Here is a 57,117-nt window from a genome sequence, read left to right on the forward strand (position 1 = left end):
GCCAGTCCGAACTCGTCCGCGAGGTCGACGATCGCGCTGACACGCTCCGCCACGAGCGCGGCGATCGTCGACTGCCCGACCGCGGCGACCTCCTCCAGCGCCGACGCGAGCCGGGCCTGGGCGATCGGGTCCGGGTTGCTGATGCTGAAGGCGCGGGCGTCGCCGCGCGGCGGAGCCACCTCGTCCCACGGCTCCGCCTGCTCCGATCCCGTCCAGCCGGAGAGCACCGGGGTCAGCCGCGACAGCGCCCGCTCGCTGAGCGCGAGGAAGCCCGTCCCCCAGCCGGCGCGGAGCCACTTCTGGCCGCCGGTGACGACCACGTCCGCCAGCTCGTAGGGCGCGTCGACGACGCCGAAGCCCTGGATCGCGTCGAGGACGAGCATCCGGTCGCCGATCACGTCCCGGATCGCCGCGACGTCCGCGAGGTAGCCCGTCCGGGAGTCGACCAGGCTCACCGCGACGGTCGTCACGTCGTCCGTGAGCTGCTCGCGGACCGCCTCCGGCGTCACCCGTCCCTGCTCGGTCCGCAGCCAGCGGGGCTCCACCGAGCCGAGAGCCTGCGCCGAGCGCACCGCCGCGAACGGCAGGCTCGGGAACTCCGCGGCCGACAGCAGCACCGCGCCCGAGGCGCCGAACAGCGCGTGCAGGAGGCCGGTCGAGGTGTTGGGCTGGAAGACGACGCTGTCGGCGGGGACGCGCACGAGCGCCGCCGCCGCCTCCCGGACGCGCTCGTCCTGCCGGAACAGCTCGTCGAGGGTGCCGCTGCGCGCGCGCACCAGCAGCTCGACGGCCGCCTCCTGCTCGGCGGCGACGGTCGCCGAGAGCGGGCCCACCCGGCCGAAGTCGAGGTACCCGGTCTCCTCGCCGAAACCGGCGAGGTAGTCCTCGGTCGCGGTGGAGGTGGCCTCGTTCGTGCTCATGCCGGCCCTTCCGGTCGGTGGTGCGGCAGGAGCCGCGAGGTCAGCTGCCGAAGCGGCGGTGCCGTCCGGCGTAGTCGCGGAGCGCGCGGAGGAAGTCGACCTCGCGGATGTCGGGGCCGAGCGCCTCCATGAAGTAGAACTCGCTGTGCGCGCTCTGCCAGAGCATGAAGTCGGAGAGGCGCTGCTCCCCCGAGGTGCGGATGACCAGATCGGGGTCGGGCTGCCCGCTGGTGTACAGGTGCTCGCCGATGAGCTCCGGGGTCAGCAGGCCCGCGACGTCCTCGATGGAGGAGCCGCGCTTGCCGTGCTCCTCCAGGATGCTCCGCACGGCCTGGGCGATCTCGTGCCGCCCGCCGTAGCCGACCGCGAGATTGACGTGCAGGCCCGTGTGGGAGGCGGTGCGCGCCTCCGCCGTGTCGAGCGCGGCCACGAGCGAGGGCGGGAGGCCCTCGTCGGAGCCGACGTGCTGCACGCGCCAGTCGGGCTGCTGGGAGACCTCCTCGGCGAGGTCGGCGATGATCGCGATCAGCTCGGTCAGCTCGCTGCTGTCGCGGCCGACGAGGTTGTCCTGCGAGAGCAGGTAGAGGGTGACGTGGCGCACACCGAGCTCGTCGCACCACTGCAGGAACTCGTGCACCTTGGCGGCTCCGGCCCGGTGGCCGTGCGCGGCGGTCTCGAGGGCCCGCTGCCGCGCCCAGCGCCGGTTGCCGTCGATGATCATCGCGACGTGGTTCGGCAGGGAGTCGGGGGGAAGGCTCGAGCGGAGGCGCTTCTTGTAGACGCCGTAGAGGAGGTCCCTTCCCACAGGCAATCTCGGCTTCGGCACAGTGACACGGTAGTCGACCCGGGGCGCTCCTCGAAGCCCGGCGGCGCTCGGCGTCGGCCCGGGACGGCGTCGTAGTCTGTCCGGCATGAGCCAGCGGCCGACGCCTCCCCCGTCCGATCCCCGCGCCCGCACTGTCCGCGGCAGAGACGCCGTCGGAGCGGACGGCCCGGACCTGCCCGCCCTCCCCCTCGTCGAGGACGCGATCGAGCACGACTCCTCGGCGGAGGTCCGGCCCACCTGGCGCGGCTGGATCCACGCCGGCCTCTTCCCGCTCGCGATCGTCGCCGGAGTGGTGCTGATCGTGGTCGCGGAGGGGACCGCGGCGAAGTGGGCGGCCGCGGTGTTCGCGACCACGTCGCTCCTGCTCTTCGGCAACTCCGCTCTGTACCACCGCTTCGACTGGAAGCCGCGGACGAAGATGATCCTCAAGCGGATCGACCACGCCAACATCTTCCTGCTGATCGCCGGCACCTACACGCCGCTGGCCGTGCTCGCCCTGCCGCCCGCGCAGGGCACGCTCCTGCTGGTCCTGGTCTGGGCGGGGGCGCTGCTCGGGATCGGCTTCCGCGTCTTCTGGATCGGCGCGCCGCGCTGGCTCTACGTGCCGCTCTACCTGCTGCTGGGCTGGGCGGCCGTGATGTACCTCGGTCCGCTCTTCGAGGCCAGCGCGACGATGATGGTGCTCGTCCTCGCCGGCGGGCTCTGCTACTCCGCCGGAGCCGTGATCTACGGGATCAAGAAGCCCAACCCGGTCCCGGGCGTCTTCGGCTTCCACGAGATCTTCCACGCGCTCACGGCCGTGGCGTTCCTCTGCCACTGGACGGCGGCGCTGATCGTCTCGCTCAACCCCGCGTACAACGCCTAGCGGGGCCGGGGCCCACCGCTGCGGGCCGGGCTCAGCCCTCGCTGCGCTCCGCCTCCTCGGCGTCGAGCCGCTCCTTCACCTGGGCTGTGTAGGTGGTCCGCCGCACGCGCCGGACCATGTCGAGCGCGAGGAGGACGGCGGCCAGAGCGATCACGAGCATCGTGATGAAGCCGAAGAGGCCCGGCGTGACCGTGTCCTCGTTGAACTCGGGGCCGGGGGTCGGCACCGTCGTGGAGGCGAGGACGACGGCGCGCTGGGCGCCCTCGAGCAGCGCGGCGATCACGCGCGCACCTCGTCGGCGACGACGACGCCGGAGCCGTCGGGCTCCGGGGACACCGGGGCGTCCCCCGAGGGCTCGGGGTCGGGAGCGATCGGCGGGACGACCGCGGTCGGGCCCGGGGCGAGCTCGGCCAGGTCGAGACCGGCGAAGAGATCCGTCTCGGGCGTCGGCGCGTCGACCCGGCTCTCGACGAGCTGGAAGTCGTCGGTCGGCCAGGCGGCGTCGATCGCCTCGTGCGGGAGGAAGAAGAAGGCGTTGTCCGGAGCGACCTGGCTGGCGTGGGCGAGCAGGGCCGCATCGCGCCGATCGTGGAAGCCGGAGATCACGACCCGCGTGGTCGCGAGGTACGGGGTGTCCTCGTTCCAGCGCTTCATCTCCTCGAAGACCGACAGGCGCGGGTCCTCCGGGTCGATCGAGCGCAGGTGCTCGGCGATCGCCCGCAGCTTCTGGCCGCTGAAGACGCGGTCGTAGTACAGCTTCGAGATCGACCACGGAGCGCCCGTGCCCCGGTACTCCTCGGCGAGGCCCGCCGCGCGGTACGCCTCGACGGCGACCTGGTGGGCGCGGATGTGGTCGGGGTGCGGGTAGCCGCCGTTCTCGTCGTAGCTGATGATCACGTGCGGCCGGAACCGGCGGACCAGGCGCACGAGCGGAGCGGCGGCCGTGGCGAGCGGCAGACCCGCGAACGAGGCGGCGTCGACCTTCCCGTCCTCGGGCATGCCGGAGTCGACGAAGCCGAGCCAGGCGTGCTCGACGCCGAGCGCCTCGCGAGCGGCCGCCATCTCGTACCGGCGGAGGCCGCCGATGTCGCGCTCGGCGTGCGCGCGGGCCTCGAGGCCCTCGTTCAGCACGGAGCCGGCCTCGCCTCCGGTGCAGGAGACCACCATGACCTCGGCGCCCCGCGAGGCGTAGGCGGCCAGCGTCGCCGCGCCCTTGCTCGACTCGTCGTCAGGATGGGCGTGCACGGCGAGGAGGCGCGGAGTGTCCCGCACCTCCGAATCGACGGAGACCTCGACGGCCTGGGACACGATCGCTCGATTCCTCGGGGTTTAATGGGATCGGCGCTCCCGTCCGCGAAGGACGCGCGCCACCCGTCCAGAGTAGACGCATCACCCAGGGAGTTCCGTGGCCGCCCGCACGTCCGAGAGCGTCGAGGGAGCCGCCGCGCCCGCGCACGATCCGGACGCGGTCCGCGCCGCCGGACCCCTCGCCACCCGCTACGGCCGCACGACGCGCACCCGCCGCGGGAACCGCTGGCTCTTCGGCGGTGTCGCGCTCGCCTTCGTCGCCGTCTTCGCCGCCTGGGTCGTCTGGGCCGGACTCGACGGAGCACGCGGAGGAGTGGACGTCCAGGACACCGCGCACCAGGTCGTCGACGACCGCACCGTCACCGTCTCCTTCGACCTCACCGCGCCCGTCGGCCGCGAGGTCGCCTGCGCGGTCCAGGCCCTCAACGAGCAGTCCGCCGTGGTCGGCTGGCTGGTCGTGGAGTACCCCGCCACGACGGAGCGCTTCCGCTCCTACACGGAGACCGTCCGCACCACCGAGCTCGCGAACACAGGTTTGATCTCCTCCTGCTGGCTCCCGTAGGCTTGCCCGAAGCCCTGACGGACTCGTCGGGGCCTCGCCATTCCCACCGCCGCCTGACGCCGGCCGTCCCCACCGCCGGACGCGGACACCTCCGCACGGTGCTGTCGGGCGCCGCGAGCGCGGCCCGCAGAGCAGGAGCCCACCATGGCCGACCAGTCACAGGTGACCTGGATGACCCAGGAGTCGTACGACCGCCTCGAGGCGGAGCTCACCGAGCTGTCCACCAACGGACGCGAGGAGATCGCCAAGCGCATCGAGGTCGCCCGCGAGGAGGGCGACCTGAAGGAGAACGGCGGCTACCACGCCGCGAAGGACGAGCAGGGCAAGATCGAGGCCCGCATCCGCCAGCTGACCTCCCTCCTCCGCGAAGCCGAGATCGGCACGCCCCCCGAGAGCCACGGAGTCGTCGAGGCCGGCACCATCATCACCGCCGAGATCGCCGGCGACGAGTCCCGCTTCCTCCTCGGCAACCGCGAGATGGCGGGCGAGAGCGACCTCGACGTCTACAGCCCCCAGAGCCCCCTCGGATCGGCGATCATGGGCCTGAACGTCGGCGACACCGCCCGCTTCACGGCACCCAACGGGCGGGAGATCGAGGTCCGCGTCGCCAACGTCGAGACCTGGTCCGGCCACTGATCGCACGTCGCGGCGCTCTCCGCGGCGTTGTCGTCGGGCGCGATACCGCCGGTATCGCTTCCTCCTCCGCCTTGCGGAGAACGCCGCGACGCACGATCAGCCCTTTCCAGACGGGGGGCGCCGGCTTCGCGGCGACAGCGTCGGGCGCGATACCGCCGGTACCGGCTTCGTCCGCGCTGTGTCGAGATCACTGCGACGCACGGGCGGCGGTCTCCGAAGGGGGCGCCGGAATCGCGACGGGATCGCGGACGCGGCGCCCTCGAGCGGTCAGTTGCGGGAGATGCGGGGGGCGTAGCCGGCGTCGGTGAGGACCTGGATGACGCGGTCGGCGTGCTCGGGGCCGCGGGTCTCGACGCTGATCTCGATCTCGACCTCGCTGATCTGCAGGCCCCGGCCGTGCCGGGTGTGCAGCACCTCGACCACGTTCGCGTTCGCCTCCGAGATGAGCTCCGCGATGCGCGACAGCTGCCCCGGACGATCCGGCAGCCCGATGCTCATCTTGAGGTAGCGCTCCGACGCGGCCAGGCCCCGGCTGATCACCCGCTCCATCATCAGCGGATCGATGTTGCCGCCCGACAGGATGACCGCGGTCGCTCCGGCGTCGCGGATCTTCCCCGTCAGGATCGCCGCGATGCCCACCGCGCCCGCGGGCTCCACCACGAGCTTCGCCCGCTCCAGCAGCACCAGCAGAGCCCGGGCGATGTCGTCGTCCTCGACGGTGACGACCTCGTCCACCATCTCGCGGACGATCGCGAAGTTCAGCTGCCCCGGCTTCGCCACGGCGATGCCGTCGGCGATCGTCGGAGAGATCGTGATCGCGGTCGGCTCGCCGCTCGCGAGCGAGAGCGGGTACGGCGCCGCGTTGGCCGCCTGCACGCCGATGACGCGGAGCGTGCGCCCCTCCTCGGCCGCCTTCTGCTTGGCCGCCGATGCGACCCCGGCGATGAGGCCGCCGCCGCCGATGGGCACCACGATGGTCTCGACGGCGGGGGCCTGCTCGAGGATCTCGAGGCCGACCGTGCCCTGGCCGGTGATCACGTCGGGGTGGTCGTAGGGAGGAACGAAGACCGCGCCCGTGCGCTCGGCGAACTCCGCCGCCGCCGCGAGCGCCTCGTTGAAGATGTGGCCGCTCAGCACCACGTCCGCGCCGTAGTCGCGGGTGGCCGCGAGCTTGGGCAGCGCGACGCCGATCGGCATGAAGATCGTGGCCTTGATCCCCAGCTCCCGCGCCGCATAGGCGACGCCCTGCGCATGGTTGCCGGCCGAGGCCGCCACGACTCCGCGGGCCCGCTCCTCCGGGGTGAGCCGCGACATCCGGAACACCGCTCCGCGGATCTTGTAGGAGCCGGTGCGCTGGAGGTTCTCGCACTTGAGGAACACGGGCGAGCCGAGGACCTGCGCGAGGAAGGTGCTCGTCTCCATGGGGGTGGCGGCGATGACGGGGGCGAGGACGGCGCGGGCCGCCTCGAACTCGTGGAGGGCGGGTCCGACGACGCGGCTAGTCTGCATGCTCTGCGGCAACTCTCTCGGGGGTTCGGGTCGGCGAGCGCCAGGCTCCGCTCGCGACGTACTTGACCATGACGTTGAGCGTGGCCACGACGGGCACCGCGAAGAAGGCGCCGGCGATGCCGCCGATGATCGAGCCTCCGGCCACCGCGAGCACGACGGCCAGCGGGTGGACCTTGACCGCCGACCCCATGATCAGCGGCTGGAGGATGTGGCCCTCGAGCTGCTGCACCGCGAGGACGACGATCAGCAGGAAGAGCGCGATCAGCGGTCCGTTGTAGACCAGCGCGATGAAGACGGCCAGCGCCCCCGTCACCACGGCGCCGATGACCGGCACGAAGGAGCCGAGGAAGACGAGCACGCCGATCGGGATGGCCAGCGGGACGCCGAGGAGGAAGGAGCCGAGGCCGATGCCGACCGCGTCGACGAAGGCGACCAGGATCTGCACCTTCACGAAGTTGGTCAGCGTCACCCACCCCGCGCGACCGGCGCCGTCGACGGCTCCGCGGGCGCGGCGCGGGAAGAGGCGGACGACCCAGCTCCAGATGTTCGGCCCGTCGATCAGGATGAACAGCGTCGAGAAGAGGGTGAGCAGCACGCCCGTCAGCAGGTGGCCGACGGTCGAGCCGACGCTGAGCGCGCCGCTGACCAGCATCCCCGAGTCCTGCTGCAGGGCCGTGAGGGCCTGCTGCGCGTACTGGTTGATGTCGGTCTCGGTGAGGTGGAGCGGCGACTCGAGGAGGAAGGCCTTGAAGTCGTCGTAGGATTGCACCGTCTGCCGGCTGAGGTCGTCGAAGCCGGAGTAGACCTGGGTGACGACGAGGAAGAGGAGCCCGCCGATCACCACGACGATCCCCAGCTCCGCCAGGACGACGGCGGCCCACTTGGGCCAGCGGTGGCGCTGGAGGAAGCTCGAGAACGGCACCAGGAGGGCGGCGATCACGATCGCGAGCAGGAGCGGGATGACGATCAGCCGCAGCTCGATGACGAGCAGCACCAGCACCGCGAGCGCCGCGACCACGACGAGGACGCGCCAGGCCCAGGCGCCGGCGATGCGCATCCCGTCGCTCACGAAGGCCGAATCGGCGACGGGAGCGGGCCGGGAGGGGGCGGCCGGGGCGGCGGGCGCGGCGGGCTGGACGGCGCGCGGGCCGGAGGTGCGGCGGGACCTGCCGAGTCTCATCTGCCCAGACTAGGCCCCGGCGCATACCCCGCGCGGTATCCCCGGGGAGTGCTCATGCGGCGGCGCCGACCGCCGCCTGCTCCGGTGCCGGACCGACCGCGACCGGGCGCCGCGCGGGCAGCACGCCGACCCGCTCCCCCGGCTCGAGGCGATGCCCCGACGCGTGCTGGACGGTGACCTCCTCGCCCGTCGACAGCCGGACTGTCGAGCGCCGCACCGGCCCCAGGAAGCTCGAGGCGAGGACGACTCCGGGCAGGGAGTCGGGAGCGCCGTCGGCCACGACGGCGAGGTCCTCGGGGCGGAGGAACACCGACACGGGACCGTCGGCCGCCGCCGCGTCGACGAGCGGCAGGCGCACGCCGAGCGCGAGGACCGATCCCGACGAGACCGTCCCCGCGACCACCGTCGAGAGGCCGACGAAGCGGGCCGTGAAGGCGGTCGCCGGGCGCGCGTAGAGGTCCTCCGGTGCACCCAGCTGCTCGATCCGCCCGGCGTTCATCACCGCGACGCGGTCGGCGACGGCGAGCGCCTCCTCCTGGTCGTGCGTGACGAAGAACGTGGTGATGCCGATCTCGGACTGCAGGCGCTTGATCTCGTCGCGCAGCTGGACGCGGACCTTCGCGTCCAGGGCCGACAGGGGCTCGTCCAGCAGCAGCACCCGCGGCCGCGTGACGAGGGCGCGCGCGAGCGCCACCCGCTGCTGCTGGCCGCCGGAGAGCTCGTGCGCATAGCGGTCGCCGAGGGCGCCGAGGCCCACGACCTCCAGCGCCTCCCCCGCGGCCGCCCGGCGCTCGCGCGCCCCGACCCCCCGGGTGCGCAGCCCGAACTCGACGTTCTCGCGCGCCCGCAGGTGCGGGAAGAGCGAGTACGACTGGAAGACCATGCCCATGTCGCGCTTCGCGACGGGGACGTGGGCGACGTCCTCCTCGTCGACGAGGATCCGCCCCGCGTCGATCCGCTCGAGACCGCTGAGGGCGCGCAGGGCTGTGGTCTTGCCGCAGCCGGAGGGGCCGAGCAGCGCGATGAACTCGCCCGGGGCCACGTCGAACGAGACGCCGTCGAGCGCTCGCGCGGAGCCGTAGTGCCGCTCCACGTCGACGAAGCGCACGCGGGCGCCGGGGAGGGTAAGAGCGGTCACGAGGAGCCTTTCGAGGAGCGCGCCCGGCCCGTCGGCAGGCCGATCCGCGCGAGGCGGCCGATCCCGATCAGGAGGGCGAAGGCGAAGAGGAGCGAGAGCAGCGAGAAGATCACGGCGACGTAGGCGTCGGACTTCGACACCTGCACCAGGCCGGTCTGGAGGGTGGTGCGGCTGAGGAGCGAGGCGATCGTGTACTCGCCGAGAACGACTGCGACGGTGATCAGCGCGGCCGCGACCAGGCCCCGGCGCAGGTTCGGCAGGAGGACCCTCCCGAGCACCGCGAGCGGGCCCGCGCCGAGCGAGCGGGCCGCTTCCGAGAGCGTCACGGCGTCGAGACCGGCGAGGTCCGCCGCCACGGCGCGGTAGGCGTAGGGCAGGACCAGCACCCCGTAGGCGAGAGCGAGCGTCCACGGCGCGGAGCCGGCGAGCCGGGTGACCACGGAGTAGACCGGCGCGAGGCCGACGACGAGGACGATGGCGGGCACGGTCAGCGGGAGCAGGCAGACCAGCTCCAGAGCCCGGCGCAGGCGCGGGAGCCGGACCTCGACGAGCAGCATCGTCGGCACCAGCAGGACCAGGACGATGAGGGCGGTGACGACGGCGAGGACCAGCGAGTTGCCGATCCCCTGGAACAGTGAGCGGTAGGCGCGCTCGTTCTCCGGGTCGAGGATCGCCGTCCAGTGCGCGAGGTCGTGGCCGCCGGCACCGCGGAGCGTGAACTCCGCCATCGCGACGATCGGGACGGCGAACACCAGTCCGGTGATCGCGAGCACCGCCCCGGACAGGAGCCGCGCGGGCCTCATCGCTGCCACCGCCGGGCCCGGCGCTGCAGCAGCGCGTACCCGGACATCAGGACCACCATCACCGCGAGCATCCCGAGCGCGAGGGCGCCCGCGAGGTTCTCGCGGCCCAGCACCGTCTCGCTGACCAGCGCGGCGCGGATCTGCAGGGGGACGATCTGCGCGCCCTGGCTGATCAGCGCCGCCGCGGTGGCGAAGGAGGAGAACGCGTTCGCGAACAGGAGCAGCACGCAGCCGAGGAACGACGGCGCCAGCACCGGGAGGGCCACGTGCAGCCAGTAGCCGAGCCGGCCCCCGCCGAGCACCGCGTTCGCCTCGGCCCACTCCGGACGCAGGCCCTCGAGCGCGGGCAGGAACGTGAGCACCATCAGGGGCACCTGGAAGTAGAGGTAGGGCAGGACGAGCCCGGGCAGCTGGTAGAGCCACACGCCGTCGGCGTAGAGGTCGACGCTCGCTCCCGCGAGGAGGGTGGTCACCAGCCCCTGCACGCCGATCGTCGCGATGAACGCGAACGCGAGCATCACCCCGCCGAACTGCGCGAGGACGCTCGCCGCTGCATCGACGACGGTCCGGAGCGCCCCGCGCGGATCGGAGCCGAGCAGGGCCAGGCACACGACCGCGCCCAGCACCGCGCCGACGACGGCGGTGACGGCCGAGAGCCCGAGCGACGCGCCGAAGGCGGACAGCACGACGGGATCCCCGAGCGCGAGCACGTTCGCCGTGGTGAAGCGGCCGTCTCCGTCCGTGAATCCGGTCGCCACCGCGAGGACCGTGGGGACGGCCAGGAACAGCAGGACGTAGAGCGCGAAGGGGGCGACACCCAGCACGGCCGGGGTGCCGCGCCGTCCCCGGGGCGCGGATGCCCCGGAGACGGCCTCGGCGGGAGCGGTGGTCACTGGATCGCCGCGGCCCACTTCTCGGCGAGGAGCGACGAGGCCGCCTCGGTCTGCTCCTCCGTGAACTGGACGAGGTCGGAGGGAGCGGCGCCGACGGCTTCGAGCGCGTCCTGGTCGACCGTGCCGGCCTCGGTCATCGCGGCCAGGCGCACCGGGTAGGCGCCGGCGGCGAGGTAGAGGTTCTGCGCGGCGTCGGAGTAGAGGTACTCCTGCCAGAGCCGCGCGGCCGCGGGGTGCGGAGCGTCGGCGTTGACCGCCTGGTTGTAGTAGCTGCCGACGGCGGAGCCCGGGAGGACGGTCGTCGTCCACTCGCGGGTGCCCTCGTTCGCCTTCCCGGCGGCGAGGTTGTTGTAGCTCCAGTCGAAGACGACCGGGGTCTCGCCCGAGGCGATGGTGGCGTCGGTCGGGTCCAGCGGCAGGAAGTTGCCGGCGTCGTTCAGCTTCTCGAAGAAGTCGATCCCCGCCTGGACGTCGTCGGCGGAGCCGCCGGACTGGAGAGCCGCGAGCTGCACCGCGGCCGCGGCGGCTCCCGCCTGGGTCGGGTCGCCGTTGATCGCGACCGAGCCGCGGTAGTCGGCGCCGAGGAGGTCCTCGAGCGACGTGGGCGCAGGCACCGCGTCCGCGTCGAACCCGATCGACATCAGGCCGGTGTAGTCGTTGACCCAGAGGCCCGACTCCTCCTTGTTCCCCTCGGGGATGTCGTCCCACGACTCGACCTTGTACGGCGCGAACATGTCCGTGTTCGCCAGCGCGACGGCCGGCCCCAGGTCGAACACGTCGGGAGCGGTGTCCTGCCCGGCGAGGTTCTTCGCGGTGCTGATCTCCTCCGCGGAGGAGACGTCGGGGTCGGCGGAGTTCACGGTGATGCCGTACTCGTCCTCGAAGCCGCTGATCAGCTCGCCGTAGTTCGCCCAGGTGTCGGGCAGGGCGATGACGTTGAGCTCGCCCTCGGCCTTCGCGGCCTCGACCAGGGCGTCGAGCCCGCCGAGGTCCGCGGCGGAGGTGGCGGACGCGGCGTCCGCGCCGGCGCCGTCGGACGAGGCGGTGGCGCCGCCGGAGCAGGCCGAGAGCGTGAAGACGAGTGCGGTGCCGGCGGCGGCGACCGCGGCGGTGCGCGACAGGCGCTGAATGGTCAAGGGTCCTCCAGGAGTCGGGTGGGCCGCCCCGGTGGGACGGCCTCGGGCACGGTAGGAGCGGCGCGAGTCGGCGAGGGAGCGCGGCGGTGAATGCCGGGCGAACGCCGGGGGCCGAATCGGGGACGGCGATGTCGGAGGCGTTCGCTAGCGTGGGCGGACCATGACCGAGCAGCTCTCCCCCGCGCTGGCGCGCCGCATCGCCCTGGCGGCGCAGGGATTCGGCGTCCCCCGGCCCTCCCGGGTCGACGCGCGCCGGGTGCGCGCCGCTGTGGACCGGATCCGCCCGCTCCAGCTCGACTCGGTGAACGTCTTCGAGCGGAGCCACTACCTGCCGCTGCTCGCGCGGCTCGGCCCGTACGATCGCTCCCTCCTCGACGCAGCGGCCTTCTCCCCCGACGGCCCCTACGTCGAGTACTGGGCCCACGAGGCCGCCCTCGTCCGCCGCGAGGACCTCCCGCTCTACCGCTGGCGGATGGAGCACTACCGCCGGGTCCGCCTGCCCGAGCACGAGGGCTGGGCCCACGAGAACCGCGCCACCCTCGACTGGCTCCGCGCCGCGCTCGCCGACGGTCCCCTCCGCGCCTCCGAGATCGAGCACGAGGCCAACGTCCGCACGGGCCCCTGGTGGGGCTGGTCCGACATCAAGCGCGGCCTCGAGGTCCTGTTCCGCTGGGGCGAGGTGGTGACGGCGGGGCGCACGCGCTTCGAGCGCTCCTACGGTCTCGCCGAGCGGCTCCTCCCGAGCGCGGTGCTCGATGCCGACGTGCCCCTCCCCGACGCCGTCCGCGAGCTCGTGCGCCGGGCGGCCCGGGCCCATGGGATCGGCACCCTCGGCGACCTGGCCGATTACCACCGGCTGCTCCAGTCCCCCACGCGCGTCGCGATCGACGAGCTGGTCGAGGCGGGCGAGCTCGAGCGCGTCGAGGTGCGCGGCTGGGAGCGGGGCGGGCGACCCGTGCCGCTCTGGCGGCACGTCGATGCCCGACGCCCCCGCACGCTCCGGGCGGACGCGCTCCTCTCGCCGTTCGACCCCGTGGTCTGGCACCGGCCGAGAGCCGAGCTGTTCTTCGGCTTCCACTACCGGATCGAGATCTACACCCCGGCCGAGCAGCGGGTCCACGGCTACTACGTCCTCCCCGTGCTCCTCGACGACGTGATCGCTGCCCGGGTCGACCTCAAGAGCGAGCGCAAGCGCCGGGTCCTCCTCGTGCAGGCCGCCTGGCTCGAGCCGGGGGCCCCGGCCGACACGCCGGAGCGGCTCGCCGCACTGCTGGTCGAGGCGGCGGCCTGGCAGGGCCTCGACGCCGTCGAGGTCGTCGGTCGCGGCGACCTCGCGGCCGCCCTCGCCGCAGCACTGAGGCGGATCGCGTGAGCGCGCCCGGCGGCGTCCTGGCGCTGGCGCTCTCGGAGCGCTGCGTCGCCCGTCTGCTCGAGCGCGGGAGCGTCGTCGGGGTCGGCACGGGCGAGCTCGCCCACGCAGCCGGCGTCTCCCTCCGGACCTTCCACCGGTACCTCGGCGGGAAGGAGGACTGCGTGCGCCCGGTGCTCGCCGCCGCGATCGCCGCGATGGGACGCGCCCTCCTCGAGCGACCGGCCGCCGAGCCGCTGAACGCGGCGCTCGGCCACGCCTTCGCCGCGGCGGCCTCCGGTCCCCAGCTCGACCGCACCCTCCGGCTGATCCCCCTGCTCACCGAGACCTCGGCGATGCGCGCCGTCTGGGCGCAGTCGCTGCACGACGGCGAGGAGGCGCTGACGCCGTTCCTCGCGGAGCGGATGGGGCTCGGCCGCACGTCCCCGCACCGGGCGGCCGTCCTGGCCACCGTCGTCCTCGCCCTGGTCCGGCGGGCGCTGGTCGACGCGGCCGCGAGCGGCATCGACCCGGCGCCGGTCTTCGCCGAGTACCTGACGACCGTCGACGGCGGTCCGCTCGCGGCTCCGACCGGATGACGTCCCGTCCGGCGAGGTGACGAGTGCACCGCTGCCCGGGGCGGGGAATCGGGGCGGGGCCGCGATCGACGACGGGGCGTCGGCCGGATCGGCCTGCTAGAAGCGCGAGCCCGTCTCGGAGAGGCGGGCGACGCGGTCCGCGATCGGCGGGTGGGTCGCGAAGAGGCGCGCGACCACTCCCGGCTTCGACGGGTCGGCGATCCAGAGGTGCGCCATCGAGCTGTTCTGCCGCTGCATCGGCCGGCCCGCGGACTCGAGCTTGAGCAGGGCGCGGGCGAGGGCGTCGGGGTGGCGGGTCGTCAGCGCACCGGTGGCGTCGGCGAGGTACTCGCGCTGGCGGGAGATCGAGAGCTGCACGACCGAGGCGACGATCGGCGCGAGGACCATCGACACCAGCCCGACGATCAGGAGCGCCGGGTTGCCCCCGCCGTTGCCGTTGCCGCCCCGCCCGAAGAAGGCCAGGCGGAGGAAGGCGTCCGAGAGGAAGCCCACCGCGACGACGAGACCGAAGACGATCATCGAGACGCGGATGTCGTAGTTGCGGACGTGGCCCAGCTCGTGGGCCATCACGCCCTCCAGCTCGGCGTCGTCCATGATCGCGAGCAGGCCCGTCGTCGCGGCGACGACGGCGTGCTCGGGATCACGGCCGGTCGCGAACGCGTTCGGCGCCGGGTCGTCGATCAGGTACACCTTCGGCATCGGCGTGCCCGTCGCGATCGAGAGGTTCTCGACGATGCGGTAGAGCCTCGGCTCGTCCGCCTTCTCCACCGCCACGCCGCCGCTGAGCGCGACCGCCTGGCGAGCGGCGAAGAAGTACTGGACGAACGCGTACGCGGCGGCGATCACGAGCACCACCACGACGATCGCCGTGCTGCGGTAGACCGCTGCAGCCAAAGCGCCCAGGCCGCCGATGATCGCCAGGAACAGGACGAGGATCAGGACCGTGTTGCGCTTGTTGCGGGCGATCGCGCTGTACACGGCGGCTGCCTAGAACTGGACGCGCGGGGGCTCCGAGATCGCGGCGAGATCGCCGACCTCGAAGAACTCGCGCTCCGAGAAGCCGAGCCGACGCGAGAAGAGCGTGTTCGGGAAGACCTTCACCTTGGTGTTCATCTCGCGCACGCCGCCGTTGTAGAAGCGCCGGGCCGACTGGATCTTGTCCTCGGTGTCGACCAGCTCGCCCTGCAGCTGGAGGAAGTTCTGGCTCGCCTGCAGCTGGGGGTACGCCTCCGCGACCGCGAAGATCGACTTCAGAGCGCTCTGCATGTGGTCCTCGGCGACCGACGCCTCCGCCGGGCCCTGGGCCTGCAGCGTCTCGGCGCGAGCCTGCGTCACCGACTCGAAGACCTGGCGCTCGTGCGAGGCGTAGCCCTTCACGGAGTCGATCACGTTGGGGATCAGATCCGCGCGGCGCTTCAGCTGGACGGTGATGTCGCTCCACGCCTCGTCCACGCGGACGTTGAGGGTGACCAGCGAGTTGTACGTCGCCCAGAGGTAGACCCCGAGGATGACGACGAGCGCGACGACGACGATGAGCGGGACGAGCCATTCCATGCCGTCCAGTGTAGGGACGGCGCGCTCCCCGGCACCTGTCGATGAGGCGCATTCGCAGGGGCGGGTCGGCCCTACTTGAGGGTCTTCTGCAGCAGGACGGTGCTGAGCCAGCGCTCGAACTTGAAGCCGACGCGGCCCATCCGGCCGACCTCGACGAATCCGAACTGCGCGTGCATCGCCAGCGACGCCTCCGCGCCCTTGTCGGCGATGACGGCCATGATCTGACGGATCCCCACGGCCTTCGCGCGCTCGAGGAGCTCGGCCATCAGCGCCCGGCCGAGGCCCTTGCCCGTGGAGGCCGCCCGCAGGTAGATCGAGTTCTCCACGGTGAAGCGGTACGCCCGCTTGGAGGACCACGGCGACACCATCGCGTAGCCGAGGATCTGGCCCGACGGCGAGACGGCCACGATGAAGGGCAGCCCGAGCTTCTGGTTGCGGGAGAACTTCGTCCGCCACTCCTTCAGCGTCGAGTCGTCCTCGTCGAAGGTCACCACCGTGTTGCGCACGTAGTGGTTGTAGATCTCGCGGATGTCCGGGAGGTCGGCGTCGCGGGCGTCGCGGATCTCGAACGAGAAGCCGGGCTCGGGAGGCGGCGCCTTCCGCAGGTGCGGCGGCAGGACGCGCCGGCTCTCGTACTCTTCCTCAAGCATCCGGCTCCCCTTCGGCTCCGCCCATCGATCCGGGCCAGCGTAGCCGCCCCGCGGGCGAGCACCCGGTCACGCGAGAGCGCTCCAGTCGACCGGCTCCGCGCCGCGCTCCTCCAGGAGGGCGTTGGCGCGGCTGAACGGCCGGGAGCCGAAGAAGCCGCGCGAGGCCGACAGCGGGCTGGGGTGCGCGCTCTCGATCACTCCGGCCTCCCCCAGCATCGGGCGGAGCGACGCGGCGTCGCGGCCCCAGAGGATCGCGACGAGAGGCGCGTCCCGGGCGGCCAGCGTGCGGATCGCGTGCTCGGTGACCGCCTCCCAGCCCTTCCCGCGGTGCGAGGCGGGAGAGCCGGGGGCGACGGTGAGGACCCGGTTGAGCAGCATCACGCCGCTCGAGGTCCAGCCGCTGAGGTCGCCGTGCTCGGGCGGCTCGACGCCGAGGTCGTCCCGGAGCTCGCGGTGGATGTTCTGCAGGCTCCTCGGCAGCGGGCGCACGTGGCGCTCGACCGCGAAGGACAGCCCGATCGGGTGCCCGGGCGTCGGGTACGGGTCCTGTCCGACGATGAGGACGCGCACGTCCGCGAGCGGTGCGGCGAAGGCGCGGAGCACGTCGCGGCCCGCGGGGAGGTAGGGCCGGCCGGCCGCGACCTCGCCGCGGAGGAAGTCGCCCATCGCGGCGATGTCCCCGGCGACGGGGGCGAGCGCCTCCGCCCAGCCCCTGTCGATCAGTCCCGAGGCCGCGAGCTCCGCGAGGTCCACCGGGTCAGCCCGCCGCGAGCGTCGCGACGACGACTCCGGCGTCGCTGCCGCTCACGCGCCACACCGAGCCGGCGCCGCCGACGCGGAGCGCGCCGGTGCCGACGATCAGCACGGTGGACTCGTCGAGCGCGACGCCGCCGTCGACCAGGCCCGCCTCGACGGCCGCGACCAGGCGGCCGAGGGTCCCCCACTGCGCCGCGTGCACGTCGACCGTCACGTCGATGAGACCGATGCCCTCGAGCACCGTGACCTCGTCGAGCTCCTCCGCCGCGCCCTCCGGGACGACGGCGACGCCGCCGATGCGGTGGCCGCCGACGAGGGCGCGGTCGGCCGCGACGGCGGCTCCCGCCGAGTAGCCGGCGTACGGCACTCCGGAGGAGACGAGGTCGCGCAGGCGCGGGAAGCAGGCCTCGAGCGCGTCGCGGTAGGCCGGCGTCAGCCCTCCGCCGACGAAGATCCCGTCGACGTCGTCGAAGACCGCGGGATCGATCCGGCCGCCCTCCGGCTTCATCACGGCGAACGCGTCGAGCGGGCCGACCGTCGCGAGCAGTGCCGCGTAGCCGGAGTAGGCCTCGGGGCCGAGCCCGTCGTGGACGACGACGATCGCGATGCGCGGGCCCTCGATCCGGCCGGCGTCGACGGCGTGGGCGCGCGCCTCCGCGAGGAACGCTCCGTACAGCTGCTGGTCGTGGTCGACGCCGCCTCCGCCGCCGATCAGGTGGACGCTCACTCGTCGTCCTCGGCGAGGGCTCCGTCCACCGGGGGCAGAGCCGACCAGGGGAAGACGATCCAGCGCGGGGTGCGGCGCCAGAAGAAATCGGGCTCGAGGACCGTGCGCGGCTTCGTGTAGAGGGTCACGGTGCGCACCTCGGCGCCCATCGCGCGGATGAGCTTCACCGAGAGGGCGAGGGTGTGGCCGGAGTCGGAGACGTCGTCGACCAGGAGGATGCGCTTGCCGTGGACCGACGCCTCGTCCAGCAGCGGCGGCAGCACCACGGGCTCCGCCAGGCGCGCCTCGACGCCGGTGTAGAACTCGACGTTCAGCGCCCCGCAGCTCTTGATGCCGAGCGCGTAGGCCACGGCGCCCGCGAGCAGGAGACCGCCGCGCGCGATGGCGACGACCAGCTCCGGCCGGTAGCCCGACGCGACCACGTCGTCGGCCAGGTGCCGAGCGGCGTCGCCGAACTCGAGCCAGCCGAGAACCTCCTTCTCCGTGGCGGCGAGGAGGGCGGCGGAGTCGTCGGCGTCGGAAACCATGAGGGACAGGCTAGGCCGTCGCGGGCCTCTGCGTCACATCGGTCAGCCGCGCGGGGTGAGGGGCCCCTTCGCGACCTTGTGCGGGGCCGCCTGCGCGACCGGCTTGATGGTCACCAGATCGAGGTTGACGTGGGCGGGGAGCTCCACCGAGGAGACGATCGCGGCGGCGACGTCCTCCGCGACCAGCGGGTCCGGGACCTCGGCGTAGACCGCGTCGGCGCGCTCCCGGTCGCCGCCGAAGCGGACCAGCGAGAACTCGTCCGTGTGCACCATCCCCGGCGCGATCTCGATCACGCGGATCGGCTCGCCGGCCAGCTCGAGCCGCAGCACGGCGACGAGCGCGTGCGCGGCGTGCTTGGCGGCGTTGTACCCGCCTCCGCCCTCGTAGGCGACGTGGCCGGCGATCGAGGTGACCGTCACGATGTCCGCGGAGGTCCCGCTCCCCCGGATCCCGGCGCGCAGCAGCGGGAGCAGCGCGCTGGTCACGAGCTTCACCGAGAGCACGTTGATCTCGAACATGCGGCGCCAGTCCTCGGGGTCGGACTTCTCGACCGAGTCGAGTCCGAGCGCGCCGCCCGCGTTGTTCACGAGCGCGTGCACGGGCCCGGAGGAGGCGAGGTGGTCGCGCAGCGCGTCGACCTGGGCGGAGTCGGTGAGGTCGGCGGCGAAGTACCCGGCGCCGGTCTCGGCGGCGAGCGCCTCCAGCCGGTCGCGTCGGCGCGCGACGGCGACGACCTCCCAGCCGTGCTCGCGGAACAGCCGGACCGTGGCCGCCCCGATCCCTGAACTCGCTCCTGTCACGACAACGCGTCGATCCACGCCCGTCCCCTTCCGTCAAGCCTCGGACACCCTCGACGCCGTCGTCGCAGCCCAACGCTAGTCTGGCCGCGTGCCGCCCGCCGACCCGGTTCCCGCGACCGCCGGGACAGCCGTTGCCCCGAAGCGACGCGTGCCCCTCTGGGACAACGCGCGCTTCGTCTGCGTGACGCTCGTCGTGATCGGGCACGGCGTGCAGCGGCTGACGGCCAACTCCGACACCTCGCTCATCGTCTACCTGACGATCTACGCCTTCCACATGCCGGCGTTCGCGATCATCTCGGGCTACTTCTCCAAGAGCGGCGCACCGAGCGGGCGCGCGATGCGGCGGGTGCTGACGGACATCCTCCTGCCCTACCTGATCATGGAGACGATCTGGACCCTGGTGCAGTTCCTGGTCGAGGGCAAGCAGGAGTTCAACCCGACCAAGCCGAGCTGGACGCTGTGGTTCCTGCTCGCGCTGGGCATCTTCCGCCTCGTGCTCCCCTACCTGGCGCTGCTGCGCTGGCCGCTGCTGATCAGCGTGGTGCTCGCGGTCGGGGTCAGCTACTACGACAACATCGACTCGACCTTCTCGCTCGCGCGCGCGATCGGGATCCTGCCCTTCTTCGTGTTCGGCTGGCGGCTGCGCGGCTTCGCCCCCGGCGGCCGCTCCGCCGTCGACAGCTGGCTCGCCCAGCCGCCGTCGCGGGTGCTCCTCGCCCGGGTCCTCGCCGTCGTCCTCTTCGCGGTCACGGCGGTCGTCATGACCGTCAACATCGAGGCGTTCCGCGCGGCGGACCTGCGCTACTGGTTCTTCTACGACCGCCCCTACGACGCCCTCGGCGAGACCCAGTGGTGGGCCGGCCTGGTGCGGCTGGCCCTGATGGCCGGGGCGGTCGTGCTCTCGCTCGCGCTCTTCGCGCTGGTGCCGCGCCGCCGTACTCCGCTCACCGCCTGGGGACAGTCGACGATGTACGTCTACCTCCTCCACAGCTTCGTCCTCTATCCGCTGCGGGAGTCCGGGATCCTCTCGCAGACGGAGAGCACGCTCGCCCTCGTGCTGATGATCGCGTTCTGCGTCGCGGTCTCGGTCGTGCTCTCGCTGGGCTGGACCCGCACCGTCTTCCACCGGCTGGTCGAGCCCCGCGCGGCCTGGCTCTTCGCCCCGGTGGCCGACGAGAAGCCCCGGCGCCCCGACCGCGCCGACCCCACGGGCGCCAAGCGCGACCGGCAGCCCGAGCGGCGCTGACGGCCGTTACCCCGTGTGTCGGCGGTCCTGGCCGCCCGGCGGACCCCCGCGTACGCTCGTCGCGACGGAGAACGGCCCCGTCCGAAGACCCCGACGATCCGATGGGAAGCACCATGACCGACTCCGAGAAGTGGCAGTTCGAGACCAAGCAGATCCACTCGGGCGCCGCGCCGGACCCGGTGACCAAGGCCCGCGCGACGCCGATCTACCAGACCACCTCCTACGTCTTCGACAACGCGGAGCACGCCCAGAACCTGTTCGCGCTGGCGGAGTTCGGCAACATCTACACCCGCATCCAGAACCCGACCCAGGCGGTCGTCGAGGAGCGGCTCACCGCCCTCGAGGGCGGCTCCGGCGCCCTGCTGCTCGCCTCGGGCCAGGCCGCCGAGACCGCGGCCGTGCTGAACATCGCCCAGGCCGGCGACCACATCGTCTCGTCGTCCTCGATCTACGGCGGCACTTACAACCTCTTCAAGTACACCCTCGCCAAGCTCGGCATCGAGACGACCTTCGTCGAGAACCAGGACGACCGCGAGGAGTGGCGCCGCGCCGTCCGCCCGAACACGAAGCTGTTCTTCGCCGAGACCGTCGGCAACCCCAAGATCAACATCCTCGACATCCGCACCGTGGCCGATGTCGCGCACGACGCCGGCGTGCCCCTGATCGTCGACAACACCATCGCGACGCCCTACCTGATCCGCCCCTTCGAGCACGGCGCGGACATCATCGTGCACTCGGCGACGAAGTTCCTCGGCGGCCACGGCACGGTCATCGGCGGAGCGATCGTCGACGGCGGCCGCTTCTCGTGGACCGCGAACGCCGAGCGCTTCCCCGGCCTCACCACGCCGGACGAGTCGTACCACGGCGCCGTCTACACGGACGCGGTCGGCGACTCCCTCGCCTACATCATCAAGGCCCGCGTGCAGCTGCTGCGCGACCTCGGCGCCTCGATCGCCCCGGCGAGCGCCTGGCAGCTCATCCAGGGCATCGAGACCCTCTCGCTCCGGATCGAGCGCCACGTGCAGAACGCGCAGGAGATCGCGGAGTACCTCGAGAACCACTCCGACATCGCCTCGGTGAACTACTCGGGCCTGCCCACCTCGCCCTGGTACGCCGCGGCCAACCGCTACGCGCCGAAGGGCGTGGGCGCGGTGCTCTCGTTCGAGCTGAAGGGCGGAGTGGACGCCGGCCGCGCCTTCGTCGACTCGCTGGAGCTGTTCTCGCACCTGGCGAACATCGGCGACGTCCGCTCGCTCGTCATCCACCCCGCGTCGACCACGCACTCGCAGCTCTCGCCCGAGCAGCAGCTGACCGCCGGGGTCACTCCCGGCCTGGTGCGCCTGTCGGTGGGACTCGAGAACGTCGACGACCTCCGCGCAGACCTCGACCAGGCCCTCCGCGCCGCGCGCGCCGTCGTCGAGGCCTCCCGCGCGAACGCCTGAGGCCCCTCGGCGCCCTGACGGGGTCCCCGTCCAAAGGGATCGCGTCAGGGCGCTCCGCGCGCGGGCGGAGGAGCGCGGGAGCAGGGCGTAACAAACAGCTCCGCCCCGCGGCGCTCTGACACGATGGACAGCGCTATGGACTGGCAGCAGACACTCGAGGACACGGTCCCGTCGGCGTTCGTCACCGAGCGCCAGCTCCTCTCGGTCATCGGCAAGCCGCCCGCCACCGGAGCCTGGCGCGACGGCGATCACCCGGGCGGACGCCGCTTCGTCGACCTCGGCCCGTTCGACTTCGAGGCGGGCGGCCGCCTCCCCCACGCCCGCATCGCCTACGAGAGCTGGGGCGCGCTGAACGAGCGCCGCGACAACGCCGTCCTCGTCCTGCACGCGCTGACCGGCGACTCCCACCTGCTCGGCCGCGGCGATCCCGGCCACGCGACGGACGGCTGGTGGTCGGGACTCGTCGGCCCCGGCCTCGTGATCGACACCGACCGCTTCTTCGTGGTCGCCCCGAACATGCTCGGCGGCTGCCAGGGCTCCAGCGGTCCCGCGTCCCTCGCCCCCGACGGCCACGAGTGGGGCGCACGGTTCCCGTACACGAGCATCCGCGACCAGGTGCGGGCGCAGGTGCAGTTCAGCGACCTGCTCGGCGTCGAGCGCTGGCACACCGTCATCGGCGGCTCGATGGGCGGGATGCAGGCGCTGGAGTGGGGGATCGACCACGCGGAGCGGGTCGCGCGCCTCGCGGTCCTCGCAGCTCCCCCGCGGGCCACGGCCGACCAGATCGCCCTCAACTTCGTGCAGCTCGAGGCGATCCGCAACGACGCGGCCTTCGCGGGCGGCTCCTACTACGACGCGGGCGACGGCCAGGGCCCGTACCACGGCCTCGCGCTCGCCCGGCGGATGGCACTGCTCAACTACCGCAGCCCCTCCGAGCTCAACGACCGCTTCGAGCGCAGCTGGCAGTCGGGGCTGAGCCCCCTCGGCGGCGGCGGCCGCTTCGCTGTGGAGTCGTACCTCGACTTCCACGGCAACAAGTTCACCCGCCGCTTCGACGCGAACAGCTACATCACGCTGGTCGAGGCGATGAACTCGCACGACGTCGGCCGCGGCCGGGGCGGCGAGGCGGCGGCGCTCTCCCGGATCACCAGCCCGACCCTCGTCCTCGGCATCGACAGCGACCGGCTCTTCCCGGTCGAGGGGCAGCGGATCATCGCGGCGCATGCTCCCGGCGCCCTCGACGGCGGGGAGGTCGCGGTGATCACCTCGACGTTCGGCCACGACGGGTTCCTCATCGAGGACGACGCGGTCGGCGCCCACCTGGCCCGGCTGCTGGCGCATCCCGCGACGGCCTGACCCGCCCGACTCCGGCGCGGTTCGACGTCCCGAACCGCTCCGACCGGCCCGGCCAGTGGCTATCGTGAGACGGGGGCCAGCCCCGCGCCACGACCGGAGGGGGCCAGAGCGTGCCGATGATCCGCAGCGCCCGCGAGCGCGACCGTCTGCTGCGCCACTCCGCCTGCGGGATCGGCCTGCTCACGGAGGCGGGCGCGCTCGGCATGGCCCTCATCCCCGGGACGCTCGAGCCCGCCGCCGTCCCGTTCGCCGTCGCGCTCCTCCTGGGCATGATGGCCGCCCACGTCGAGCTCGCCCGGACCGGTCGCCGCAGCCGCGTGATCGCGGTCGCCGTCGGCGGTCTGCTCCTGGGCTGGGGCCTCGCGCTGGGCCTGGCTCCGGACGCCGACTTCGCCGGGTTCGTCCTGGTCAACACCGCGAACGCCGTGACCGCGAGCATCGCCGTGGTCGTGACGACGTCCGCGCGCCGCCTGGCTCTGCTGCTGCCGGTCCTGATCCCCAGCGTGATCCCCTCGGTGCTCGTGTCGAGCGGGACCATGATCCCCGCCGTCGTGGTCCAGAGCCTGCTCCCCTGGGGCACGCTGACCGGCTTCGCCCTCTGGATCGGCACGGCGGTCCCCCGAGTCGTGCGGCGGATCGACAGCATCGGCAACGCGCACCGCGTGGAGCGGCTGGCCAGCGAGACGGAGGCTCAGCGCCGGCAGGGTGCGCGCCTCCTGCACGACACGGTGCTGGCCACCCTCACGCTCCTCGCGCACTCGGGCCGCGGAGTGTCGGTCGACGCCCTGCGGCAGCAGGCCGCTCAGGACGCGCAGCTCCTGCGCCAGCTCCGGCTCGGCGGGACTCCCACCCCGAGCGCGTCCGGCTCCTACCAGCTGACCAGCGTGACCACGGCCCCCGCGGCCAACACCCTCGAGACCGTCCGCGACCGCTTCGGCCGGATGGGACTCGACGTCATCTGGCACGGCTCCGGGCAGGTGGCTCTCACCGGCGCCGCCCTCGACTCCTTCGTGCTCGCCCTCGCCGAATGCCTCGAGAACGTGCGCCGCCACTCCGGAGTCGCCTCCGCCGACGTGACCATCACCGAGGACGAGACGACCGTCCGCGCGATGGTGACGGACGCGGGCGCGGGCTTCGACATCGCCACTGTGCCGGACTCGAAGCTCGGCTTCAAGGAGTCGGTGATCGCCCGGCTCGGCGACGTGGGCGGGCGCACGCGCCTGTTCAGCTCGCCGGGATCGGGGACGACCGTGGTGCTGGAGGTGCCCAAGTGAGCGCCGCCCCCGAGTCCCCGGCGCCGCTGCTCGGACGCGTGCCCGCGACGCCGGGCCGCTCCTCCCGGTCGACCCGCTCGATCCGCCGCCAGCAGGAAGGGCTCGGCACCAACTACCTCGGCAGCGGCCTGAACGGCATCGCCGCCGCGATCATGGCCTACGAGCTGCTGATCTTCCTCTCGACCTCGGCCCGCTACGGCGATCTCGCGCCTGCGGCGATCGCCTGGGTCCTCGTCGTCCTGGCCTTCGGGGCCGCCGTCCTCGCGATCCACCTCGGCGGACGCCGCCTGCCGCTCCCGGTCTACCTCTGCTTCCTCCTCGCCGTCGGAATCGCCGTCGTGCTCGACCTGGTGGCCGTGACCGAGTCCGGCTCGGCCCGCACCGTCCCCACCGCCGCGGTCGCGGGGGCCGTCGCGCACGCCGCGCTGATCGTCCACCGGCGCGGGATCGAGATCCTCGCGGTGAGCGCTCTCGTCTCGATCGCCGAGGTGATCGCGTTCCTCTCGATGGAGTCGGGCGGAGCGGGCGCGCTCTCGGTGCGCATCAGCGCCCTCGTGGTGACGATCGCGCCGGCCGTCGTCGTGGTCGTGATGATGCGCGGATTCCGCCGGATGGTCCAGCTCGAGATCGACCGCGCCCTCGTGCAGAGCACCACGCTCGGCCCGCGCTACGCGGTCGGGATGCTGGCTTCGGAGGAGCTCGCGCGGCTGGACCTCGCCGCGGAGCGCCTCCTCGCCGAGGTCGGCGACGGCTCCGTCCCTCTGCCCCTCGACGCCCAGCGCGCCGCCCTGGCGGCCTCGCTCGCCACGCAGCTCCGCCTCCACCTCATCGAGGGGCGGCGCGAGACCTGGCTGCACCACGCCGTGCTCGAGTCCGAGCTGCTCGCGCCGCTCGTCGACCTCGACGACCCGGACGGCACTGCCGGGCTCCTCGGGCACCAGCAGCGCGACGGGCTCCTGTCGGCGATCTGGCTGATCGCCGACAGCGCGACCGGGCTCGCGGTGGTGCTCCACGTCGAATCGGGCAGCCCCCGCGACCCCGGAGCGGAGACGGCCGCCCGCGGACTGCTCGTGCCGATCACCCTCCGCTCCTCAGGCGCGCCCTTGCACGGAGTCGATCCTGCGACGTGGGAGGCTATCGCTCAGGTCGGCGTCTTCCGCGACACCTCGAGGGACGGGGAGCTCCGGATCGAGATCGACTGCCTCGTCGACAACCCCGCCGACCGGTGAGCAGCCTCCGAGACCGCCGACGACCGCCGACCGAAGGACACCGATGACCCCCACCGCTGACTCGAAGATCACGCTCGCGGTCGTGGACGACCACAAGATGCTCCTCGGAGCGCTCACGGAGTGGATCCGCGGGGCCGCCTCGGACATCCAGCTGGTGGCCGCGGTCGCCTCCTGGCCCGAGCTGCTCACGCACCCCGAGTTCCCCGTCGACGTCGTCCTCCTCGACCTCGACCTCAAGGACAACATCCCGATCTCGGTGAAGCTGTCGACCCTCAAGACCACCGGGGTGAAGACCGTGCTGATGAGCACCTACTCCGAGCCCGCCGTCGTCCGCGAGGCGCTCGCCTCCGGAGCCCTCGGCTACCTGGTGAAGACCGAGGACGCGGACATGATCGTCGAGGCGATCCGCGCGGCCAAGGACGGCCACTCCTACATCTCGCACGAGCTCGACATGGCGCTCTCCACCGGCGACTCCGACGGAGCCCCGAAGCTCAGCGCGCAGGAGCGCCGAGTGATGGCCCTCTACGGCGGCGGCGAACCGGTGAAGTCGGTGGCGTTCGAGCTGGGCATCTCGGAGGAGACGGCGAAGTCGTACCTCAAGCGGATCCGCGAGAAGTACCGCGTCGTCGGCATCGACGTCGGCACGAAGGTGGCGCTGCGCAAGCGCGCCATCCACGACGGGATCCTGATCGAGACGGATTGAGTCCTCTTCCGCGGCGGTCCCCGCCCGCCGCGGCGCGGTCGGCTTCACGACGTGGTGCGTTCCGCAGCGCGGGGAGCTTCGCCCGGCAGTAATCCGCTGGCACGCGGGCTGTGTCGTCCGGCGCGGCGGTCCCCGCCCGCCGCGGCGCGGTCGGCTTCACGACGTGGCAGGTTCCGCAGAACGGGGTGCGTCGCCCGGCAGTGATCCGCTGGTACGCGGATTCCTGTCGGTGGGCTCCACGAGGGCACGGGCGATCGCCCGAACTGCGGTCGATTGAAGCGGGCGCGCCTCCCCCGTGCTGGTCGAGCAGCCGCGGCGCGCGGCGCATCGAGACCCACCGGACAGGGACGTCGGATCCGGCAGCGCGCCCGTGTCAGGGGGCGAGGACGGCGACCGTCATGCCGGGGGCGGCGGCGGGGGCGTCCATCGCGGCCAGGGCGGCGGGCAGGTCCTCGAAGGCGATGGTGCGGCCGACGGAATCGGCGGGGCGCAGACGGCCGGCGACGATGTCGTCGAGGAGGGCCGTGTAGCCGCTCCGGGCGATGCCGTGGCTGCCCAGCAGCTCCAGCTCCTGGGCGATGACCCGGCCGAGCGGGATCGCCGGTGCGGCGTCGGGCCCGAGGAGCAGACCCACCTGCACGTGCCGGCCCCGCGGACGCAGCGCGGCGATCGACGCCTCGGCCGTGGCCCTGCTGCCGACGGCGTCGACCGACAGGTGCGCACCTCCTCCGGTCGCCGCCCGGATCGCCTCGGCGGCACCCTCCCCTCCGGAAACGGTCACCGCCCCGAGCGCGGCGGCGGCCTCCCGCGCCGGAGCGGAGACGTCCGACGCCACCACCCGGGCTCCGGCCGCGAGCGCGACGATCACCGCGGAGAGGCCCACACCGCCGCAGCCCAGCACCGCGACCCACTCCCCTGGGGCGACCCGGCCGCGCACGTGCAGGGCGTGGTACGCGGTGCCGAAGCGGCAGCCCAGACCGGCCGCCTCGACGAAGCCGACGGAGGCGGGGAGGCGCACCAGGTTCAGATCCGCGCCCGGCACGACCACCGACTCGGCGAACGACCCGTCGAGCGTGAACCCCGGCTGCTGCTGGCGGAGGCACACCTGCGTCGCTCCCTCCCGGCACTGCTCGCAGTCGCCGCAGGCGAACACGAACGGCGCCGTGACCCGGTCGCCGACCGCGAAGAGCGACACCTGGGCTCCCGTCGCGATCACCGTCCCGGCGAACTCGTGCCCGGGGATCTGCGGCAGGACGACCGAGTCGTCGTGCCCCTTCCACGCGTGCCAGTCGCTCCGGCAGACCCCGGTCGCCGCGACGCGGACGAGGACGCCGTCGACGGGGCAGGCAGGCTCCGGGACCTCGACGATCGCGGGGAGGGCGGAGAAGGACGAGTAGCTCACGGCGCGCATGCCGAGAGTCTTCCAGAGGCCCGGGCCGCGCTCTGCTTACAGCGCGTCGACCGGGATGCCGCCGGTGCCCGGCTGGGCGGGCTCGCGGTGGACCGGGTAGACCGTGCCTCGGGCGCGGTCGATCGCGATACTGCCGAAGGCGAGCACGATTCCGGCCGCGGTCAGGCCGACGCCGACCCAGATGGGCGACAGGTAGCCCAGCCCGGCGGCGATCGTCAGGCCGCCGAGCGCGGCGCCCACCGAGTTGCCGATGTTGAGGGCGGAGTGGTTGAGCGCGGCCGCGATCGTCTGGCTGTCGCGCGCCACGTCCATCAGCCGGGTCTGGATCGCGGGCGAGGCGGCCGCCGAGAAGCCGGCCGAGAGGAACGCGAACACCACCAGACCGACGACCGACGAGGCCGACAGCGCGAGCCCGATCAGCGAGACGCCGACACCGGCGAAGAACACCACCAGCGCCCGCCGCACGTCGCGGTCGGCGGCCCAGCCGCCGACGAGGTTGCCGACGGTCATCCCGAGTCCGATGACGACCAGGATCCACGGGACCGCGCCGAGCGGCAGGCCCGTCACCTCGGTCGCGAGCGGCGAGATGTAGCTGTACATCGCGAAGAGTCCGCCGAAGCCGATGGCGCCGACGAGGAGGGTCATCCAGACCTGCAGGCGCCCGAACGCCCGCAGCTCGTTGCGGACGGTCGCCGCCGGGTTCCCGGGCTGCGCGGGCACGAGCAGCTGGACGGCCACGACGGTCAGCGCGAAGAGCACCGCGACCACGAGGTAGGCGCTGCGCCAGCCGGCCACCTGCCCGACCCAGGTGATCGCGGGCACGCCGACGACGTTCGCGATCGTGAGCCCGGAGAGGACGAAGGCGACTCCCTTGCCGCGCTTGCCGGGACCCATCAGGTCGGCCGCGACCAGGGAGGCGATGCCGAAGTAGGCGCCGTGCGGGAGTGCGGCGACGAAGCGCGCGGCCAGGACGAGCGGGAAGCTCGGCAGCAGCGCTGAGCCGATCGTCCCGACGGTGAAGGCGACGAGGAGGGTCAGGAGGAGCCTCTTGCGCGGCCAGCGCGCCGCGGCGGCGGCGATGGTGGGGGCGCCGACCACGACACCGAGCGCGTAGGCCGAGATCAGCATCCCCGCCTGCGAGACGGCCTGCTCCTGGCTCGCGGCCCAGACCCCGGGGAGGAGGTCGGCGGCGAGCTGCGGGAGGAGCCCCATCGCGACGAACTCGGTCGAGCCGATGCCGAAGCCCCCCATCGCGAGGGCGAGCAGGGCGAGGCGGGTCCGAGCGGGCGAGAGCGTCACCGGTCAAGGCTACTCAGGATCGGTCGGATGTCGAATCGATTCGAACATCCCAGGCCGCGAGAGCTCGGAGCGCGACCCGCCTACTCCCCCAGCGCGTCGTTCAGCCGGGCGATCTTGCCGTCGATCTCGCCCGAGTAGCCGGGGCGGATGTCCGCCTTCAGGACGAGCGACACGCGCGTCCCGAACGCTCCGACGGCCTCCGTCGCGCGCTTGACGACGTCGAAGACCTCGTCCCACTCCCCCTCGATCTCGGTGAACATCGAGGTCGTCCGCGACGGCAGGCCGCTCTCGCGGACGATGCGGACGGCGGCGGCGACGGCGTCGTGGACGGACGCGTCGGGCGCCTCGCCCCCGGACGGTGCGACCGAGAATGCGACGAGCATGGGAGCCTCCTTGACTGCGCGCACCGCGTGCCGGCCCCGCGCCCTCCGAGCCTACGAGCCCTGGGGCGCCAGGCGGGTCTCGCCGGTCAGCGACGACGCGGAAGTCGTGGCGCCGGGTGCGACGACCCGCGCCGTCCCCATCCTCCACAGCTCGCGCAGCAGCCAGCCGAGCAGCACCACGAGGAGGATGTTCCGCACGGTCAGCACGAGCACCATCCACCAGTGCGACCAGAGGAGGAAGAGGTAGAGGTACGGGTAGACCACCTGGGTCAGAGCCGCAGTGACGAGGGTCAGCTTCGCGGGCCGGTCGAACGCGCCGTCGCGGCACGCGATCAGCCCGGCGATCACCGGCGGCGCGAGCCAGACGATGTACTGCGGCGAGAGCACCTTGTTGGTGTCGATGAACACGACCACGAAGGTCAGCGCGAGCAGCGGGAACAGCCTCGCGGGGTCCGCCCGGCGGGCGAGAGCACGGGCACCCAGCAGGGCCACGCCGAGCATGGCCAGAGCGAGCAGCGGGGTCATCAGGCTCGCCGCGAACTCGGTGCCGGGCCCGTGCATCTCGAAGGTGTTGATGTCGGCGGCGTAGTAGACGTAGCTCCCCGATCCCGGGAGGACCGACAGCCACATCCAGGGAGTGCTCACGACGGCCTCGATCTGGAGGCCCCGATCGGTCTGATCGGTGACGAAGCTGAAGACCTGGTCCCCGCCGCCGACGAGGACGACCGCGAGCACGATGATCACGGAGGCGACCGCGGGGACGAGGATCATCCGCAGCCGTCCGCGCAGGACCAGCACGGCAGCGGCGAGGATCGCGGCAGGCCACACCTTGATCCAGGTGGCCACGGTCAGCAGCAGCGCCGCGACGCCCGGACGGGTCGCCGCCCAGAGCATCCCGGCGATGGCCGGCGGCGCGGTGAAGGCGTCGATGCGGCCGATCGCGATCGGCCCGAGGAGGACGAGGAACAGCAGCCACCAGCGCGCCGCGGCGAGGCGCGGTGCCGACCGGCCGCGCAGCAGCAGGGCGAAGGCGGCGGCGTCGGCGAGCGCGACGAGGACGAGCCACATCGGGTCGTAGCCGGCCGAGCCGAAGAGCCAGGAGGCGGCGATCGGGCCCCAGGCGAGGATCGGGTAGACCCAGCCCGTGTCGATCCCGGCGATGCCGCCGCCCTCGACGGCGGTCCTCATCCACTCCTTGTAGACGATGCTGACGTCGCCCATCGGCAGACCCGGAGCGAACAGCGCCAGGAGGGAGAGCACCACGTGCACCAGCGCGAAGGCGCCCCAGAGCACGGCGACGGAGTCGCGGTTCTCGCGCAGCCGGGCGAGGGGGCGGGAGGACGCTCGAGGAGGGGAGGACGGCACCGCGTCATTGTAGAGGGGCCGCTGAACGGGACCCTGGCAGCACCTGAGCCCGCCTGGGAGCGCCGCTCCCGCCGGGCATCGGTTGCCCGGCGGCGTCGGTCGCCGCCGGGCGTCAGCAGCCGTCGTCGCGACCCGACGAACTCAGTAGCCGGCGAACGCGTCGGTGCGGATCCGCTTCGCCCCGGCACCGCGCAGGGCGCCGCGGACCGAGTCGACGAACGACGGCGACCCGGAGACGTAGCCCACGCGGCGGCCGGCGTCCGGCACCGCGTCCGCGAGCAGCTCGGCGGTCAGTCGGCCTGTGACGTGCGACCACCGTGCGGGCAGGTCGGTCGGCGCCTCCTTCGAGCAGAGCACGACCCGGGCCCCCGACTCCTGCAGCAGGTCGCGGTACGCGACCTCGGCGAGGCTCGGCGCGGCGACCACGACGACGACGTCGCGCCGCGGACCGTCCGCGAGCGAGCGGAGCTGACTGGCGAACGGGGTGATCCCGATGCCCCCCGCCACCAGCAGCAGTGGCACGGCGGGATCGGCAGGCAGGACGAAGTCACCGCCGACGCTCGTCGCCCGGAGCGAGTCGCCGGGCTCCAGAGCGGCGAGGGCGCGCTTGAAGCTGCTCGCCTTCTCCGGCATCCGCAGGGCGATCGCGATCTCGCCGTCGGACGGAGCGGAGGAGACCGAGAAGGTGCGCCGGCTGCCCCGGCTGTCGGCGCGGTGCGGCAGGTCGAGCTCGAGCCACTGGCCCGGCTCGAAGGTCAGCGGCGAGCGGGAGCGGAAGCGGTACTCCGCGATGCCCGGCGCCAGCACGCGGGTCGAGGCGAGCTCGAGCGTGTGCCGCCGACGCTGGCGGAATGCGAAGGCGAACGCGAGGGCGTTGCCGACCACGAGGCCCAGCTCCGGAGTGGCGGAGACGACGCCGATGTGGAAGGGAACGCTCGCCACGAGCGCTGCGACGACCGCGATGATCAGCTGCTGCGAGCGGCGCGGCGCGAGCGTGAGCGGCTCCGTCAGCATGAAGGCGCCGGCGAAGACGAAGGGGTAGGCCGTGAGGACCAGGGCCGCCGCGGCGCCGAGGTCCTGGCCGTTCTGCACCGCCTGCTGCACGGACACCCCGCCGGCGACGACGACGAAGACGGCGAAGACGGCCCAGCGGCGGACCCGCGCGACGATCAGGAGGGAACCCACGACGACGAACGGCCAGATCGCGCCACTGGCGATCCACCAGGCTCCGGCGTTGAGCCCGGTGAAGCCGATGATCAGCACGGCGACCGCGGCCGGGTTGAAGAGGTGGCGGCCCCGCCAGGCGAGGACGTACTTGGACGCGGCGGCGATCGCGCCGACGAGCGCGATCACGGCGAGCCCGCGGGGATCGGCCGTCGGGAAGAGGAGGCAGGCGATCAGCAGACCGGTGACGAGCGAGGACTCCAGGTGCGCGCGGCTGCGGAACAGCCGCGCGAGGACCGCGCTGACCAGGGCCGTCGAGGCGACGGCGACGAGCGTCGTGCCGAGGATCTCGAGCGGCGTCGAGAAGATCAGGCCGGCTGCGGCGTAGCCGACGGCGACGAGCAGGAGCGCGGCGAGCGTCATCCAGACCAGCCGGTAGGTGGTGACGCGGCCGAGGGCGCGGTCGAAGGTGCCGATCATCGGAAGACCTCTCCGGGGAAGGAAGGCGAGTAGTGGAGGGTGCCGTCGCTGCGGACGCGGACGAACTCGAAGTCGAAGCGCTCGGCGAGGGCCTCGGGCGGACAGACGAACAGCGCGGTCGCGAGCCCGTCGGCGACGAGGGCCGTGTCGGCCACCGCCCAGGTGGCGACGATGCTCTCGACCGGAGCTCCGGTCCGCCCGTCGAGGACGTGGTGGAGGCCGCTGCCCCAGGCGCGGCGGTTGCTCGCCGAGCCGCAGAGCGCGCGGTCGCCGGGCACTGCCACTCCCAGTGCGCTGCTCGGGTCCCACGGGTGCTCGAGGCCGACCCGGACGGGTCCGGCGCCGACGCCCCGGAGGTCGCCGCTCGCGTCGACGACGGCGGGCCCGGCTCCGTCGAGCTCCTCGAGGACGAGGTCGACGAGCTGGCCCTTGCCCGCGGCGCCGACGTCGACGACGGTCCCGGGCTCGACCCGCAGTCCCGCCGCCCCGCGTCGGGCGGCGGCCCAGGAGGGAGCGGGGACGGCGGGTCCGCGCGGGACGAGGGTGTACGCGGAGTCGTAGCCGAGCTGCTCGAGAGAGCCGCCGACGAAGGGGGTGACCGCCCCGCCGGTCAGCTCGTCGAGCACGTCGTACAGTGCGAAGAGGTCGGCCGCCTCGTCGGGGAAGACGTGCTCGCCTCCGACCCGCAGCTGCGAGACGGCGGAGTCGTCACGGAACCGCGACCAGGTGCGGTCGTACTCCGCGATGCGCGCCTCGACCCGCGAGCGGTGGGAGGGCTCGAGCGGCTCGGCGGTGTCGATCTGCCAGCCGGTGCCGATCGCGTCGAACCGCCACGCGTGGCCGAGGACCGTCGGGGCGTCAGGCCGTGGCATCGGCCTTGATGGTCTCGACGGCGTCGTTGAAGCCGCCGGAGGTGAGGGAGGACCCCGACACCTTGGAGACCTTCAGCTCGTCGAGCTGCTTGCCGACGACCTCGCCCGCGATGCCGCCCGCGAAGCGCGACTGGTACTGCTGGCCGGTGGGGTTCTCCGACTCCGGGGTCACGGTCACGTCGGTGACGACGCCGTCGGCGAGGGTCAGCGAGACGCCCACCTTCTCGTTCCCTCCGGGCGAGGTGTAGGCGCCCTCGGCCTCGTAGGTGCCGTCGGCGTAGCTGCTGCCGCTCGCGGCGGAGGACGCGGCGCCGGTGGCCTCGGGGGCGGAGCTGGTGGCGGTGCTCGGAGCGGTGGTGGTCGCCGCGTCGGCGGCGTCGCTCCCGGTCGTGGTGGTGCTGGAGCAGGCGGCGAGCGCGGCGAGGGTGCCGGCGCCGGCGAGGAGGGTCAGGGCGTAGCGGGCGGGAGTCGTGGTCTTCGCGGTCATGTCTGTTCTCCTGGTCAAGGCGGACGCGGCGGATCCGACGGTAGAGGTGCTCGCTTCGAGCACCCGATGAGGCGGCGGTGCGGAGCCGGTGAGCCGGGCCGCGGGCGTCGCTTCCTCCAGGACAACGGCGGCGGTCCCGGTTCGGTTCAGCGCTCGTCCGACGGGCGTGTCAGCGTAGGAGTGCGGCGACCACTCCGGGCAGGTGCTCCGCGATGTCGAGCGCGGCGATCGGGCCGCCGGCGGAGGCGCTCCGTCCGGCCTCCGCGTGCAGGACGGCGGCCGCGGCGGCCACGGGGGCGAGGTCCTCCGCGGTCAGAGTCGTCCCGGCCGCCTCGGCGTCCGCGGCCCGACCGGCGAGGAGTGCGCCGAGCACGCCGCCGAGGACGTCGCCGCTGCCCGCGGTCGCCAGCCAGGGCGTGGATCCGGAGACCTCGAGCTCGACGCCGCCCGCGACGACGTGGGTGGTGCCGCCCTTGAGGAGCACGCAGACTCCGAGGCGGTCCGCCGCCCGGCGCGCCCACTCCCCCGGGGCCTCGGCGATCGTCGCGGCGTCCGCGTCCAGACCCGCTCGGCCGAGCACTCCGGCGAGCTCGCGGTAGTGCGGCGTGATGACGACCGGGCCTGCGGCCTCGTCGATCAGGTCGAGCGCGCCCGCGTCGAGCACCACCGGGACTCCCGAGTGCAGCTGCTCGATCAGGGTGCGCCGCTCCTCGTCGCTGCGGTCCTCGGCGCTGGTGCCGGAGCCGACGAGCCAGGCCTGCACGCGTCCCACCGCGGTCACGACCTCCGGCCGCCGGGCGAGCACCAGTCCCGCGGGCCGCTCCGGTCCGAGGTAGCGGACCATGCCGACTCCCGTCCGCACCGCCGCCTCGACGCCGAGCACCGCCGCTCCCGGGTACCGCTCCGACCCGGTCGCGATCCCCAGCACCCCGCGCGTGTACTTGTCGTCGTCCTCCCGCGGCACCCTGATGCTCCGCGCCGCCTCCGCCGTCCCGACCCGCTCACCCATCCCGCCACCCTACGTCGCCCTGCGACCCGTCCGCCCCGAGTCCGCCCCGCGCCGACGCAGCCGCACTCCCCCTCCGCACCGTGCCGGCGCAGCCGCACCCCTCCCGATGCGTGCCGGCGCAGCCGCACCCCTCCCCCCGATGCGTGCCGGCGCAGCCGCACCCCTCCCCCCGATGCGTGCCGGCGCAGCCGCACCCCTCCCCCCGATGCGTGCCGACGCAGCCGCACCCCTCCCCCCTTGCTCCAGAGGGGGCGCGGGTGCTGGAGGGGGCAGTCGCAAGGCGGAGGAGGAAGCGATACCGGCGGTATCGCGCCCGACGACAACGCCGCGAATGCCCCCTCCAGCACCCGCGGGCGCGGGCCGCGGAGGGGTCGGATGCAAGGCGGAGGAGGAAGCGATACCGGCGGTATCGCGCCCGACGACAACGCCGCAGACGGCCCCTCCGCGGCCCGCGCCTAGCGGCGGGTGGCGTCGTCGACTTCGCCGACGAGCTCCTCGATGATGTCCTCGAGGAACAGCACTCCGGTGGCGCGGCCCTGCTCGTCGAACGCCCGGGCGAGGTGGGCGCCGGTGCGCCGCATGATCGCGAGGGCGTCCTCGAGGTCGGTGGCCTCGAAGATCGAGGCGAGCTGGCGAATGCGCTTGGCGGGGACGGGGAGGCGGAACTTGGCGCCCTCCGTGTCGCCGTCGAGGTCGAGGACGTCCTTGAGGTGGATGTAGCCCTCGGGGGTGCCGTCCTCGCCGAGGATCACGTAGCGCGAGAAGCCGTGCTTGGCGACGGCGCGCTCGACGTCGGCGGGAGTCGCTCCGCTGGGGAGGCTGACGATCCCGTCGAGGGGCAGGGCGACGTCGTGGACCTTCTTCTCGGTGAACTCGAACGCGGCGAGGAGGGTCCCGGTCGAGTCGCGGAGCGTGCCCTCGCGGGTGGACTGGTCGACGATCGTCTGCACCTCCTCGAGCGTGAAGGTGCTGTTCGCCTCGTCCTTGGGCTCCACCTTGAAGAGGCGGAGCACTCCGTTCGAGACCGCGTTGAGGGCGACGATGATCGGGCGGAGGACCCGGGCGATGGCGACGAGCGGCGGCGCCAGGAGGAGCACGGCGCGGTCGGGCATCGAGAACGAGATGTTCTTGGGGACCATCTCGCCGAGCACCACGTGCAGGAACGACACGATCAGCAGCGTGATGACGAAGGCGACGGTGCCGGAGAGCTCGTCGGGGATGCCGACGGCGCGCAGCGGCACCTCGAGCAGGTGGTGGATCGCCGGCTCGCTCACGTTGAGGATCAGCAGCGAGCAGACGGTGATGCCCAGCTGCGTGGTCGCGAGCATCAGTGTGGCGTGCTCCATCGCGGCGAGCGCGGTGATCGCGCTGCGGCGTCCGCTCTCCGCGAGGGGCTCGATCTGGGAGCGGCGCGCGGAGATGACCGCGAACTCCGCTCCGACGAAGAAGGCGTTCGCGGCGAGGAGCACCACGAGCCAGGCGATTCCGGCCCAGTCACTCATCGTCGGACTCCTTCCGTCCGCGGTGTCCGCGGGCGACGTCGGCGAGCGGGTCGGGGATCCCGTCGGGATCCGCGTCGGGGTCGGGCGTGAAGCGGAGGCGGTCGATGCGGCGGCCGTCCAGGCGCTCGACGCGCAGCGAGCCGCCCTCGACGTCGACCCGGTCGCCGACGGCGGGGAGGCGGCCGAGCTCGCTCATCACGAATCCGGCGACCGTCTCGTAGGGCCCCTCCTCGGGGATGTGCACGCCGGCGCGGTCGAGGACCTCGTCGGGGCGGAGCATGCCGGGGAAGGTGGTGGAGCCGGGGAGCTTGACCACGTCGGCCCGGGAGCGGTCGTGCTCGTCGGCGACCTCGCCGACCAGCTCCTCGACCAGGTCCTCGAGCGTGGCGACGCCCGCCGTGCCGCCGTACTCGTCGACGACGACCGCGAGCTGGAAGCCGCGTCCGCGCAGCTCGGTGAGCAGCACGTCGAGCTTCATGGTCTCGGGGACGCGGAGCGGCTCGGAGCGCAGCGCCGTGACGGGCACGTCGGACCTCTTGCCGCGGGGCACGGCGACGGCCTGCTTGACGTGCACGACTCCGACGATGTCGTCGATGTCGTCGTCCGTGATCGGGAAGCGCGAGAACCCGGTGGTGCGGGCGAGGTCGAGCACGTCCTGCGCGGTGCTCGCGCGCTCGACCGTCGACAGGCGCAGGCGCGGCGTCATCACGTCGCCCGCGGTGAGGGCGGAGAAGCGGAGGGTGCGCCCGAGCAGGTCGGCCGTGTCCTCCTCGAGCAGTCCGGCGCTGGCGGAGTGGCGCACGAGGCTCGAGAGCTCCTCGGCGCTGCGGGCGCCCGAGAGCTCCTCCTTCGGCTCGATGCCGACCAGGCGCAGCAGGGCGTTCGCGCTGCCGTTCAGCAGGGCGACGGCCGGGCGGAACACCGTCGTGAACGCGGTCTGCAGCGGCACGACGAGCTTCGCGGTCGCCCGCGGCAGAGCGAGGGCGAAGTTCTTGGGGACCAGCTCGCCGAGGATCATCGACAGCAGGGTCGCGATGACGATGGCGACCACCGTCATGACCGGCGCGAGCGCCTCCTCCGGGATGCCGAGTCCGCTGAACGGCTCCTGGAGCAGCGTCGAGAGGGCGGGCTCCATCGTGTAGCCGGTGAGCAGCGTCGTGAGAGTGATGCCCAGCTGCGCGCTCGAGAGGTGCGTGGAGGTGACGCGCAGGGCCGCGATGGTCATGCCCAGGCGCGTCTCGCCGCGGTCGCGACGGGCCTCGAGGTCGGCCCGGTCGAGGTTCACCAGCGCGAACTCGCTGGCGACGAAGACGCCGGTGCCCAGGGTCAGCAGCAGGCCGACGCCGAGGAGGAGCCACTCAGTTCCCACGGTGGTCGCCCCCGGTCACGAGAGGGAGGTGCGAGGAGGGCCGGCCGGTGCGGGTCCGCGGAGCGGCGGCACCGGAGCGGGGAGCGGGAGTCCGAGGAGCACGGCGGCGAGCGGAACGGGCCGGATGCGCAGAGGGAGGGTCGTCCATTGTGGCGCCGAGTCTACCCGCCGCGGAGCACCGCCGGGCGTGCTCCGACGCGGCGGCTCAGAGCCACTTCTTCCGCTTGAACACCGCGTAGAGCGCGAAGCCGAACAGCACCATCAGGCCCAGCGCCCAGGGGTAGCCGAGCCGCCAGTGCAACTCCGGCATGTCGTCGAAGTTCATCCCGTAGATGCCGGCCACGAGCGTCGGGGCGAAGAGGATCGCCGCCCACGAGGAGATCTTGCGGACCACGTCGTTCTGGGCGAGCCCGGTCTCGGTCTGCCGGCGCGAGACGAGCGTCGAGTGCACCGTGAGCGCCTGGTCGAGGATCGCGCGCAGGGAGTCGACCGCCTCCGTCACGCGGATGGTGTGGTCGAGCACGTCGCGGAGGGAGCGGCGCAGCTCGATCCGCTCCGGTGAGGGCGAGGGCTCCCCCTCCACCGGCGTCGACTCCTGCAGCAGTTCGTGCAGCAGGGCGGTCAGCGGCTGCACCGAGCGCTGGAAGTGGATGACCTCGCGCGAGAGCCGGTAGATGCGCTCCGAGAGCCCGTCGTCCGAGTCGTCGCCGAAGAGCTGGTCCTCGATCTCGTCCACGTCGCCCTGGACGCCGAACACCACGGGCGCGTACTCGTCGACGACCTGGTCGAGGATCGCGTAGAGCACCGCTTCGGGCCCGCGGGCGAGGAGGGCCGGATCCTCCTCCAGGCGGCGGCGCACGCGGGCGAGGTCCGGGGAGTCGGCGTGCCGGATGGTGACCACGAAGTCGGGGCCGACGAAGACGTGCAGCTCGCCGAAGACGACGGTCTCGGCCGCGTCCGCGTAGCGCGCCGGCCGCAGCACCACGAAGAGCCCGTCGTCGTAGCGCTCGAGCTTGGCCCGCTGGTGCCCACTCAGCGCGTCCTCGACCGCGAGCGGGTGCAGTCCGAACTCCTCGGCGACCGCCTCGACCTCCTCGCGCGTCGGCCGGTAGAGGCCGATCCAGGCCATGCCGTGCTCGTCGCGCATCAGCTCGAAGGTGTCCTCGAGCGAGTCGGGGTTCCGGATGCGGCGGCCGTCGACGTACACGGCGTTGTCGACGATGGTCATGGGCTCGGTTCTAGCACGTGGCGCCCGCTCACCAGCTGACCGGCAGCGCCTTGCCCTCCTCGTAGCCCGCGGCCGACTGCAGGCCCACGTGCGCCCGCTCGTGGAAGTCGGCCACGCTCCGGGCGCCGGCGTAGGTGAAGGACGAGCGGACCCCCGAGGTGATCATGTCGAGCAGATCCTCGACCGAGGGCCGCAACGGGTCGAGGTAGATGGTGGAGGAGGAGATGCCCTCGGCGAAGAGGCGCTTGCGGGCGAGCTCGTAGGCGTCGAGGCGGTCGAAGCGCTCCTGCACCGCCTTGGCCGAGGCCATGCCCCAGCTCTCCTTGTAGACCCGGCCGGCCGCGTCGCTGCGCAGCTCCCCCGGCGCCTCGATCGTGCCGGCGAACCAGGAGCCGATCATCACGGAGGCGGCGCCCGCGGCCAGCGCGAGGGCGACGTCGCGCGGGTAGCGCACCCCGCCGTCCGCCCAGACGTGAGCACCCAGCTCGTGTGCGCGCTCGGCCGTCTCGAGGACGGCCGAGAACTGCGGGCGGCCGACCGCGGTCATCATCCGGGTGGTGCACATCGCGCCGGGGCCGACGCCGACCTTGAGGATGTCCGCTCCCGCGTCGACGAGGTCGTGCACCGCGTCGGCCGTGACGACGTTGCCCGCCGCGATCGGCACTCCGAGATCGAGCGCGGAGACCGTCCGGAGCGCCCGGAGCATCCCCTCCTGGTGGCCGTGCGCGGTGTCGAGGACGAGGACGTCGACGCCCGCGGAGACGAGCGCGCGCGCCTTCGCCTCGACGTCGCCGTTGATGCCGATCGCCGCCGCGACGCGCAGACGCCCGTCCGCGTCGAGCGCCGGGTCGTAGACGGTGGAGCGGAGGGCGCCGGTGCGCGACAGCGTGCCGACCAGGGCGCCGTGGTGCAGCACCGGGGCGAAGTCGAGGTCGGCGGCCACCATGAGGTCGAAGGCGGCCCGCGCGGTGGGCACGTCGTCGGCGTCGATCGAGGGGGTGGCGGAGTGCACCAAGTCGCCCAGGCGCGCGTCCGGCAGCGCGGTCGCCAGGCGCGCGGCCGGGACGCAGCCGAGGATCGCGCCGCCCTCCTCCTGCACCACGAAGCCGTGGCCGGCGACGGCCGGCAGGATGCGCAGCGCCTCCTCCACGGTCGTCGCCGGCGAGGCGGTGAGGGCGCCGGAGAAGGCGACCGGCTGGCGCTTCACCCAGCGGATCGCGGCGTCCAGCGCCTGCAGGGGCATGTCCTGCGGGAGGACGCCGAGCCCGCCCCGGCGCGCGAGCGTCGCTGCGAGGCGCTGACCGGTGACCGAGTTCATGTTGGAGGAGACGACGGGGATCGTCGCCCCGGTGCCGTCGCCCGGGGCGAGCGAGACGTCGAGGCGGCTCGTCACCGACGAGCGGCCGGGGACGAGGAAGACGTCCGAGTAGGTGAGGTCGCCTGAGGGTGTTCCGCCGGAGAAACGCATGGGGGAAACGCTACTCCGGCGCGGCCCCGGGTCGGCCGTGCAGGGAACGGGGCTAGGCTTGGCGACCGGGACGGGACCAGGCGACGGCACCGGTTCCCGCTGGTGCGAGGACGACCTCCTCCGCCGCGGTGGCAGGCGCCGAGGGATGCGACGGGCCCGTCCGGATGATCGAGGACGAATCAACGGAGAGAGTGGGCGATCGGCTGTGTCGAGCCAGTTGACCGGAGCAGGAACAGAGCAGGGCGCGGAGGACTTCGGAGCCAACGAGTGGCTCGTGGAGGAGCTGTACGAGCAGTACAGCGCCGACCGCGCCTCGGTGGACGAGTCCTGGTGGCCCATCCTGGAGCGCTACGGCGCCCAGCTCGCGAACTCCGGCAAGGACGCTCCGGCTCCGGCTCCCGCCGCGGCCCCCGCGCCCGCCGCCTCGAAGCCCGCCGCTGCCGCCGAGCGCGTCTCGTCGAGCGGCGGAGGCGCCGTGACCCATCCCGCCGCGGCCTCCTCCTCCGAGTCGACCCCCGCCTCCCGCACCACGTCGAAGCAGCCGAAGGCGCAGCCGATCCCGGCCGACGCTCCGGTGAGCAAGCCCTCCGCCGAGGACTCGACGCCGGACGAGGACGTCGTCACCCCGCTCCGCGGCATGGCGAAGAGCCTCGCGACCAACATGGACGCCAGCCTCAGCATCCCCACCGCGACGAGCGTCCGCACGATCCCGGCGAAGCTGATGATCGACAACCGCATCGTCATCAACAACCACCTGCGCCGCACCCGCGGCGGCAAGGTCTCGTTCACGCACCTGATCGGCTGGGCGCTCATCCGCGCGCTCAAGGACTTCCCGAGCCAGAACGTGTTCTACGACGAGGTCGACGGCAAGCCCGCGGTCGTCGCCCCGGCGCACGTCAACCTCGGCATCGCGATCGACATGCCGAAGCCCGACGGCACGCGCGCCCTGCTCGTGCCGAGCATCAAGCGCGCCGACACGCTGAGCTTCACGGCCTACCTCTCGGCCTACGAGGACCTGGTCAAGCGCGCGCGCGGCAACAAGCTCGTCGCCGGCGACTTCGCGGGCACCACGCTCTCGCTGACGAACCCCGGCGGCATCGGCACGGTCCACTCCGTCCCCCGCCTGATGAAGGGCCAGGGCTGCATCATCGGAGCCGGCGCCCTCGAGTACCCGGCGGAGTTCCAGGGCGCGTCCGAGAAGACGCTGGTCGAGCTGGGCATCGGCAAGACCATCACCCTGACCTCGACCTACGACCACCGCGTCATCCAGGGCGCCGGCTCGGGCGAGTTCCTCAAGATCGTGCACGAGCTCCTGCTCGGCGGCCGCGGCTTCTACGAGGACATCTTCGCCGCGCTGCGCATCCCCTACGACCCGATCCACTGGTCCACGGACATCGCCGTCGACCTCGCCGAGCGCGTCTCCAAGACCGCCCGCGTGCAGGAGCTCATCAACTCGTTCCGCGTCCGCGGGCATCTGATGGCCGACGTCGACCCGCTGGAGTACGTGCAGCGCTCGCACCCCGACCTCGCCATCGAGAGCCACGGCCTCACCTTCTGGGACCTCGATCGCGAGTTCGTCACGGACGGCTTCGGCGGCAAGCGCCAGCTCAAGCTGCGCGACATCCTCGGGATCCTCCGCGACTCGTACTGCCGCACCGTCGGCGTCGAGTACATGCACATCCAGGACCCGGAGCAGCGCGCCTGGATGCAGCAGAAGCTCGAGCGCGGCTACGAGAAGCCGGGCCACGACGAGCAGCTGCGCATCCTGGGCAAGCTCAACGAGGCCGAGGCCTTCGAGACCTTCCTGCAGACCAAGTACGTGGGCCAGAAGCGCTTCTCGCTCGAGGGCGGGGAGTCGCTCATCGCGCTGCTCGACGCCGTCCTGCAGGGCGCGGCCGACGAGCACCTCGACGAGGTCGCGATCGGCATGGCCCACCGCGGCCGCCTGAACGTGCTGACCAACATCGCCGGCAAGACCTACGGCCAGATCTTCCGCGAGTTCGAGGGCACCCAGGACCCGCGCACGGTCCAGGGCTCCGGAGACGTGAAGTACCACCTCGGCACCGAGGGCACCTTCCGCGGCGCGGCGGGCGAGGAGATCCCGGTCTACCTGGCGGCGAACCCCTCGCACCTCGAGGCCGTGAACGGCGTGCTCGAGGGCATCGTCCGCGCCAAGCAGGACCGCAAGCCCATCGGCACCTTCACCACGCTGCCGATCCTCGTGCACGGCGACGCCGCGATGGCGGGCCAGGGCGTGGTGGTCGAGACCCTGCAGATGTCGCAGCTGCGCGCGTACCGCACCGGCGGCACGATCCACATCAACATCAACAACCAGGTCGGGTTCACGACTCCCCCTCACGAGGCCCGCACCTCGATCTACTCGACCGACGGCGCGAAGACGATCCAGGCGCCGATCTTCCACGTGAACGGCGACGACCCCGAGGCGGTCGTCCATGTCGGGCAGCTCGCGTTCGAGTACCGCCAGCGGTTCCACCGCGACGTGGTCATCGACCTGATCTGCTACCGCCGGCGCGGGCACAACGAGGGCGACGACCCCTCGATGACCCAGCCGCTGATGTACAGCCTGATCGAGGCCAAGCGCTCGGTCCGCAAGCTGTACACCGAGGCGCTCGTCGGCCGCGGCGACATCACCGAGGAGGAGTACGACCGCGCCCACCAGGACTTCCAGGACCGCCTGGAGCGCGCGTTCGCCGAGACCCACGCCGCGCAGACCGGCGCGATCCCCGTGATCACCGCCGACGGCGACTCCGTGGCCGACCTCGAGCTGCCCGACGCGCAGCAGGGCGAGGACTACCCGGGCGAGCCCGAGGTGACCGGCGTGAAGACCGAGGTCGTCACCCGCATCGGCGACGCGTTCACGACGCCGCCCGAGGGCTTCACCGTGCACCCCAAGCTCCAGCAGCTGCTGGCGAAGCGCCAGGAGATGAGCCGCTCCGGCTCCATCGACTGGGCCTTCGGCGAGCTGCTCGCGCTCGGCTCGCTGCTGCTCGAGGACACCCCGGTGCGCCTCGTCGGCCAGGACACGCGCCGCGGGACCTTCGTCCAGCGCCACGCTGTCCTCCACGACCGCGAGAACGGCCAGGAGTGGCTGCCGCTGATGAACCTGTCCGAGCAGCAGGCCCGGCTCTGGATCTACGACTCGCTGCTCTCGGAGTACGCGGCGATGGCGTTCGAGTACGGCTACTCGGTGGAGCGGCCCGACTCGCTCGTGCTGTGGGAGGCGCAGTTCGGCGACTTCGCGAACGGCGCCCAGATCGTGATCGACGAGTTCATCTCCTCCGCCGAGCAGAAGTGGGGGCAGCGCTCGTCGCTCGTGCTCCTGCTCCCGCACGGCTACGAGGGCCAGGGCCCCGACCACTCGTCGGCCCGGATCGAGCGCTACCTGCAGATGTGCGCGGAGCGGAACATGACCGTCGCGCGCCCGTCGACGCCGGCGTCCTACTTCCACCTGCTGCGCCGCCAGGCCTACTCCCGGCCCCGCCGACCGCTGATCGTCTTCACCCCGAAGGCGATGCTGCGCCTGCGCGGAGCCTCGAGCCCGGTCGAGGACTTCACCTCGGGCCGCTTCCAGCCGGTGATCGACGACGCGCGGATCCAGGACGCCTCCGCCGTGAAGCGCGTCCTGCTCCACGCCGGCAAGGTCCACTACGACCTCAAGGCGGAGCTCGAGAAGAAGCCCGACGACGGCATCGCGCTGGTCCGGGTCGAGCAGTACTACCCGGCGCCGATCGAGGAGCTGCGCGGCATCGCCGAGCGCTACCCGGACGCGGAGCTCGTCTGGGTGCAGGACGAGCCCGAGAACCAGGGCGCCTGGCCGTTCATGGCCCTCGAGGTCGCTCCGAAGCTGGGCCGGTCCATGCGCGTGGTCTCGCGCCCGTCCGCGGCCTCCCCCGCGGCCGGCTCGGCCAAGCGGCACGCCTCCGAGCAGGCCGACCTGCTGTCGCGGGCACTCACCCGCTGACCCGCGGTCCGCACGACGCGGTCGGGCCCGTCGGAACCTCGTGTTCCGGCGGGCCCGTCGCGTTGCGGGCGGACCGTGCCTGACCGCAGGCCCACAGAGACCGGCAGAAGCGCTCTCGACGTGCGGGGGCCGCGGCGCCCGGAGGCCGCCGGACACGACGGAGCCCCGGCCCCTCGAGGGCCCGCGGTGCGCGGGAGGTCTCGAACGGCCGGGGCTCCCCGGGTCGTGCTGCGCCTAGAGGCGGGCGGGCGTCTGGGAGTGCGCGGCGTGCTCGTCGCGGAGCATGCCGAGCACCTGGGCGCGGAGGTCCTCCGGCGCGGTCTCCTTGCACGCACGCTGCACGGCGACCGTCAGCACCACGCCGACCTTCGCCTCGTCGGCGCAGTCGATGCATCCCGCCATGTGCTCGCGGATGTCGGCGGCGTCCTCCTTGCACAGCTCGTTGTGGAGGTACTCCTCGAGCTCGGCCTTCGCCTTCGTGCAGCCGCTGTCGGTCATTTCGTGCTCCCGGAAGTGAATGCGGCGCGGAATCCGCGCTCGCGTGCGTAGTCGGTGAGTCGTTCGCGCAGCATGCGCCGGCCGCGGTGCAGCCGGCTCATGACGGTCCCGACGGGGGTCTTCATGATGTCCGCGATCTCCTGGTAGGAGAAGCCTTCGACATCGGCGAAGTAGACGGCGAGCCGGAAGTCCTCCGGGATCGCCTGGAGCGCCTCCTTCACCGCGGTGTCGGGGAGGTGGTCGATCGCCTCCGCCTCGGCCGAGCGGCTGGAGGTGGCCGTGGTCGACTCGGCGCCGCCCAGCTGCCAGTCCTCGAGCTCGTCGATCGCGCTCTGGTAGGGCTCGCGCTGCTTCTTGCGGTACGAGTTGATGAACGTGTTCGTGAGGATGCGGTAGAGCCAGGCCTTCAGGTTCGTGCCCTGCTCGAACTGGCGGAAGGCGCCGAAGGCCTTCGCGAACGTCTCCTGCACGAGGTCCTGCGCGTCGGAGGGGTTCTTCGTCATCCGCAGACCGGCCGCGTAGAGCTGGTCGATGAAGGGCAGCGCCTGCTGCTCGAAGAGGGAGCGGAGATCGACGGGAGCCTCGACCGGGGCGTCGTCCAGCGACTCCTCGACGGTCTCCACGATCGTCTGCTCCGCGTCGGCGGGCTCGGGAGCCTCGTCGGCGGAGGTGGTGCGGGGTTCGTCGTCGCGAGTCATCACGAGCGATTCTAGAGCGGCGGCGCGGCGGACGACCGGGGTTGCGGCCCGAGGGCGCCTCCGGGCGACGGGTCTGCTGCTCCGGAGGACCGGGGGTGCTGCCGTCATGCTCCGCCTCCGTCACGCTCCTGACGACGCCCTGCGCGCCGACTATCCTGACAACCGATGGTCTTCTCGCGTTATTCCGCCCCCGAGTTCGATCCGTACGGCGACGCCCGTGCGCTCCCCGGCGACGACGCCTGGCCCGCACCGCTCGCGGCCGGCGCTCTCGACGCCGAGGTCGGCCTGCCCGGCTCCAAGTCGCTGACCAACCGGGAGCTCGTGCTCGCGGCTCTGGCCGACGGGCCCTCCACGCTGCGCGCGCCGCTGCACTCCCGCGACAGCGCCCTGATGATCGAGGCTCTGCGCTCCCTCGGCACCACGATCCGGGAGTCCGGCTCGACCGGCGGCTTCGGCGCCGACCTGGTCGTGGAGCCCGCGGAGGAGCTGCTCGGCTCGACCACGATCGACTGCGGGCTCGCAGGCACCGTCATGCGCTTCGTCCCGCCCCTGGCCGGCCTCGCGCTCGGCCCCACCACCTTCGACGGCGACGCGTACGCGGCGAAGCGGCCGATGGGGGCGACGATCGCCTCCCTCCGCGCGCTCGGCGTCGACGTCGCCGACGACGGCCGCGGCGCGCTCCCCTTCACCGTCCACGGCTCCGGCTCCGTCCGGGGCGGCGACGTCGTCGTCGACGCCTCGCGGTCGAGCCAGTTCGTCTCGGCGCTCCTGCTGGCCGGCGCCCGCTTCGACGAGGGACTGCACCTGCGCCACGAGGGCAGCGCCGTTCCCTCCCGGCCCCACATCGACATGACCGTCGCCGCGCTGGCGGCCCGAGGAGTCGAGGTCGGCACGCCCGCCGACGGCGAGTGGACCGTCGCGCGGCAGCCCATCGCCGGCGCCGACGTCCTCATCGAGCCCGACCTCTCGAACGCCGCGCCGTTCCTCGCCGCGGCACTGGTGACGGGCGGCCGGGTCCGGCTGCGCCACTGGCCGGCCGTCACCACACAGGTCGGGGCGCACCTCGAGCGGATCCTGCCGCTGTTCGGCGCCCGCGTCGAGCGCGACGGCGAGGACCTCGTGGTCACCGGCGGCGACGAGATCCTGGGCGTGGACCTCGACCTGTCGGAGGGAGGCGAGCTCGCCCCCGCCCTCGCCGCCCTCGCCGCGCTGGCCTCCACTCCCAGCACCCTGACCGGGATCGGCCACATCCGCCACCACGAGACGGACCGCCTCGCCGCCCTCGCCGCCGAGATCACCGGCCTCGGCGGCCGGGTCACGGAGCTCGAGGACGGTCTGCGCATCGAGCCGGCCGAGCTCCACGGCGGCCGCTGGCGCACCTACTCCGACCACCGCATGGCCCACGCCGGCGCTCTGATCGGCCTCGTGGTCCCCGGCGTGGTGATCGAGGACGTCGCGACGACAGCGAAGACCCTCCCGCAGTTCCCGGAGCTGTGGACGACCCTCGCCGGATCGGTCTGACCCGTGTCGTGGTGGACGGACAGCGGCCTCGACGCCGACGGTGCTCTCGACGACTTCGACGGGTACGACGAGTCGGACGCGCGGGTGCGCCCGAACCCGAAGGGCACGAAGCCCCGGACCAAGAACAGGCCCGCCTACGAGGACGCCGAGATCGCGATGGTGCTCGGCGTCGACCGGGGTCGCTACACGGTGATGATCGGCGACGGGACGCCCGAGGAGCACGAGTTCACGGCGGCCCGGGCCCGCGAGCTGCGGCGCCAGGCGATCGTGGCCGGCGACCGCGTCGACGTGGTCGGGGACTCCAGCGGCGACGAGGGGACGCTCGCCCGCATCGTCCGCATCCGCGAGCGGTCGACCCTCCTCCGCCGTAGCGCCGACGACACCGACGCGATCGAGCGCGTGATCGTCGCCAACGCCGACCAGATGCTCTGCGTGGTGGCCGCCGCCGACCCCGAGCCCCGGACCCGGCTGGTCGACCGCTACCTGGTCGCCGCCTTCGACGCCGGGATCACTCCGATGCTCTGCATCACCAAGACCGACCTCGCGGACCCGGCCCCGTTCCTCCGCAACTTCGAGGGGCTCGACCTCCGCGTGTTCCTCTCGAGCCAGGACGAGCCGCCGGTCGACGAGATCGCCGACGCCCTCCTCGGCCACGAGACCGTGGTCGTCGGGCACTCCGGAGTCGGCAAGTCCACCCTCGTGAACAAGCTCGTCCCGGACGCGCACCGGGCCATCGGGCGCGTGAACACCGTGACGGGCCGCGGTCGGCACACCTCGTCCTCCACCGTCTCGCTCCGCGTGGAGCGCGGCGACCGGCACGGCTGGGTCATCGACACCCCCGGCGTCCGCTCGTTCGGACTCGGCCACGTGAACACCGACAACATCCTCGGCGCGTTCACGACCCTCGCCGTGATCGCCCGGGACTGCCCGCGCGGCTGCACGCACCTGCCCGACTCCCCCGACTGCGCCATCATCGAGGCGGTCGAGGGCGGACTGCTGGGCGCCAGCGGACCGGAGCGCCTCGACTCGCTCCAGCGCCTCCTGACCACCTTCGCCACGACCGACGGAAGCAGACGATGACCGACCTCTCCCCCCTCCCCGCCGAGGCGCGCCTCGCCGCCGGCGACTCCGCTCCGGAGTTCACGCTGCCGAACCAGGACGGCGAGCCCGTCTCGCTCGCGGACTACCGCGGACGGCGCGTCATCCTGTTCTTCTACCCCGAGGCCGACACCCCCGGCTGCACCACGGAGGCCTGCGATTTCCGCGACAACGCGGCGTCCCTCCGCGACTCCGGCTACGAGGTCCTCGGGATCTCGCGGGACGCTCCGGAGGCGCTGCGCCGCTGGGCCGACGCCCAGGGCATCGCGTACCCGCTGCTGAGCGACCCCGACATGACCGTGCACCGCGCGTATGCGGTGTGGGGCGAGAAGAGCCTCTACGGCAAGACCGTCGTCGGCGTGCTGCGCTCGACGTTCGTCGTCGGAGCCGAGGGAGCGCTCGAGTTCGCGCAGTACGGCGTCCGGGCGACCGGGCACGTGCAGGCGCTCCGCAAGAAGCTGAAGCTCGTCTGACCCCGGGGCGCGCTGTGCGGGTCATCGCGCGCCAGCGGCTCGCGGAGTACCGCTCATCTGCGAGCATCTCTCATGTCGACGTGAGCGGCACCGCCCGGTGCCCCGTCGGGACGAGGGGTGGTCAGGGTGCGCTCGAATGCTCGCAGGACGACGGCCGGAGCGGCGATCGCGGTCGTGGCCGCCGTGCTGGCGGGCTGCACGCCACCGGAGCCGGCGCTCACCGCCGCCAGGGTGCTGCAGGCGGTGTCCGTCGCCGTCTCGTCCGACGGGGGTGTCCGTGCGATCGAGGGGACGGCCCTCGCCGTCGGCGACGACCCGTCCGACACCTCGGCGACCACCACCGTCTACGATCCCCCCGAGGTCGCCGCCGACCTGCCGGTCCGTGTCCGGCCATCGTGGCGCACCGCCGACGCCTCGGGCACCGATCCGGCCGACCTCGCCGGGCGCTCGGGTCGGATCGAGATCTCGCTCGCGGTGGAGAACCTGACGGTCCGGCCCGAGGAGGTCGCGTTCGACGCGGCCGGTCGTGCAGCCCGCCGCAGTGCACTCGTCGGCGCTCCGCTGACGATCGCAGCCTCCGCGGTCCTGCCGGGCGTCCCGCCGAGTCGCGTCGTCACCGAGAGCGAGTCGGGTGCCGTCACCAACGGCGTGCTCAGCCGTGACGAGCACGGAGACGCCGTCGTGCAGTGGGCCGCTCTCCTCGCTCCCCCGGGCGGTGGCGCGACGGCGAGGCTGACCCTCGTCGCCGACGTCGCCGACTTCGCCGTCCCCGCCTTCGACCTGGCGGTCCAGCCCGGCCTGAGCACCGACCCGACCACCGAGGGGGCGCTGGGCGCCGCGTTCGACTCCTCCGACGCCTCGCCGCTCGCCCTCGAGCGCCGCACGATCGAGCTCGTCACCGCGGTGGACGACCTGCTGACCCAGGCCGGCACCACCGTCGCCGAGGTGCGGGCCTCGCTCGACGCGACCTCCGAGACTCTCGGTGTCCGCACGGCCGAGGAGCTGCGGGCCGGCGCCGCCTCGACGGCGGCCTCGATGCAGAGCCTCTCCGGGCAGCTCGGCGCGCTCCGGGCGCAGCTGTCGTCGACGGCCTCGGGCACCGAGTCCGGCCTGCTGGCGCAGCTGTCCGAGGCGATCGACGCGGTGGACGCTCTGCTGGGCGACACATCGGCCGCGGTGCCGCCGCCGACGGTCTCGGGCAGCGGATGCGGAGTCGCCGTCGACGGCGGCCGCTCCGGCTCGATCCACTCGGAGCTGCTACGGCTCACGGCCGAGCTCGACGCGTACGGGACGGCGGCCGAGTCCTGCCGCGACGAGGTCGTCGCGGCTCTCCGTGCTGCCGCGGGGCCGGCACAGCCCTCCGCCGAGACCTGCACGGCACCCTCGACGACCTGCTCCCTCGCCGCGTCCGGAGCCGCCGTCGACACCGTGCTGCTCGGGATGCTCGATCGCGGGCAGGACCTCGTCGACTCCCTGCAGCCGGAGCTGATGGACGGCGTGCAGGCCGGGTTCGCCGCCCTCTCGAGCAGGGTGGACGTCGCGTCGGCCTCTGTGGCCACCCTGGCCGACCCGGAGGGATCCCGCACCCGGGCGCTCGCCGCCCTGTCGGCGACGCTGGACGGGCTCGACGCGGACACCGCGGGCCTGGAGACGACGGTCGCCTCGGTCGGCGCCGCCGCCACGACGGCCCTGGACGAGCTCGGCACGCCGACCAGTGCGGGGTCGCTGTCGGCGCAGAACCAGGAGCTGGCCGACCGGCTCTGCGAGCTGTCGCCGGCGACACAGTCCCCTGCTGCCGCACCCACGCCGACCGGGCGTCCGACGCGCGCACCCGTGGAGGTGACGCGGGGCTCCGTCGAGCAGCTCCGCGCCTTCCTGACCGCGACGCCCTGCTCCGGCGCGGGCCGCCTCGACGCTCCCGACGGCTATCCGGCCCCCCTGGCCGACCGGCTGAGCGACCAGGTCCACGCGTGGACCGCCGTCGCCTCCACCGTCGGCAGCACCGGCGCTAGTGCCGACCTCGCCGCCCTGCGCGCCGCGCTCGCCACGGTCCGCGGAGGCGTGGCCGAGGCCGGCGCGACGGCCGGCTCGGACGACGCGCGCCTCACCGGCCTGCTCGCCTCCCTCCGCACCGGCGTCGACGCGCTGACCGCTCAGCGCGACGCCCTCGGCACCCGCATCGACGCTCTCGGCGCCCAGCAGGACGCTCTCGCACCGGCGATCCAGGAGGCGTTCGCTGAGGCGGACACGGCCGCCGCATCCGCGGTCACCGCACTCCTCGACGAGCAGGTGCGGCGGATCTCGACGCGCTCCGGCGCCGACGCCGACGCGGTCGTCGCGATGTTCGACCGGTCGGTCTCGAGTCTGCGCACGGCCTCCTCCGGCATCCGCTCCGACGGTGCGGCGACGGTGGACGCCGGGCACCGGGCTCTCCGCACCGCGGAGGCCCGGATCGGCGGGGCCGTCTCCGAGCGGACGCGCGCCTCCCTGGCCGGCATCGCGACGACGATCGACGCCTCGACCCGCGACACCGACGCGGCCGCCGCGCTCCTCGCAGCCGATCTGCACAAGGTGCTCCTGGACCTCGGCGACCGGACGGTCGGCGGCTCCGGCCTGCTCGGATCGATGACCACGAGTGCCGCGAAGGTCGGCACCGCCGACGTGCAGCTCGCCCTCGCCTCGCAGAGCGCACGGGGCTACGCCGCGGTGCGGTCCGAGGACGTCTCGGGCATCCTGCTGGCGCAGGCCCAGGAGCGGGCCTCCCTCCGGGCCGGGGATGCGCTTCCCGCGTTCCATCTCGACCTGCCCGAGGGCACGCGGACCCGGACGGTCTACTCCTTCCGGATAGGGGACGAGCGATGACCCGCCAGGGCAGGCGCGCGGCGCAGCACCCCCGCACCGGTCGACGGACCACGATGCTGGTCGGCGGCGCCGTCGCCCTTCTCGGCGTCAGCGGTGCCCTCGTCTCCCTCCTGCCGCCGCAGTCGGCTCCGATGACGGAGGTCGCCGCTCTGCCTGTCGGCTTCTCGTGCGCCCGGGTGCCCGAGCGGATGACGCTCGGGGTGGTGGTCTCGCTCAGCTCGGCTCCGGGCGAGGGCGCGGAATGGAAGGACGCGGCGAACGGCGCCGTCGTCGCCGCGCACCGGTCAGCGATGGGCGGCTGCGAGATCGGTCTCGTCGCCGTCGACGACCACGGGACGCCCGAGGGTGCCCGCGCCGCCGTCGAGGAGCTGACGGGGCAGGGCGTGTCCGGCCTCGTCCTCGCGACCCACGGCACCCATACCGCTGCAGCCGTGGACGCCGCTCGGGCCGCGGGGACAACGGCCGTCCTCCCCTACGGAGGCGGCCCCGACCTGCCCGGCGACGGCGTCTGGTCCCTCGGACCCGACACCGCCTCGGCCGACGCGGCACTCGTGGAGGAGGCCGGCGGAGGCGCCCGGGTACTCCTCGTCGACACCGGTGGAGGCACCCCGACCGGTCTCTCGCCCGCCGCGACGGTGACCGCCGATCCCGGCGCCACCGCGGACGTGATCGTCAGCGCCGCCCGCCCGCACCTCGAGGGCGAGCCGGCGGTCGAGCGCGTCGTCGTGTCCGGCCCCGCCGCGGCGCAGGCGACGGCGGTCGCCGCTCTGCAGGCGGCGGGGGCGTCCGTCCCGATCCTGCTCACGCCCGACGCGCTGAGCCCCGCCTTCGCTCCCGCCCTGGCCGCGGCCGGAGGCACCCTCTCGGGAGATCTGACGACGATCGGCACGGATTCCGGCGACGCGGTCGCTCTCCGCGGCGACGAGCGCGGGCGCGCGGCCTCCGCGTTCCTGGGGGCTGTGCGGTTGACCGCCGACGATGCCGCGCGGACGACCCTCCTCGGCGACCGCGCGTTCCGCGATCTCGCCGCGGTCGCGGACGCCCCCAGCCACGACGCCGTCGTGGCGCTGGTGCGAGCCGCGGCCGTCGCAGGCAGCAGAGAATCCGCGGCGGTCGCCGCCGCACTCCGGGGATCCACGATCGGACCGGCGGACGGGCTCGCCGGTCCGCCGCTCGACTTCGGCGCCGCGCACGCTCTGGACGTCCCGGCACTCCCCCTCCACTCCTCGCCGCAGCGCCTCGGCCTGCGGCCCGCCGACCCGCCGCTGCTCTGGTTCGCCGGACAGCCCCGACCGTGAGCCCCCGGTGCGACTCCTCCTCGACCTCGACGGCACCCGCTCCGACATCGACCTCGGCCGCCACCGCGACTCCGCGACACTCGGCGAGCTGATCGCCACCGCAACCGGGCACCGCCTCCCGCCCGGGACGGCCCTCGCCGTCGACACCGCCCTGCACCCTGTGGAGACCCGGCTGGCCGATCTGCTGCTGCTCGAGGGAACGCGGATCGCCCGCTCCCCCCTGCCCCGACCTGCCGCGGCCCGCGGGTGGACGGCCGTGCTGTCGGGCGGTCTCGGCGCGGGAGCCGTGGTCGAGATCCCGCGGGCCCGCGCGCTGATCGTGGGCCGCTCCCCGCACGCCGACGTCGTCCTCGACACGGCGAGCGCCTCCTGGGAGCACTTCTCGGTGACCCACGAGGGCGACGGCCTGCGGGTGCACGACGCCGACAGCACCAACGGCACCCTGGTCGACGGCGTCTCCGCGACCGGGGACGGGGTCCTCGTCTCCGACGCCGCGGTCGTGATCGCCGGTGGGGCGGCCCTCCTGTTGCGCCCCGCGCCCCCCGAGCTCCTCGCGCCCGAGCCGGGGAGCGCGGACAACGTCTCCGCGACGGCGACCGTGCCCTTCAACCGGCCGCCGCGACCGGGACGTCCGGCGGCCGGCGAGGCGGTCGTCCCGCCGGCCCGCCTCGAGATCGCCTCCGCCACGACCTTCAGCGTGATCACCGTCGCCGCGCCGCTCGTCCTCGCCTTCGCGATGGTCCTCATCATGGGCGATGCGCGCTACGCCCTCTTCGCCGCGCTCGGCCCCGTGGCCGGAGTGGGCCTGTGGTTCGAGCAGCGGCACCGGCACGCCCGAGCGACCCGGTCCGAGGAGCAGCGCTACGGCGAGGCGCTGCAGACGCTCCGCGACGACATCGCCCGTTCCGCGCGTGTCGAACGGGCCCGCCTCGAGGAGGACGCGCCCGACCCGGCGACGACGATCCGCCGGGCGGCGCTGCCCGCCACGTCGCTGTGGCAGCGGCGCGCGACCTCCGCCGATGTGCTCCGCCTGCACATCGGCGTCGGCGACGTCCCGTGGTCTCCCCCGCTCGATCAGCGCGGAGTGCCGCGGCTCGAGGAGGAGGTGCGCGCGATCCTGGCGGTGAGCGTCGTCCCGAGCGCGCCCGTGTCCATCGATCTCGCGGACTCGGGCGTCGTCGGGATCGTCGGCGACCGCGAGGGCGGCCTCGCTCTGGCGAGGAGCCTGCTCTGCCAGGCGGCGGTCCACTGCGGTCCGGCCGACCTGGCGATCGGGGTGTTCTGCGACCGGCGACGCGACTCCGACTGGAGCTGGGCCTCCTGGCTCCCCCACACGCGTCTGCCCGGGGGCGGACGCCGACTCTCCGACCGGCGCGACCGCAGCTCCGAGCTCCTCCGCGCCCTCCGCGACGAGGACTCGCCGCGCGTGCTCCTGGTGCTCGACTCCGGCGTGCTGACCGAGGGACGCGCCGCTCCGGCGCGCGAACTCCTCGGACTCGGCCGCGGCGAGCGCGAGGCGGCGATCCGGATCTCCGGCCTCGTGCTCGCGGCGTCGGAGGAGCAGCTCCCCGCCTCCTGCACGGTCGTCGTCCGGGTCGGAGCGGACGCCTCGGCGGTCCTCTCCCGGCCCGACGAGCGGATCACCGTCGAGGACGTGGTGCTCGCCGGTCTCGCCTCCTCCACGGCCGAGCGCTGTGCGCGCGACCTGGCGCGCTTCGAGGACCCGGAGCTCGTCACCGCGGGGGCGGCCCTCTCCGCGCTCGTGCGGCTGCCGCCGCTCCTGGGCGCCGATCGTCCGACCGCCGCGGACGTCCGGGGGTGGTGGTCGAGCGCCCGGGGCGTGCGCGCGCCCGTCGGCTCGTCCGAGCACGGTCCGCTCGTGCTCGATCTCGTCGCCGACGGCCCGCACGGCCTGGTCGGCGGCACCACGGGCTCGGGCAAGAGCGAGTTCCTGCGCTCCTTCGTGGCCGGCCTCGCGGCCTGGAACGATCCGACGCGCCTCACCTTCGTGCTCATCGACTTCAAGGGAGGTGCAGCGTTCGCGTCCTGCGAGCGGCTCCCGCACACGATCGGCACCATCAGCAACCTCGACGCCCAGCTCGCCGACCGCGCGCTGCGCTCGCTCGAGGCCGAGATGCGGCGTCGTCAGCGGCTCTTCGCCGCCGCCGGCGAGGGTGTCGACGACCTCGACGCGTACTGGGCCACCTCGCCGCCGGAGCCGATGCCGCGGCTCCTGCTCGTCGTCGACGAGTTCGCCGTTCTCGCGAAGGAGCATCCCGACGTCCTGACGTCCCTCGTGAGCGTCGCCGCGGTCGGCCGGACGCTCGGCGTGCACATGATCCTCGCCACCCAGCGTCCTGCCGGAGTGGTGAACGACGACATCCTCGCCAACACCAACCTCCGCGTCGCCCTCCGGGTGCAGAGCCGGGACGACTCCGCCGACGTGATCGGAGTCGCGAGCGCGGCCGGGATCTCCCGCTCCCAGACCGGCCGGGCGTACGTGAAGCGGGGCCAGAACGACATCTCGCCCGTCCAGACGGCGCTGGTCACCGGTCGCGCGGAGGCGGCGGCCGTCGAGGCGATCGAGGTCCGCCCGGTCGGACCCACGGGCGTCCCCGTCGAGGGCCCCTCCCCGGTCGCCGCCGACGAGACGGCCCCGACCGATCTCGACCTCCTGATCGACGCGGTGGTCGAGGCGGACGCCGCTTCGGGCTTCGGCCCTCCCCGCCCGATCTGGCCGGAGCCGCTCGAGGACACCGTGGCCCTCAGCGGGTTCGGCGCGGAGGAGTCCGACCTCGGTCGCGTCGTCGGCGACGTCCTCTACATCGCACTCTCGGACGACCCCGACCGGCAGCGCCGGTCTCCGACCGGCTGGGATCTGGGCGAGGGGAACCTTCTCCTCATCGGCATCCCCGGCAGCGGCACCAGCACGGCGCTCGCGTCGATCGCACTGACGGCCGCCCGCCACTTCCCCCCGGACGAGCTCGACCTCTACGTCCTCGATGCCGGTTCCCGCGACTCCGCCCCGCTCGCGCGACTCCCGCACACCGTCTCCTACGTCGGCGCAGGTGGCGGATCCCACGAGAAGCAGACCCGGTTCCTCCGTCACCTGCGCGACGAGGTGCGCCGGCGCCGAGCATCGCCCGGGGGCCACCGTCGTGCGCTGGTGCTCATCGACGGTCTCGCGACTCTGAAGGACGAGTTCCAGGACTGGGAGGGCCTGGCTCTGATGGAGGCGTTCACCCGCGCCTACGCCGACGGACCGGAGCTCGGCCTGCACTTCGCGGTGACGAGCACCCGGGCGAGGGCGATCCCCTCGGTGATGGAGGAGGTCACGACGCAGAAGTGGCTGTTCCGCCTCGCCGACCCGCAGGACTACGCCGCCGCCGGGGTGAAGCCGGTGCAGGCGCCGGCAGCGGTGCCGGGGCGCTGCGTTCTCACCTCGTCGCTCCTGCAGACGCAGGTCGCGACTCCGAGGGCCGGTCTCGACGACGCGATCGCCGAGCTCGCGGCCGCCTGGCCGGATGCGCGCGGCAGGACGAGCACGGTCGGCACGCTTCCCGACAGGGTCGCCGTGAGGGCACTCGGGATCGAGGCCTGCTTCGATCGCGAGCCGTGGCTGCTCCCGATCGGCCTCGGCGAGTCGGACCTCGCCCCGCTGGCGTTCCAGGTCTTCGAGGGCGAGCACGTCGTCATCGCCGGACCCGCCCGATCGGGCAAGTCGACCGTGCTGCTCGCCCTGGCCGAGGCGGCGCGGGCCGCCGGCTCGATCGCCGTCTGGGGAGTGTGCGATCGACGCTCCCCGCTGAGGGGCGCGGACCTCGACCGACTCGCCGTGGGCGCGGAGGAGCTCCGCACCCTCCTCGCGTCGCTGTCGACGGAGGAGGGCCCCGTGCTGCTCCTCCTCGACGACGCCGAGCGCTGGGACGACACCGACCAGGCGCTGATGAGGCTGGTCTCGTCGGGTCGCCCGGGACTCTGCGTCGTGCTGGCCGGCCGGTCGAGCGAGCTCCGCAGCCATTTCGGGAACTGGACGAAGAAGGCGGCGGCCTCCCGCTCCGTGCTGCTGCTCCAGCCCGACGTCGACAACGACGGCACTCTCCTCGGCGCGCAGATCCCGCGGCGCTTCCCCGTCCCGCCCACGGTGGGCCGGGGCTTCGTCAGCCTCGACGGCGAGATCCACTTCGTGCAGTCGGTCTCGCCGACGCCGGCGGACGGCGGCTGATCAGCGCCCTCGGGCGGGTGATCGCGCCTCCGCCACCGAGTCGATCGGCGCGTCCTCCTCGAGAGCGCTCCGATCACTCCGAGACGCACCGATGGAGGTGCGCGGAGGAAGGAGCGCGGAGACGACGAGCACGTCCCGCCCCCGCTCGCCGGAGCACGCAGGGGCGGGACGGCCGGTCAGCTCCCTCCGCCGGCGGCGAAGATGTTCTGCGAGATCGTCGCCAGCTGGCTGCGCAGCTCCTCGAGCTCCTGCTTGGCCTTCTCGAGGGCCGACTTCGTCTCCGGCCAGGTCGACGAGCGGAACTGCGAGGCCAGCGGACCGTCCCAGACGTTCGGATCGGACAGTGTCCGCCCCTGTGCGTCGAGCCGGCTGATCTGATCGGCGAGGCCGCCGTTGACGATCGACTGGATCTGCTGGATCGCGGACTTCGCCTCGTC

Annotated in this window: 50 protein-coding genes (2 of these 50 running past the window's edge); 18 read left to right on the forward strand and 32 right to left on the reverse strand. The window is 73.2% G+C overall.

Annotation, left to right across the window (positions count from 1 at the left end; translation table 11 throughout):
* Together GSU40_RS10795 and GSU40_RS10800 are read right to left on the reverse strand one after the other, a co-directional pair.
* Nucleotides 1-920 carry the 5' portion of an aminotransferase class V-fold PLP-dependent enzyme gene (locus tag GSU40_RS10795; RefSeq protein WP_160034947.1) on the reverse strand. The gene continues 223 nt to the left of window position 1, outside the view, so the window shows 920 of its 1,143 coding nt (coding positions 1-920); the start codon lies at nucleotides 918-920; the stop codon falls past the left edge of the window.
* A 40-nt stretch (nucleotides 921-960) separates the two neighbouring features.
* Entirely contained in the window at nucleotides 961-1,725 is a 765-nt protein-coding gene (locus GSU40_RS10800; protein WP_279630826.1) for an isoprenyl transferase, read from the reverse strand.
* 106 nt (nucleotides 1,726-1,831) lie between these two features.
* Between GSU40_RS10800 and GSU40_RS10805 the strand changes: the two genes are divergently transcribed.
* Nucleotides 1,832-2,611, forward strand: a complete 780-nt coding sequence (locus GSU40_RS10805) for a hemolysin III family protein (protein ID WP_160034949.1) — start codon at nucleotides 1,832-1,834, stop codon at nucleotides 2,609-2,611.
* Between the two features lie 31 nt (nucleotides 2,612-2,642).
* Here GSU40_RS10805 and GSU40_RS10810 read toward each other — a convergent pair whose 3' ends face one another.
* Together GSU40_RS10810 and mca are read right to left on the reverse strand one after the other, a co-directional pair.
* A complete protein-coding gene (locus tag GSU40_RS10810; RefSeq protein WP_104224426.1) occupies nucleotides 2,643-2,894 on the reverse strand; it encodes a hypothetical protein in 252 nt (83 codons plus the stop codon).
* On the reverse strand, nucleotides 2,891-3,919 hold the full coding sequence (gene mca / locus GSU40_RS10815; protein WP_244229458.1) for a mycothiol conjugate amidase Mca: 1,029 nt from the start codon (nucleotides 3,917-3,919) through the stop codon (nucleotides 2,891-2,893). The genes GSU40_RS10810 and mca overlap by 4 nt, the downstream gene beginning before the upstream one ends.
* 97 nt (nucleotides 3,920-4,016) lie before the next feature.
* Here mca and GSU40_RS10820 point away from each other — a divergent pair, with 97 nt between their 5' ends.
* Together GSU40_RS10820 and greA are read left to right on the forward strand one after the other, a co-directional pair.
* A complete protein-coding gene (locus GSU40_RS10820; RefSeq protein ID WP_160034951.1) occupies nucleotides 4,017-4,481 on the forward strand; it encodes a DUF4307 domain-containing protein in 465 nt (154 codons plus the stop codon).
* A gap of 144 nt (nucleotides 4,482-4,625) precedes the next feature.
* The gene (greA, locus tag GSU40_RS10825; RefSeq protein ID WP_104225519.1) at nucleotides 4,626-5,117 is read left to right on the forward strand and encodes a transcription elongation factor GreA; all 492 of its coding nucleotides are present in this window, start codon (nucleotides 4,626-4,628) and stop codon (nucleotides 5,115-5,117) included.
* A gap of 267 nt (nucleotides 5,118-5,384) precedes the next feature.
* Here greA and ilvA read toward each other — a convergent pair whose 3' ends face one another.
* From ilvA to GSU40_RS10855, 6 genes are read right to left on the reverse strand one after another with little or no spacing between them, the layout of a single operon-like run.
* The gene (gene ilvA / locus GSU40_RS10830) at nucleotides 5,385-6,626 is read right to left on the reverse strand and encodes a threonine ammonia-lyase (RefSeq protein WP_104224429.1); all 1,242 of its coding nucleotides are present in this window, start codon (nucleotides 6,624-6,626) and stop codon (nucleotides 5,385-5,387) included.
* Entirely contained in the window at nucleotides 6,616-7,806 is a 1,191-nt protein-coding gene (locus GSU40_RS10835) for an AI-2E family transporter (protein ID WP_104246634.1), read from the reverse strand. Before GSU40_RS10835 ends, ilvA begins: the two co-directional genes overlap by 11 nt.
* 52 nt (nucleotides 7,807-7,858) lie before the next feature.
* Nucleotides 7,859-8,944: an ABC transporter ATP-binding protein gene (locus GSU40_RS10840; RefSeq protein WP_104287617.1), complete on the reverse strand. Its 1,086-nt coding sequence runs from the start codon at nucleotides 8,942-8,944 to the stop codon at nucleotides 7,859-7,861.
* Nucleotides 8,941-9,747 carry an ABC transporter permease subunit gene (locus GSU40_RS10845; protein ID WP_160034953.1) on the reverse strand — a complete coding sequence of 269 codons (807 nt, stop codon included), beginning with the start codon at nucleotides 9,745-9,747 and terminating at the stop codon, nucleotides 8,941-8,943. The genes GSU40_RS10840 and GSU40_RS10845 overlap by 4 nt, the downstream gene beginning before the upstream one ends.
* Nucleotides 9,744-10,640 (reverse strand): ABC transporter permease, encoded by an 897-nt coding sequence (locus GSU40_RS10850; RefSeq protein ID WP_160034955.1) that lies wholly within the window; start codon nucleotides 10,638-10,640, stop codon nucleotides 9,744-9,746. Before GSU40_RS10850 ends, GSU40_RS10845 begins: the two co-directional genes overlap by 4 nt.
* Nucleotides 10,637-11,770: an ABC transporter substrate-binding protein gene (locus tag GSU40_RS10855; protein WP_208543398.1), complete on the reverse strand. Its 1,134-nt coding sequence runs from the start codon at nucleotides 11,768-11,770 to the stop codon at nucleotides 10,637-10,639. Before GSU40_RS10855 ends, GSU40_RS10850 begins: the two co-directional genes overlap by 4 nt.
* A gap of 166 nt (nucleotides 11,771-11,936) precedes the next feature.
* On the opposite strand from GSU40_RS10855, the gene GSU40_RS10860 reads away from it, so the two are divergent.
* Complete coding sequence (locus tag GSU40_RS10860) at nucleotides 11,937-13,148, forward strand: crosslink repair DNA glycosylase YcaQ family protein (RefSeq protein WP_104294965.1); 1,212 nt, start codon at nucleotides 11,937-11,939, stop codon at nucleotides 13,146-13,148.
* Nucleotides 13,145-13,723 carry a TetR/AcrR family transcriptional regulator gene (locus tag GSU40_RS10865; RefSeq protein ID WP_104224435.1) on the forward strand — a complete coding sequence of 193 codons (579 nt, stop codon included), beginning with the start codon at nucleotides 13,145-13,147 and terminating at the stop codon, nucleotides 13,721-13,723. Before GSU40_RS10860 ends, GSU40_RS10865 begins: the two co-directional genes overlap by 4 nt.
* Before the next feature lie 96 nt (nucleotides 13,724-13,819).
* On the opposite strand, the gene GSU40_RS10870 is transcribed toward GSU40_RS10865, so the two are convergent.
* From GSU40_RS10870 to GSU40_RS10900, 7 genes are all read right to left on the reverse strand, one after another.
* Entirely contained in the window at nucleotides 13,820-14,701 is an 882-nt protein-coding gene (locus GSU40_RS10870) for a M48 family metallopeptidase (protein WP_160034959.1), read from the reverse strand.
* Nucleotides 14,702-14,710: 9 nt separating this feature from the next.
* Nucleotides 14,711-15,277 carry a LemA family protein gene (locus GSU40_RS10875; RefSeq protein ID WP_104225511.1) on the reverse strand — a complete coding sequence of 189 codons (567 nt, stop codon included), beginning with the start codon at nucleotides 15,275-15,277 and terminating at the stop codon, nucleotides 14,711-14,713.
* 71 nt (nucleotides 15,278-15,348) lie between these two features.
* A complete protein-coding gene (locus tag GSU40_RS10880) occupies nucleotides 15,349-15,927 on the reverse strand; it encodes a GNAT family N-acetyltransferase (protein WP_104224438.1) in 579 nt (192 codons plus the stop codon).
* Between the two features lie 66 nt (nucleotides 15,928-15,993).
* Entirely contained in the window at nucleotides 15,994-16,680 is a 687-nt protein-coding gene (locus tag GSU40_RS10885) for a uracil-DNA glycosylase (RefSeq protein WP_104232774.1), read from the reverse strand.
* A gap of 4 nt (nucleotides 16,681-16,684) precedes the next feature.
* Nucleotides 16,685-17,410 (reverse strand): peptidase S51, encoded by a 726-nt coding sequence (locus GSU40_RS10890; RefSeq protein WP_160034961.1) that lies wholly within the window; start codon nucleotides 17,408-17,410, stop codon nucleotides 16,685-16,687.
* Entirely contained in the window at nucleotides 17,407-17,937 is a 531-nt protein-coding gene (locus tag GSU40_RS10895) for a phosphoribosyltransferase (protein WP_159914909.1), read from the reverse strand. The genes GSU40_RS10890 and GSU40_RS10895 overlap by 4 nt, the downstream gene beginning before the upstream one ends.
* Before the next feature lie 42 nt (nucleotides 17,938-17,979).
* Nucleotides 17,980-18,756, reverse strand: a complete 777-nt coding sequence (locus GSU40_RS10900; RefSeq protein WP_244229459.1) for an SDR family oxidoreductase — start codon at nucleotides 18,754-18,756, stop codon at nucleotides 17,980-17,982.
* 130 nt (nucleotides 18,757-18,886) lie between these two features.
* On the opposite strand from GSU40_RS10900, the gene GSU40_RS10905 reads away from it, so the two are divergent.
* The 6 genes from GSU40_RS10905 (at nucleotide 18,887) to GSU40_RS10930 (ending at nucleotide 25,988) form a co-directional block, all read left to right on the forward strand.
* Entirely contained in the window at nucleotides 18,887-19,984 is a 1,098-nt protein-coding gene (locus tag GSU40_RS10905; protein WP_244229460.1) for an acyltransferase family protein, read from the forward strand.
* Nucleotides 19,985-20,097: 113 nt separating this feature from the next.
* On the forward strand, nucleotides 20,098-21,426 hold the full coding sequence (locus tag GSU40_RS10910) for a bifunctional o-acetylhomoserine/o-acetylserine sulfhydrylase (protein ID WP_104237865.1): 1,329 nt from the start codon (nucleotides 20,098-20,100) through the stop codon (nucleotides 21,424-21,426).
* A gap of 135 nt (nucleotides 21,427-21,561) precedes the next feature.
* Nucleotides 21,562-22,782, forward strand: a complete 1,221-nt coding sequence (locus GSU40_RS10915; protein WP_104232776.1) for a homoserine O-acetyltransferase — start codon at nucleotides 21,562-21,564, stop codon at nucleotides 22,780-22,782.
* Nucleotides 22,783-22,898: 116 nt separating this feature from the next.
* Entirely contained in the window at nucleotides 22,899-24,056 is a 1,158-nt protein-coding gene (locus GSU40_RS10920; RefSeq protein WP_159914917.1) for a histidine kinase, read from the forward strand.
* On the forward strand, nucleotides 24,053-25,285 hold the full coding sequence (locus GSU40_RS10925; RefSeq protein ID WP_160034963.1) for a hypothetical protein: 1,233 nt from the start codon (nucleotides 24,053-24,055) through the stop codon (nucleotides 25,283-25,285). The genes GSU40_RS10920 and GSU40_RS10925 overlap by 4 nt, the downstream gene beginning before the upstream one ends.
* A 43-nt stretch (nucleotides 25,286-25,328) precedes the next feature.
* The gene (locus GSU40_RS10930; protein WP_159914921.1) at nucleotides 25,329-25,988 is read left to right on the forward strand and encodes a response regulator; all 660 of its coding nucleotides are present in this window, start codon (nucleotides 25,329-25,331) and stop codon (nucleotides 25,986-25,988) included.
* Between the two features lie 373 nt (nucleotides 25,989-26,361).
* Here GSU40_RS10930 and GSU40_RS10935 read toward each other — a convergent pair whose 3' ends face one another.
* From GSU40_RS10935 to GSU40_RS10990, 12 genes are all read right to left on the reverse strand, one after another.
* Nucleotides 26,362-27,399: an alcohol dehydrogenase catalytic domain-containing protein gene (locus tag GSU40_RS10935; protein ID WP_160034965.1), complete on the reverse strand. Its 1,038-nt coding sequence runs from the start codon at nucleotides 27,397-27,399 to the stop codon at nucleotides 26,362-26,364.
* Nucleotides 27,400-27,435: 36 nt separating this feature from the next.
* A complete protein-coding gene (locus GSU40_RS10940) occupies nucleotides 27,436-28,650 on the reverse strand; it encodes an MFS transporter (protein ID WP_104246745.1) in 1,215 nt (404 codons plus the stop codon).
* A 128-nt stretch (nucleotides 28,651-28,778) separates the two neighbouring features.
* Nucleotides 28,779-29,081: a thiamine-binding protein gene (locus tag GSU40_RS10945; protein WP_104224449.1), complete on the reverse strand. Its 303-nt coding sequence runs from the start codon at nucleotides 29,079-29,081 to the stop codon at nucleotides 28,779-28,781.
* Between the two features lie 51 nt (nucleotides 29,082-29,132).
* The gene (locus tag GSU40_RS10950) at nucleotides 29,133-30,446 is read right to left on the reverse strand and encodes a glycosyltransferase 87 family protein (protein ID WP_160034968.1); all 1,314 of its coding nucleotides are present in this window, start codon (nucleotides 30,444-30,446) and stop codon (nucleotides 29,133-29,135) included.
* Nucleotides 30,447-30,587: 141 nt separating this feature from the next.
* Nucleotides 30,588-32,090, reverse strand: coding sequence for an oxidoreductase (locus GSU40_RS10955; protein WP_104232782.1), 1,503 nt, complete (start codon nucleotides 32,088-32,090; stop codon nucleotides 30,588-30,590).
* Nucleotides 32,087-32,962 (reverse strand): FAD:protein FMN transferase, encoded by an 876-nt coding sequence (locus GSU40_RS10960; RefSeq protein WP_160034970.1) that lies wholly within the window; start codon nucleotides 32,960-32,962, stop codon nucleotides 32,087-32,089. The genes GSU40_RS10955 and GSU40_RS10960 overlap by 4 nt, the downstream gene beginning before the upstream one ends.
* Nucleotides 32,949-33,449, reverse strand: a complete 501-nt coding sequence (locus GSU40_RS10965) for an FMN-binding protein (RefSeq protein WP_104224453.1) — start codon at nucleotides 33,447-33,449, stop codon at nucleotides 32,949-32,951. The genes GSU40_RS10960 and GSU40_RS10965 overlap by 14 nt, the downstream gene beginning before the upstream one ends.
* A 169-nt stretch (nucleotides 33,450-33,618) precedes the next feature.
* Nucleotides 33,619-34,458, reverse strand: a complete 840-nt coding sequence (locus GSU40_RS10970; RefSeq protein WP_104297193.1) for an ADP/ATP-dependent (S)-NAD(P)H-hydrate dehydratase — start codon at nucleotides 34,456-34,458, stop codon at nucleotides 33,619-33,621.
* 455 nt (nucleotides 34,459-34,913) lie between these two features.
* On the reverse strand, nucleotides 34,914-35,960 hold the full coding sequence (locus GSU40_RS10975; protein ID WP_160034972.1) for a hemolysin family protein: 1,047 nt from the start codon (nucleotides 35,958-35,960) through the stop codon (nucleotides 34,914-34,916).
* Complete coding sequence (locus tag GSU40_RS10980) at nucleotides 35,953-37,329, reverse strand: hemolysin family protein (protein WP_104225499.1); 1,377 nt, start codon at nucleotides 37,327-37,329, stop codon at nucleotides 35,953-35,955. The genes GSU40_RS10975 and GSU40_RS10980 overlap by 8 nt, the downstream gene beginning before the upstream one ends.
* Nucleotides 37,330-37,534: 205 nt before the next feature.
* Nucleotides 37,535-38,557 carry a magnesium/cobalt transporter CorA gene (corA, locus tag GSU40_RS10985; RefSeq protein ID WP_160034974.1) on the reverse strand — a complete coding sequence of 341 codons (1,023 nt, stop codon included), beginning with the start codon at nucleotides 38,555-38,557 and terminating at the stop codon, nucleotides 37,535-37,537.
* Between the two features lie 28 nt (nucleotides 38,558-38,585).
* Nucleotides 38,586-40,025: a GuaB1 family IMP dehydrogenase-related protein gene (locus GSU40_RS10990; protein WP_104246650.1), complete on the reverse strand. Its 1,440-nt coding sequence runs from the start codon at nucleotides 40,023-40,025 to the stop codon at nucleotides 38,586-38,588.
* 205 nt (nucleotides 40,026-40,230) lie between these two features.
* On the opposite strand from GSU40_RS10990, the gene GSU40_RS10995 reads away from it, so the two are divergent.
* Nucleotides 40,231-44,007: a multifunctional oxoglutarate decarboxylase/oxoglutarate dehydrogenase thiamine pyrophosphate-binding subunit/dihydrolipoyllysine-residue succinyltransferase subunit gene (locus GSU40_RS10995; protein WP_181068290.1), complete on the forward strand. Its 3,777-nt coding sequence runs from the start codon at nucleotides 40,231-40,233 to the stop codon at nucleotides 44,005-44,007.
* A 234-nt stretch (nucleotides 44,008-44,241) separates the two neighbouring features.
* Here GSU40_RS10995 and GSU40_RS11000 read toward each other — a convergent pair whose 3' ends face one another.
* Nucleotides 44,242-44,505, reverse strand: coding sequence for an alpha-ketoglutarate decarboxylase (locus tag GSU40_RS11000; protein WP_159914941.1), 264 nt, complete (start codon nucleotides 44,503-44,505; stop codon nucleotides 44,242-44,244).
* Nucleotides 44,502-45,203: a sigma-70 family RNA polymerase sigma factor gene (locus GSU40_RS11005; protein ID WP_159914943.1), complete on the reverse strand. Its 702-nt coding sequence runs from the start codon at nucleotides 45,201-45,203 to the stop codon at nucleotides 44,502-44,504. Before GSU40_RS11005 ends, GSU40_RS11000 begins: the two co-directional genes overlap by 4 nt.
* A 165-nt stretch (nucleotides 45,204-45,368) precedes the next feature.
* Here GSU40_RS11005 and aroA point away from each other — a divergent pair, with 165 nt between their 5' ends.
* The 6 genes from aroA (at nucleotide 45,369) to GSU40_RS11035 (ending at nucleotide 56,680) form a co-directional block, all read left to right on the forward strand.
* Complete coding sequence (gene aroA, locus GSU40_RS11010) at nucleotides 45,369-46,724, forward strand: 3-phosphoshikimate 1-carboxyvinyltransferase (RefSeq protein ID WP_159914945.1); 1,356 nt, start codon at nucleotides 45,369-45,371, stop codon at nucleotides 46,722-46,724.
* 3 nt (nucleotides 46,725-46,727) lie between these two features.
* Nucleotides 46,728-47,804: a ribosome small subunit-dependent GTPase A gene (rsgA, locus tag GSU40_RS11015; RefSeq protein WP_104224119.1), complete on the forward strand. Its 1,077-nt coding sequence runs from the start codon at nucleotides 46,728-46,730 to the stop codon at nucleotides 47,802-47,804.
* Entirely contained in the window at nucleotides 47,801-48,295 is a 495-nt protein-coding gene (bcp, locus tag GSU40_RS11020; protein WP_104232788.1) for a thioredoxin-dependent thiol peroxidase, read from the forward strand. Before rsgA ends, bcp begins: the two co-directional genes overlap by 4 nt.
* Before the next feature lie 126 nt (nucleotides 48,296-48,421).
* Nucleotides 48,422-51,157 carry a hypothetical protein gene (locus GSU40_RS11025; protein ID WP_160034976.1) on the forward strand — a complete coding sequence of 912 codons (2,736 nt, stop codon included), beginning with the start codon at nucleotides 48,422-48,424 and terminating at the stop codon, nucleotides 51,155-51,157.
* Entirely contained in the window at nucleotides 51,154-52,455 is a 1,302-nt protein-coding gene (locus GSU40_RS11030; RefSeq protein WP_160034978.1) for an ABC transporter substrate-binding protein, read from the forward strand. Before GSU40_RS11025 ends, GSU40_RS11030 begins: the two co-directional genes overlap by 4 nt.
* A 7-nt stretch (nucleotides 52,456-52,462) precedes the next feature.
* Nucleotides 52,463-56,680, forward strand: coding sequence for an FtsK/SpoIIIE domain-containing protein (locus GSU40_RS11035; protein ID WP_160034980.1), 4,218 nt, complete (start codon nucleotides 52,463-52,465; stop codon nucleotides 56,678-56,680).
* Between the two features lie 176 nt (nucleotides 56,681-56,856).
* On the opposite strand, the gene GSU40_RS11040 is transcribed toward GSU40_RS11035, so the two are convergent.
* On the reverse strand, nucleotides 56,857-57,117 hold the 3' portion of the coding sequence (locus tag GSU40_RS11040; RefSeq protein WP_104224124.1) for a pyrophosphorylase. The gene runs 21 nt beyond the window's last position; only the last 261 of its 282 coding nucleotides appear in the window; its start codon lies off the right edge, out of view — the gene reads right to left on this strand; its stop codon occupies nucleotides 56,857-56,859.

The sequence above is a fragment of the Rathayibacter sp. VKM Ac-2805 genome (assembly GCF_009834265.1).
In the GTDB taxonomy this organism is placed as follows: domain Bacteria; phylum Actinomycetota; class Actinomycetes; order Actinomycetales; family Microbacteriaceae; genus Rathayibacter.

Excerpts from the sequence above, each read along its gene's own strand:
- GSU40_RS10920 (WP_159914917.1), top strand. The coding sequence starts at position 22,899 with ATGATCCGCAGCGCCCGCGAGCGCGACCGTCTGCTGCGCCACTCCGCC.
- GSU40_RS10875 (WP_104225511.1), bottom strand. The coding sequence starts at position 15,277 with ATGGAATGGCTCGTCCCGCTCATCGTCGTCGTCGCGCTCGTCGTCATC.
- GSU40_RS10835 (WP_104246634.1), bottom strand. The coding sequence starts at position 7,806 with ATGAGACTCGGCAGGTCCCGCCGCACCTCCGGCCCGCGCGCCGTCCAG.
- GSU40_RS10930 (WP_159914921.1), top strand. The coding sequence starts at position 25,329 with ATGACCCCCACCGCTGACTCGAAGATCACGCTCGCGGTCGTGGACGAC.
- GSU40_RS11005 (WP_159914943.1), bottom strand. The coding sequence starts at position 45,203 with ATGACTCGCGACGACGAACCCCGCACCACCTCCGCCGACGAGGCTCCC.
- aroA (WP_159914945.1), top strand. The coding sequence starts at position 45,369 with ATGGTCTTCTCGCGTTATTCCGCCCCCGAGTTCGATCCGTACGGCGAC.
- GSU40_RS10970 (WP_104297193.1), bottom strand. The coding sequence starts at position 34,458 with ATGGGTGAGCGGGTCGGGACGGCGGAGGCGGCGCGGAGCATCAGGGTG.
- GSU40_RS10955 (WP_104232782.1), bottom strand. The coding sequence starts at position 32,090 with ATGATCGGCACCTTCGACCGCGCCCTCGGCCGCGTCACCACCTACCGG.
- GSU40_RS10880 (WP_104224438.1), bottom strand. The coding sequence starts at position 15,927 with ATGCTTGAGGAAGAGTACGAGAGCCGGCGCGTCCTGCCGCCGCACCTG.
- ilvA (WP_104224429.1), bottom strand. The coding sequence starts at position 6,626 with ATGCAGACTAGCCGCGTCGTCGGACCCGCCCTCCACGAGTTCGAGGCG.
- corA (WP_160034974.1), bottom strand. The coding sequence starts at position 38,557 with ATGACCATCGTCGACAACGCCGTGTACGTCGACGGCCGCCGCATCCGG.
- GSU40_RS10945 (WP_104224449.1), bottom strand. The coding sequence starts at position 29,081 with ATGCTCGTCGCATTCTCGGTCGCACCGTCCGGGGGCGAGGCGCCCGAC.
- GSU40_RS10940 (WP_104246745.1), bottom strand. The coding sequence starts at position 28,650 with ATGGGGGGCTTCGGCATCGGCTCGACCGAGTTCGTCGCGATGGGGCTC.
- GSU40_RS10805 (WP_160034949.1), top strand. The coding sequence starts at position 1,832 with ATGAGCCAGCGGCCGACGCCTCCCCCGTCCGATCCCCGCGCCCGCACT.
- GSU40_RS10910 (WP_104237865.1), top strand. The coding sequence starts at position 20,098 with ATGACCGACTCCGAGAAGTGGCAGTTCGAGACCAAGCAGATCCACTCG.
- GSU40_RS10960 (WP_160034970.1), bottom strand. The coding sequence starts at position 32,962 with ATGCCACGGCCTGACGCCCCGACGGTCCTCGGCCACGCGTGGCGGTTC.
- bcp (WP_104232788.1), top strand. The coding sequence starts at position 47,801 with ATGACCGACCTCTCCCCCCTCCCCGCCGAGGCGCGCCTCGCCGCCGGC.
- GSU40_RS10915 (WP_104232776.1), top strand. The coding sequence starts at position 21,562 with ATGGACTGGCAGCAGACACTCGAGGACACGGTCCCGTCGGCGTTCGTC.
- GSU40_RS10965 (WP_104224453.1), bottom strand. The coding sequence starts at position 33,449 with ATGACCGCGAAGACCACGACTCCCGCCCGCTACGCCCTGACCCTCCTC.
- GSU40_RS10935 (WP_160034965.1), bottom strand. The coding sequence starts at position 27,399 with ATGCGCGCCGTGAGCTACTCGTCCTTCTCCGCCCTCCCCGCGATCGTC.
- GSU40_RS11030 (WP_160034978.1), top strand. The coding sequence starts at position 51,154 with ATGACCCGCCAGGGCAGGCGCGCGGCGCAGCACCCCCGCACCGGTCGA.
- GSU40_RS10860 (WP_104294965.1), top strand. The coding sequence starts at position 11,937 with ATGACCGAGCAGCTCTCCCCCGCGCTGGCGCGCCGCATCGCCCTGGCG.
- GSU40_RS10990 (WP_104246650.1), bottom strand. The coding sequence starts at position 40,025 with ATGCGTTTCTCCGGCGGAACACCCTCAGGCGACCTCACCTACTCGGAC.
- GSU40_RS11000 (WP_159914941.1), bottom strand. The coding sequence starts at position 44,505 with ATGACCGACAGCGGCTGCACGAAGGCGAAGGCCGAGCTCGAGGAGTAC.
- greA (WP_104225519.1), top strand. The coding sequence starts at position 4,626 with ATGGCCGACCAGTCACAGGTGACCTGGATGACCCAGGAGTCGTACGAC.
- GSU40_RS10845 (WP_160034953.1), bottom strand. The coding sequence starts at position 9,747 with ATGAGGCCCGCGCGGCTCCTGTCCGGGGCGGTGCTCGCGATCACCGGA.
- GSU40_RS10895 (WP_159914909.1), bottom strand. The coding sequence starts at position 17,937 with ATGGTTTCCGACGCCGACGACTCCGCCGCCCTCCTCGCCGCCACGGAG.
- GSU40_RS10975 (WP_160034972.1), bottom strand. The coding sequence starts at position 35,960 with ATGAGTGACTGGGCCGGAATCGCCTGGCTCGTGGTGCTCCTCGCCGCG.